At 43.6% G+C, this 50,400-nt stretch carries 44 protein-coding genes; 28 read left to right on the forward strand and 16 right to left on the reverse strand.

Features of this window, described 5'->3' with window-relative positions; translation table 11 throughout:
* The first annotated feature begins 960 nt into the window (after positions 1-960).
* The 3 genes from F6K57_RS16500 to F6K57_RS16510 all read left to right on the forward strand — a co-directional run bounded on the left by F6K57_RS16500 (position 961) and on the right by F6K57_RS16510 (position 4,184).
* Positions 961-1,707 carry a TauD/TfdA family dioxygenase gene (locus tag F6K57_RS16500; RefSeq protein ID WP_075898020.1) on the forward strand — a complete coding sequence of 249 codons (747 nt, stop codon included), beginning with the start codon at positions 961-963 and terminating at the stop codon, positions 1,705-1,707.
* 218 nt (positions 1,708-1,925) lie between these two features.
* Positions 1,926-3,218, forward strand: a complete 1,293-nt coding sequence (gene ectB, locus F6K57_RS16505) for a diaminobutyrate--2-oxoglutarate transaminase (RefSeq protein ID WP_293069296.1) — start codon at positions 1,926-1,928, stop codon at positions 3,216-3,218.
* 6 nt (positions 3,219-3,224) lie between these two features.
* On the forward strand, positions 3,225-4,184 hold the full coding sequence (locus tag F6K57_RS16510; RefSeq protein WP_293057816.1) for a glutamate cyclase domain-containing protein: 960 nt from the start codon (positions 3,225-3,227) through the stop codon (positions 4,182-4,184).
* Here F6K57_RS16510 and ectB (F6K57_RS16515) read toward each other — a convergent pair.
* Positions 4,176-5,429, reverse strand: coding sequence for a diaminobutyrate--2-oxoglutarate transaminase (gene ectB / locus F6K57_RS16515; RefSeq protein WP_293069298.1), 1,254 nt, complete (start codon positions 5,427-5,429; stop codon positions 4,176-4,178). The genes F6K57_RS16510 and ectB (F6K57_RS16515) overlap by 9 nt on opposite strands.
* Positions 5,430-5,742: 313 nt before the next feature.
* Here ectB (F6K57_RS16515) and F6K57_RS16520 point away from each other — a divergent pair, with 313 nt between their 5' ends.
* The 5 genes from F6K57_RS16520 to F6K57_RS16540 all read left to right on the forward strand — a co-directional run bounded on the left by F6K57_RS16520 (position 5,743) and on the right by F6K57_RS16540 (position 10,685).
* Positions 5,743-6,561: a class I SAM-dependent methyltransferase gene (locus F6K57_RS16520; protein ID WP_075898032.1), complete on the forward strand. Its 819-nt coding sequence runs from the start codon at positions 5,743-5,745 to the stop codon at positions 6,559-6,561.
* Positions 6,562-6,800: 239 nt separating this feature from the next.
* Entirely contained in the window at positions 6,801-7,820 is a 1,020-nt protein-coding gene (locus F6K57_RS16525) for an ATP-binding cassette domain-containing protein (RefSeq protein ID WP_293069301.1), read from the forward strand.
* A 329-nt stretch (positions 7,821-8,149) separates the two neighbouring features.
* Positions 8,150-8,725: a phytochelatin synthase family protein gene (locus F6K57_RS16530; RefSeq protein ID WP_293020868.1), complete on the forward strand. Its 576-nt coding sequence runs from the start codon at positions 8,150-8,152 to the stop codon at positions 8,723-8,725.
* A gap of 466 nt (positions 8,726-9,191) precedes the next feature.
* Entirely contained in the window at positions 9,192-10,082 is an 891-nt protein-coding gene (locus F6K57_RS16535; protein ID WP_293069303.1) for an ABC transporter permease, read from the forward strand.
* 216 nt (positions 10,083-10,298) lie between these two features.
* Positions 10,299-10,685: a hypothetical protein gene (locus F6K57_RS16540; RefSeq protein ID WP_293069305.1), complete on the forward strand. Its 387-nt coding sequence runs from the start codon at positions 10,299-10,301 to the stop codon at positions 10,683-10,685.
* Between the two features lie 146 nt (positions 10,686-10,831).
* On the opposite strand, the gene F6K57_RS16545 is transcribed toward F6K57_RS16540, so the two are convergent.
* From F6K57_RS16545 to F6K57_RS16575, 7 genes are all read right to left on the reverse strand, one after another.
* Positions 10,832-11,176 carry a late competence development ComFB family protein gene (locus F6K57_RS16545; RefSeq protein WP_293069307.1) on the reverse strand — a complete coding sequence of 115 codons (345 nt, stop codon included), beginning with the start codon at positions 11,174-11,176 and terminating at the stop codon, positions 10,832-10,834.
* Between the two features lie 76 nt (positions 11,177-11,252).
* Positions 11,253-11,633 carry a response regulator gene (locus F6K57_RS16550; RefSeq protein ID WP_075905905.1) on the reverse strand — a complete coding sequence of 127 codons (381 nt, stop codon included), beginning with the start codon at positions 11,631-11,633 and terminating at the stop codon, positions 11,253-11,255.
* 31 nt (positions 11,634-11,664) lie between these two features.
* Complete coding sequence (locus F6K57_RS16555) at positions 11,665-12,282, reverse strand: hypothetical protein (RefSeq protein ID WP_293069309.1); 618 nt, start codon at positions 12,280-12,282, stop codon at positions 11,665-11,667.
* Between the two features lie 366 nt (positions 12,283-12,648).
* Complete coding sequence (locus tag F6K57_RS16560; RefSeq protein WP_293044010.1) at positions 12,649-13,029, reverse strand: response regulator; 381 nt, start codon at positions 13,027-13,029, stop codon at positions 12,649-12,651.
* The gene (locus tag F6K57_RS16565) at positions 13,019-15,898 is read right to left on the reverse strand and encodes a PAS domain S-box protein (protein ID WP_293069311.1); all 2,880 of its coding nucleotides are present in this window, start codon (positions 15,896-15,898) and stop codon (positions 13,019-13,021) included. The genes F6K57_RS16560 and F6K57_RS16565 overlap by 11 nt, the downstream gene beginning before the upstream one ends.
* Positions 15,899-16,001: 103 nt before the next feature.
* A complete protein-coding gene (locus tag F6K57_RS16570) occupies positions 16,002-17,984 on the reverse strand; it encodes a response regulator (RefSeq protein ID WP_293069313.1) in 1,983 nt (660 codons plus the stop codon).
* A 131-nt stretch (positions 17,985-18,115) separates the two neighbouring features.
* Positions 18,116-18,550: a peroxiredoxin gene (locus tag F6K57_RS16575; RefSeq protein ID WP_075898046.1), complete on the reverse strand. Its 435-nt coding sequence runs from the start codon at positions 18,548-18,550 to the stop codon at positions 18,116-18,118.
* A gap of 257 nt (positions 18,551-18,807) precedes the next feature.
* Between F6K57_RS16575 and F6K57_RS16580 the strand changes: the two genes are divergently transcribed.
* The 4 genes from F6K57_RS16580 (at position 18,808) to F6K57_RS16595 (ending at position 21,463) form a co-directional block, all read left to right on the forward strand.
* Positions 18,808-19,224 carry an Npun_F0494 family protein gene (locus tag F6K57_RS16580; protein WP_293069316.1) on the forward strand — a complete coding sequence of 139 codons (417 nt, stop codon included), beginning with the start codon at positions 18,808-18,810 and terminating at the stop codon, positions 19,222-19,224.
* A gap of 73 nt (positions 19,225-19,297) precedes the next feature.
* Positions 19,298-20,788, forward strand: a complete 1,491-nt coding sequence (gene cobQ, locus F6K57_RS16585) for a cobyric acid synthase CobQ (protein WP_293069318.1) — start codon at positions 19,298-19,300, stop codon at positions 20,786-20,788.
* Positions 20,789-20,919: 131 nt separating this feature from the next.
* Positions 20,920-21,159 carry a 2Fe-2S iron-sulfur cluster-binding protein gene (locus F6K57_RS16590; protein WP_070390571.1) on the forward strand — a complete coding sequence of 80 codons (240 nt, stop codon included), beginning with the start codon at positions 20,920-20,922 and terminating at the stop codon, positions 21,157-21,159.
* Between the two features lie 118 nt (positions 21,160-21,277).
* Entirely contained in the window at positions 21,278-21,463 is a 186-nt protein-coding gene (locus F6K57_RS16595) for a hypothetical protein (protein ID WP_293069320.1), read from the forward strand.
* Here F6K57_RS16595 and mnmA read toward each other — a convergent pair.
* Positions 21,422-22,510 carry a tRNA 2-thiouridine(34) synthase MnmA gene (gene mnmA, locus F6K57_RS16600; RefSeq protein WP_293069322.1) on the reverse strand — a complete coding sequence of 363 codons (1,089 nt, stop codon included), beginning with the start codon at positions 22,508-22,510 and terminating at the stop codon, positions 21,422-21,424. The two genes, F6K57_RS16595 and mnmA, sit on opposite strands and share 42 nt — an antisense overlap.
* Positions 22,511-22,674: 164 nt before the next feature.
* Between mnmA and F6K57_RS16605 the strand changes: the two genes are divergently transcribed.
* From F6K57_RS16605 to queF, 3 genes are all read left to right on the forward strand, one after another.
* A complete protein-coding gene (locus F6K57_RS16605) occupies positions 22,675-23,040 on the forward strand; it encodes a hypothetical protein (RefSeq protein WP_293020854.1) in 366 nt (121 codons plus the stop codon).
* 83 nt (positions 23,041-23,123) lie between these two features.
* Positions 23,124-23,546, forward strand: a complete 423-nt coding sequence (locus F6K57_RS16610; protein ID WP_293069324.1) for a hypothetical protein — start codon at positions 23,124-23,126, stop codon at positions 23,544-23,546.
* 14 nt (positions 23,547-23,560) lie between these two features.
* Positions 23,561-23,980, forward strand: coding sequence for a preQ(1) synthase (queF, locus tag F6K57_RS16615; protein WP_075895514.1), 420 nt, complete (start codon positions 23,561-23,563; stop codon positions 23,978-23,980).
* Between the two features lie 76 nt (positions 23,981-24,056).
* On the opposite strand, the gene F6K57_RS16620 is transcribed toward queF, so the two are convergent.
* A complete protein-coding gene (locus tag F6K57_RS16620) occupies positions 24,057-24,881 on the reverse strand; it encodes a WecB/TagA/CpsF family glycosyltransferase (RefSeq protein ID WP_364303198.1) in 825 nt (274 codons plus the stop codon).
* Between the two features lie 1,193 nt (positions 24,882-26,074).
* Between F6K57_RS16620 and F6K57_RS16625 the strand changes: the two genes are divergently transcribed.
* The 10 genes from F6K57_RS16625 (at position 26,075) to F6K57_RS16670 (ending at position 41,629) form a co-directional block, all read left to right on the forward strand.
* Positions 26,075-27,742, forward strand: coding sequence for an alkaline phosphatase family protein (locus F6K57_RS16625; protein WP_293069327.1), 1,668 nt, complete (start codon positions 26,075-26,077; stop codon positions 27,740-27,742).
* A 203-nt stretch (positions 27,743-27,945) separates the two neighbouring features.
* The gene (locus F6K57_RS16630) at positions 27,946-29,007 is read left to right on the forward strand and encodes a polysaccharide biosynthesis/export family protein (RefSeq protein WP_293069329.1); all 1,062 of its coding nucleotides are present in this window, start codon (positions 27,946-27,948) and stop codon (positions 29,005-29,007) included.
* Positions 29,008-29,263: 256 nt separating this feature from the next.
* Entirely contained in the window at positions 29,264-30,793 is a 1,530-nt protein-coding gene (locus F6K57_RS16635; RefSeq protein WP_293069331.1) for a hypothetical protein, read from the forward strand.
* Between the two features lie 75 nt (positions 30,794-30,868).
* Positions 30,869-32,107 carry an O-antigen ligase domain-containing protein gene (locus F6K57_RS16640; RefSeq protein ID WP_293046487.1) on the forward strand — a complete coding sequence of 413 codons (1,239 nt, stop codon included), beginning with the start codon at positions 30,869-30,871 and terminating at the stop codon, positions 32,105-32,107.
* 78 nt (positions 32,108-32,185) lie between these two features.
* Complete coding sequence (locus F6K57_RS16645) at positions 32,186-33,169, forward strand: glycosyltransferase (protein WP_293069333.1); 984 nt, start codon at positions 32,186-32,188, stop codon at positions 33,167-33,169.
* A gap of 76 nt (positions 33,170-33,245) precedes the next feature.
* Positions 33,246-35,585: an oligosaccharide flippase family protein gene (locus F6K57_RS16650; RefSeq protein ID WP_293069335.1), complete on the forward strand. Its 2,340-nt coding sequence runs from the start codon at positions 33,246-33,248 to the stop codon at positions 35,583-35,585.
* A gap of 144 nt (positions 35,586-35,729) precedes the next feature.
* Positions 35,730-36,743, forward strand: coding sequence for a glycosyltransferase family 2 protein (locus tag F6K57_RS16655; protein WP_293069337.1), 1,014 nt, complete (start codon positions 35,730-35,732; stop codon positions 36,741-36,743).
* A 314-nt stretch (positions 36,744-37,057) separates the two neighbouring features.
* Positions 37,058-38,071 carry a glycosyltransferase family 2 protein gene (locus tag F6K57_RS16660; protein ID WP_293069339.1) on the forward strand — a complete coding sequence of 338 codons (1,014 nt, stop codon included), beginning with the start codon at positions 37,058-37,060 and terminating at the stop codon, positions 38,069-38,071.
* A 265-nt stretch (positions 38,072-38,336) separates the two neighbouring features.
* Positions 38,337-39,125, forward strand: a complete 789-nt coding sequence (locus F6K57_RS16665; protein ID WP_293046042.1) for an FkbM family methyltransferase — start codon at positions 38,337-38,339, stop codon at positions 39,123-39,125.
* A gap of 155 nt (positions 39,126-39,280) precedes the next feature.
* A complete protein-coding gene (locus F6K57_RS16670; RefSeq protein WP_293069340.1) occupies positions 39,281-41,629 on the forward strand; it encodes a hypothetical protein in 2,349 nt (782 codons plus the stop codon).
* A gap of 268 nt (positions 41,630-41,897) precedes the next feature.
* Here F6K57_RS16670 and F6K57_RS16675 read toward each other — a convergent pair whose 3' ends face one another.
* From F6K57_RS16675 to dhaK, 3 genes are all read right to left on the reverse strand, one after another.
* Positions 41,898-42,104, reverse strand: coding sequence for a hypothetical protein (locus tag F6K57_RS16675; protein WP_293069342.1), 207 nt, complete (start codon positions 42,102-42,104; stop codon positions 41,898-41,900).
* Between the two features lie 236 nt (positions 42,105-42,340).
* Complete coding sequence (gene dhaL, locus F6K57_RS16680; protein WP_293020841.1) at positions 42,341-42,988, reverse strand: dihydroxyacetone kinase subunit DhaL; 648 nt, start codon at positions 42,986-42,988, stop codon at positions 42,341-42,343.
* Positions 42,989-43,088: 100 nt separating this feature from the next.
* Positions 43,089-44,162, reverse strand: coding sequence for a dihydroxyacetone kinase subunit DhaK (dhaK, locus tag F6K57_RS16685; RefSeq protein ID WP_293069344.1), 1,074 nt, complete (start codon positions 44,160-44,162; stop codon positions 43,089-43,091).
* 413 nt (positions 44,163-44,575) lie between these two features.
* Here dhaK and F6K57_RS16690 point away from each other — a divergent pair, with 413 nt between their 5' ends.
* Together F6K57_RS16690 and F6K57_RS16695 are read left to right on the forward strand one after the other, a co-directional pair.
* On the forward strand, positions 44,576-46,084 hold the full coding sequence (locus F6K57_RS16690; RefSeq protein ID WP_293069346.1) for an arginase family protein: 1,509 nt from the start codon (positions 44,576-44,578) through the stop codon (positions 46,082-46,084).
* 161 nt (positions 46,085-46,245) lie between these two features.
* Positions 46,246-47,181 carry an urea transporter gene (locus F6K57_RS16695; RefSeq protein WP_293069348.1) on the forward strand — a complete coding sequence of 312 codons (936 nt, stop codon included), beginning with the start codon at positions 46,246-46,248 and terminating at the stop codon, positions 47,179-47,181.
* Here F6K57_RS16695 and iscB read toward each other — a convergent pair.
* Entirely contained in the window at positions 47,135-48,397 is a 1,263-nt protein-coding gene (iscB, locus tag F6K57_RS16700) for an RNA-guided endonuclease IscB (protein WP_293069350.1), read from the reverse strand. The two genes, F6K57_RS16695 and iscB, sit on opposite strands and share 47 nt — an antisense overlap.
* A 286-nt stretch (positions 48,398-48,683) precedes the next feature.
* Here iscB and F6K57_RS16705 point away from each other — a divergent pair, with 286 nt between their 5' ends.
* On the forward strand, positions 48,684-48,890 hold the full coding sequence (locus tag F6K57_RS16705) for a hypothetical protein (protein WP_293020837.1): 207 nt from the start codon (positions 48,684-48,686) through the stop codon (positions 48,888-48,890).
* Positions 48,891-49,145: 255 nt separating this feature from the next.
* Here F6K57_RS16705 and F6K57_RS16710 read toward each other — a convergent pair whose 3' ends face one another.
* Both F6K57_RS16710 and F6K57_RS16715 read right to left on the reverse strand, forming a co-directional pair.
* On the reverse strand, positions 49,146-49,511 hold the full coding sequence (locus F6K57_RS16710) for a Lin0512 family protein (protein ID WP_293069353.1): 366 nt from the start codon (positions 49,509-49,511) through the stop codon (positions 49,146-49,148).
* A complete protein-coding gene (locus tag F6K57_RS16715) occupies positions 49,501-50,196 on the reverse strand; it encodes a class I SAM-dependent methyltransferase (RefSeq protein WP_293069355.1) in 696 nt (231 codons plus the stop codon). Before F6K57_RS16715 ends, F6K57_RS16710 begins: the two co-directional genes overlap by 11 nt.
* Positions 50,197-50,400: the final 204 nt, after the last annotated feature.

The following is a 50,400-nucleotide window of genomic DNA, read 5'->3' on the forward strand; positions in this document are numbered from 1 at the left end:
GTAGTCGAAACCGCCATATCCATCTCGAAGTGCTCCTTCGGGTGGGGACGTAGCTTGAACCCTAGCTACATTGGGAGATTTCGGAATCTCCACTTCCTTGAGCGTCTTTCATCGGTCGCCCTTATCCTGACATGATATAAGATCCGTTTGTTTGATTACTTATCTTATTTCTGGGCTAGGAAAGGATACAGGTGAATAATGGGTAATCAGCAAAAGGCAATTATCCATTATTCACTATTTTTTACCTCTTCCCTCTTACCAGCTCGGAAGCTCCCAGCTCGGAAGCTCCCTAAAAACCTCACCCAAATAAGAATTGCTCTACAACTTAGAGACTGTTTATAAAGTAAATCTTAAGAAATATCGAGTACTGAATATGCGTGGTTTAAGGCGGACAGCTCTCGCTACAGGTGAGCTTTTAAAGTACTCGCCGCCTATCTCACCCTACACAATAATTTAAGCTTTATTTAACTTTAACCAACTTTAACCTTTATTTAACAAAAAGTATCTTAGAGACTGAATTTACAAACTTTTGTTAAATGCTAAAAGCTTGACGGTGACTATAGCCCCCCTTAATAATCTGTTACACACTTAACTGGCTAGCTGGCGTAGATAGTAGATGGGGACAGGGTTTTGAAGTTTTGTTATAATTTTAAAATAGGCAATTTAAGCGATGCAGCAAGGGAACAGGCGGTTTCCCTAATGAGCGACGGCATCAATAAAATGCACAGCAGCTTAAGAGGGAAACTTGGAACAGATGAAAGTCCCCCGTGACATAAATGGCAAAACCTCTGGTTGAGAAACACCCTTATATATCACGAATCCATTGTAATTACTTATTAAGTATTTTTTTGAAAATTTTATTATGTGTATTTTTTTTAAAAAATGTAAACAAGTAACCAGTATTGAATTTATTTCGCCTATAGTGAATTTTTGTCAGCCTTATAAAAAAAAGGAGTTTGGATGTTAACTTATCAGGCAAGTAACTTGCCCAAATTTGATAAATCAATTACTGATTATCAGAACTTTCTGGAGCAAAACCACTTTATTTATGTGGAAACTGAAGATCCCAATTTTGACTGGATCGAATTTTCAAAATTGGTCACAGGTGGTGAGTTAATCCTGCAATATGGGAAACCAATATTCTATGTCAGATATGAACCAGAATTGATCAAATTTTCCGATGCCAGAGGTGAAAGGCGTTTGCTTCCTCATACGGAAGCCAGCGATTATCAAACCCCACCGAACTATCTAGTGCTTTGGTGCAAAAAGCCTTCTGATTGTGGTGGTGGGATGACCACGTTGGCTTATGTGGAAGGATTCCTGAAGACTCTTACGGAAGAAGAAAAGAAAAAACTCATGGAGACTCGACACCATTTTGGTGCCACGAGGGGAGTCCACGCCAACCGCACCAAGGGAGCAATTCATCCGATCCTGTCATTTGAGGGTAAGAAGCCTGTTTTCCGCTTTTCTTGTAACTATATTAAATACGGTGACTACAGCCCCGATCCAGAAAACCTAAAGCCCTTTACTCCCGAGCCGTTTTTGGGAGAAATTGCCGACCGATTTCTAGCGTATTACGAGGAAAATCACATGGCTATTCGGATGAAGCAATACTCATTGTTGCTTTGGGACAACAAATGTATAGCACATGCAAGAACCACCTATAGCGATCCCACTCGAGAACTACAACGCATCTTCTTACGGTAACTGTCAACTTAAGAGTTAAGTGTTAGCTGACTCATGTAGCTGACTCATGTAGCTGGCTAATGACATCCTGGTGATTCCTACACGACGATTTGGTGAGTTGATGAAAGGATAAATGGGTGAGGGGGTGAGTAGGAATCGCCACAAGTTAAAAGGTAAGTAGCAGAATCTTGAGGTAGCTTGCGGAAAACATCACGTATAACACTAATGAGGATAATCTCATGAGAATCTTCAATCAATTGGAATCCAATGTGCGAAGCTACTGCCGTTTATTTCCCACGGTGTTTAAGAAAGCACAAGGAGCTGTTCTAGAAGATAAAGAAGGTATAAAGTACATTGACTTCCTCAGTGGAGTGGGTACGCTCAATTACGGACATAACAACCCACAACTCAAAGAACGACTGCTGGGTTATCTGGAGTCCGACGGTATTGTCCATAGTCTCGATTTAGCAACCGTAGCGAAAGAGGAGTTTCTCGAAGCTTTTGAAGCCATTATCCTCAAACCCAGGCAATTAAATTACAAAGTTCAGTTTCCTGGACCAACAGGAACCAATGCTGTGGAGGCAGCTCTAAAACTGACCCGCAACATAACCGGACGGGAAACGGTCATTGCCTTTTCCAATGGCTATCATGGCGTAACTTTAGGTTCCTTAGCAACAACTGCCAACATTTCCCAGCGAGACGCTGCAGGAATCACGACCGCAGGGGTAACTTTTATACCTTATGATGGGTACTTGGGTTCGGATATTGATACTACAGAGTACCTAGACAAAGTCCTTTCCGACAGAGGTAGTGGAGTAGCCCTTCCAGCAGCAGTGATTGTAGAAACAATTCAGGGAGCAGGTGGGGTCAATGTAGCCAGCTTTGAGTGGTTGCGATCGCTTGAAACAGTCTGTCGTAAACATGATGTGCTTTTAGTTGTAGACGACATCCAAGTGGGATGTGGACGGACTGGTTCCTTTTTCAGCTTTGAAGAAGTAGGTATTTCCCCTGACATTGTTACTATCTCCAAATCCTTGAGTGGTTTCGGTCTTCCTTTCTCATTGGTACTGATCAAACCAGAATTAGACCAGTGGAAACCAGGTCAACACAGTGGCACCTTCAGAGGACCTAACCTAGCCTTTGTTACCGCCAAAGCAGCCTTGGAAATCTATTGGCAAGATGAGAGTCTTTCAGCCTCTGTTAGACAAAAAGGAACTATAATGCAGCTCCGATTGGAGCAGATCGCAAAAAATAACTGGGAGGCCGGTTTTTCTGTTAGGGGCAGGGGCATGATTCAGGGCTTAGACTGCAAAGATGGGAACCTAGCTAATAAAATCATCCGGACAGCCTTTGCTAATGGGCTAATCATGGAAACAGCTGGCGCACAGGGGCAGGTGATTCGATGTCTCCCGCCTTTAACAATTTCTGAAGAAGTCTTAGAGAAAGGGCTAGACCTGCTCGAAAATAGTGTCAACCAAGTCATCCAGGAGACAGTCTCTAAAAAGTTAGTTGATTTAGGAGCATCTGTTTAATTGCTTATGACTGCTGCATTTGGAAATTCTCCAGAAGTCTTAACCCGGATAGAAAAAATTGAAAACATCTGTGGAAGGGACATAGGTAATGGTATAGAGCCCCTTGTGGAGGCTGCCAAGGGGGGGCTGCTTGGTGCAGCTCGTTCGATTGCCGAACATCCATCCCCCCATGTGGCTATTATTACAGGCTTTTTTATTCCCCACGGCACTCCTCCGGCAGCGGAAAATGATGGCCCCATCGGTTGCGCTCACCTAGCAGCGGGATTACTTAGAGTTGGAATCCCTGTCCGTCTGGTTACCGATCCTTTATGTCTTAATGCTGTCAAGGTTGCTGCTCGGGCAGCAGGAATACCTGCTCAAATTCCTTTTGATGTCGTTCCTGTCGATGCAGGGAGTGCAGAAGATCCCTCCGTTTCTTCTATTGTGAATTTATGGCAAAGTGCCGAACCACCAGTTTCCCATGTTATCTCCATTGAAAGAGCAGGCCCGAGTTACGATGGTACTGTCCGAAATATAAATGGGGATGATATCACTGTTCATACTGCTCCTTTACATTTCCTATTTACCCTCAGTGAAATCATCTCCATCGGCATTGGTGATTTGGGCAATGAACTTGGTATGGGAACACTCTCTCAAGAGCTAATTGCCAAAAACATCAAGCATGGAGAACGAATCGCCTGTTATATTCCTTGCCATCACCCGATCGTTTGCGGTGTATCAAATTGGGGAGCAATGGGGTTACTCACTGCTCTTGCTTTACTCCGACCGGACTTGAAATCTAAGTTAACTGAGGGATTAACCTTAGAGACCGATAAACAGATTTTGACAACTCTGGTTAATGAGGGAGCAGCCATAGATGGAGATACCGGATTGCAAGCTCTCACAATTGAGACTTTACCCTGGGAATATCATGGCAAAGTGTTGGCAGAAATTTTAGAAGTCGCCGGTTTGACAAACTCAGTTTGAGAGCGCAGCTCCAATGCTTTCCTCCAAAATATCTAGCCCTTGGGTCAAAGTGTCGGGATCAATCGTTAATGTAGACTGAAGATTAATCACTTCTTTGTTCACTCCCATGGGTTCAAAGATTAAACCCCGCTTGAAAGCTTCATTACTAACTTTTTTAGCCAGCCCCTTTTGTTCACAGGCGATTCCTTGAATCAAACCAAGTCCTCGATGTTCACCCCCGACTTCTGGATAACGAGCGATCATGTCTTTGAGTCGCTTCTTCATTACCTCACCTTTGTCCGCGATTTCCTGGGCAAAAGTATCTGTCTCCCAGTACTCGTCGAGAGCAGCTGTGGCAGTCACAAAGGCTAGATTATTGCCTCGGAAAGTACCAGTGTGTTCCCCTGGTTTCAAACAGTCTAAATCAGGTCGAATCAGCACCACAGCCATCGGGTTTCCATAGGCGCTTAAAGATTTAGCCAGACAAACTAAATCAGGTTTTAACCCTGCCCGCTCAAAGCTAAAGAAAGGACCAGTTCGACCACATCCCACTTTAATATCATCAACAATTAGCAAAATTTCTCGCTCTTGAGTGATCTGGGCAAGGCGTTGAAGCCAAGGAACACTAGCAACATTAATCCCGCCTTCAGATTGAACGGTTTCTAGGATAACTGCTGCGGGTTTTTCCTGATTTAGGCTCAGGTCATCAACCAGTTTTTCTAAGTAATCAAGACTGTCGTCTTTGGTGCCATTTTTATCCTCGAACGGAACCGTTAAGACATGACCGAGGGGAATGCCCGCAGCCTTTTGATAGGTAGGATTAGGTGTAACAGCTAGGGCACCTAAAGTATGACCGTGGTAGCCTTTGGTAAAACAGATCACTGTTTTTCGACCAGTCACTTTACGGGCTAGCTTCAAAGCAGCCTCCGCAGAATTGGTTCCCGTAGGACCGGTAAACATAACTTTATAGTTTAGTCCTCGCGGTATTAAGATTACTTCCTCGAAACGTTCTAGAAACTGCTGCTTAGCAGAGGTGAACATATCGAGGCTGTGGGTGATAGCATCTGACTCAATGTATTCCAGGAGACGCTTTTTGAGCTTGGGATTATTATGTCCGTAGTTGAGGGCACCAGCACCTGCCAAGAAATCTATATAAGTACGCCCACTCTCATCTATCAAGGTATCTCCCACTGCCTTGGTAAAGACTGTTGGAAACAATCGACAGTAGCTTCGGACTTCTGACTCAAGCTTGGTAAAAATGTTCATATGCTAAACCTGCCTATTGTTAATAGTTTCAAGTAGGTGAGACAATTGTGTGTGGTGTACAAAACGCGAAGCGATTCCATTTGCTTAACTTTACTTTACGAACACCGTAACCTAGAAAACTATATACTATTTAGGGTGATAGCAATAGTCAAGTTATTAATAAAAACTAAAATTTTTATTAATAACTTGCTTAAGCCAGAACTGGTATATCCTGATTAAAGAGCAAGTTTAACAATTCAAATAGGATAGCTATAGTCTAAATTTTGATCAGTCTCATAAACCAACAACAGCCTGGAATTAACTGGAATTAACTATGCAAAAAATTCAATTTACTGAAGCTCAGACCGAGGCATTGTTTGATGATCGCGAACGAGACAAACGTTTTCGCAGTTTCTGGGATCCAGAAGGCAGTCTTCACTGGGGTTACTTCGAAAACTTAGCCGAGGCTCGGCCTGAGGACTTTGTGCCAGCCTGCAAGCGCTGGGATGAATATATGCTGGAACAGAGCGGTATTACTGCCGACTCCCGGGTACTAGAAGTTGCTTGTGGAAATGGCAACGCTGCCGTTTGGCTGGCTCAGCAAACGGGATGTGAGGTAGTAGGAATCGATATCAGTAGCAGTTATATCGAGAATGCTCGAGCTAAGGCTAGTAATTTCCCCTCTTTGCGGGTGAGCTTCCAAAAGGAATCAGCCACTAACCTACCTTTCCCAGATGGCTCCTTTACCCATGCCTGGAGTCAAGGCGCTCTTTACCACATCCACGAGCTTGATAAAGCTCTGGCGGAGGTTCACCGTGTCCTAGGGGTAGGAGGCATCTTCCTGTTTGATGACTTGGTAACACCAATTGAGGAAGTTAGTGAGGCAGCCCGCAAGTACGTTTACAACCGACTGCTGTTTGAGCCGACATTTAGCCCCGAAGTTTATGCAGAAAAACTCACTCAGATCGGATTTAACGTTTTGCAGATAAAGGACTTGAGCCAACACCTGAAAAAGAGTTACGAATTGGTGTCCGAGCTAGCTCGGGAGGGCTATCCAGATTTGAGCGCTGCCTTTAAGAAAACCCAGGAGGCAATTGCCGCTAGTGAGTTAGGCTGGTGCTTTTGCCTCTGTGAAAAGGTTAGTGATGACTAATCCGTGACAACTTAAGACAGCTACGCCATAGCTTGAGTGTAGATTCAGTGTAGCTTGAGGGTATGCGATTGACCTTGGCCTAAAGGCCAAGGTCAATCGCATCCAGGAGATGGGCTATATATCCCATCACTCCTCAGAAGTTTTGCCCAAAAACAATAGATTCTACCCCTAACCAGCGCAACCGGCTACAATAGCAAGTGTTGAGATTTGTGTAGTCGTGACCGGCATAGGGAAAGCTTATGGCTGCTGCTGTATTAATCCAGAACCTCCAAAAACGCTATGGAGATGTCCACGCCGTCAAAGACATCTCCTTACAAGTTGAACCGGGTCAAATTTTTGGCTTACTCGGTCCTAATGGTGCCGGGAAAACCACCACCATTCGTTGCCTATGCACGCTCACGGCACCCGACGCTGGAAAAATTGAGGTATCTGGCATTTCAGTACTGAACAATCCTAGGGCAGCACGCCGCCGCATAGGCTATGTGGCACAAGAAGTTGCCCTAGATAAGGTACTCACTGGTCAAGAACTACTTCAATTGCAAGCCGACCTCTATCATATTCCCAAACCAGTTGCCAAAAAACGCATCAATAAACTCCTTGACATTTTGCAGCTCAAGGAGTATGCCCATAAAAAAACTGGCATTTACTCCGGTGGTCTGCGTCGGCGGCTGGACTTAGCTGCTGGCTTACTCCACCAACCTGATGTTTTAGTACTAGACGAACCCACAGTAGGTCTTGACATTGAGAGCAGATTCGTGGTATTGGAACTGTTACAAAAGCTGCGGGACTCAGGAACAACATTACTAATCACCAGCCACTACCTCGAAGAAATAGATGCATTAGCTGACCAAGTGGCAATTATTGACAAAGGGTTGATCATAGCTGAGGGGACACCATCTCAGTTAAAGGATAGTGTTGGAGGCGATCGCATTACCCTGCGCATCCGGGAATTCTCCCCCATTGAAGAAGCCAAGCAAGCCAAACATATGCTGCAGTCTCTGCCCTTTGTGCGAGAGGTGATTATTAACAGCAATCAGGGGAATTCCCTTAACCTTGTGGTTAAACCCCAAAGCAATGCCTTAATGATCATTCAGCAAGCGTTAAAAGACCTTAGTTTACCAACCTTTGGGATTGCTCAGTCGCGACCTAGCCTAGATGATGTCTACCTAGCTGCCACAGGTAAAACCCTGATGGATGCTGAACTGGCTCAGGCTGGGAAACGGGATCTCAAGGCAGAGCGGAAACAAAATATGGCCTAAAGGAGAGATAGGGTAGAGGGGAAAGATGGGTAGATTCTCTACCCAAAGTTTCTTATATCTTCTTTGATCAATAACTGATGTCTAGGTTAACTATTCAGGAGTTTTGGGAAAAGTAAGTCCGAAGCCTCAACCTGATCAAGTAAGCGTGCAGATACATGGACTTCCCAAGTTAAGGATTTCGCTCACTGCCGAAATCCTTAACAAACCCTTGACATTATTACTGCAAATAGATATAGACATATAGTAGTAACAGGATATAATACCAAATCCGGTTAATATTCTAATTTAGATAAATTAATCAGGAAAAAGACGAAAATTAGAGGAATCCAATGAGCAAAGACCTCGAAAATATCAAAATGATTGAGTTTCAGCAGCCCATTAACTGCTGCAACGTCACTGCGATCGCTTATGCATTGACAGCACTAGAATGTCCAACGACTATTGACGATATATTCTACGTAACCAGACTGCCGATTGCCTCGGTTCTAGATGACGGGATGACCCTTGCTGAGACCTATGACACCTTAACCAAGTACGTCGAGGGTGCTAAATTACCGTTCTCTGTAATCATGGAGCATTTCGACAAACCGAGCATGACACTTGATGTCTTTATCAAGGAAGTTGAAAGGGCAGTCTCGGATAACAAGGATATCCACATCCTAAACTTCAGTGTTAGCATCGCCCACGATAATGTCAATTTAGGGGGGGGTCACTTCTCCTTGGTGGCAGACTACGACTCAACTACCAAAGAACTGACTGTCGCCGACACCAATCCCAAGAAGTACACACGCTTTTGGAAATGTCCTATAGAGCAAATGTATAAGGCTTGCGTAGACAAGGATAGTTCCTCGTCACGCTCCCGTGGCATGATTGTAGTCCGGAAGCTTGAGGGCACAGAGCAGTAATTGACATAGTCCAAGACTAACGCTATGGGTTATAGTCTTGGATTCTTGGTAGCAGCTGGCATCGGTGCAATCTTTGATGCATAAGCAATATCAATCTTTTGTTACTCTCCGAAGTAACCAAGTAACAAAAAAGCCAGATTATCCATCAATAAAATAAGGTTGAAATTGATTCATAACATGAATTAAATCGTGCAACCCAAGCCATAACTAAAGATTATTAAAAACAGTTTGGCATCCACTTTCATAATTCCATTGTTGATGGATAGAGAAATCAACACCAGTATTTTTGATATCATAATAAATTGGGTGAGATTGGTTTAAGGAAAAAAACAACGACTGAATTATAAAGGGATTCTTTAAAATAGAACCTAGATAACCGCCATAATTCTTGCTTCAAAAGCTGCCCTCTCAACAGGGTTAATAAAGATTGCTCCAACTATTGTAAGAATCTATTCCACGAATGAATATGAGTAAAACCCTTACCCCTCCTAAATCCCAATTTAACTGGCAACCAGACCTTACTGCACCAATCCCAGTCAATGATACTCCTGGTGTAAGTGAATTTATCCAAGAAACCCTTGCCCTAACCAAACGCCTGTTTATTCAGCTGCAACGGCGTCCTTCTACCTTAATGGCTGGTATTATCCAGCCCCTAATGTGGCTAATCCTATTTGGGGCATTATTCCAAAACGCTCCTCAAGGGATTTTTGGCGAGAGTTTGAGCTATGGCAAATTCCTAGGTGCAGGGGTGATTGTGTTTACCGCCTTTGCCGGAGCACTCAATGCTGGCTTACCGATCATGTTTGACCGGGAATTTGGTTTCCTCAACCGCTTACTCGTAGCTCCGTTAGTATCTCGCTTCTCTATTGTTGCAGCCTCAGCCATATATATAATCGCTCTGAGTTTGCTGCAAACTGTGGCAATTGTCACCGCTAGTTCCTTTTTAGGAGCTGGTTTACCGAACTTAGCTGGTCTGGCGATGATTGGCTTGATTGTGTTCTTGCTGGTGGTGGGAGTCACAGCTCTCAGTCTCGGACTAGCATTTGCTCTACCCGGTCACATTGAACTAATTGCAGTCATTTTTGTTACCAACTTACCCCTACTGTTTGCCAGCACAGCCCTTGCTCCTCTCTCCTTCATGCCCAAATGGTTACAGGTGGTAGCCAGTCTTAACCCCCTCAGCTATGCCATTGAACCAATTCGCTATCTCTATCTTCACAATGACTGGTCTGTTGGTAGTATTGTGATGCAGGCTCCCTGGGCATCTATTACCTTTGGCCAATCCCTGTTGATATTGCTTGGTTTTAGCACAGTCGTATTACTCGCAATTTCTCCACTACTCAGCCGCCGGTTGTAATTATTCTTCCTAGGGCTAAGGCCCTAGGATCCCGTGAAAGAATCAATATTAACTCATCGCTTTTTCTGGATGGTTGACTATTGACAGAATCGCGTCAACAGCCCAAAATGAACCTGTAACAATTGTGCAGGTTAACTGTGCAGGTTAACTCAGGTTAACTATATATAAATCTATAGCAGAATACCAGTGAGATTTATCCATTGAGGGGGGATTTCTATGACAATCAGCAACCAATCTGTTTTTACTGTAGCTGTATTGAGTGTAGCCCTTGGCATTACTACAGCGTTACTGCACGGGTCCGCTACTGCCCAAAGTATAGGTACTATTCGAGCGGATGAAAATTTTAATAATCCTAACGAGCAAGACACGTTTGGGGGGTTTGGAGACAGTGGTTTCAACGCTTTTGATTTAATCCATAATGCCCAATTGGGTACAGTTGACATCAATCAGTTCAATCAGGGACAGTCTCAGAGACTAGACGATGCTGCTTCTGAGTTTCGGCGTTTACAATTGGAACGGTTGCGCAATCCCCAAATAGTCTCTCCAGAAAACCAATATCGAGAAAACCAGCCTGCTACGTCTGGAGTTAGCGAAAGTTACTGATAATCTTAGACATTTTGCATCAGGTTTGGATCACGATTGATATCAAGTTCAGTTAATCATTTGATTTACAGGTCATACCATAGATGTTATAGCAGTTCTCAATACCCAATTGAGAACTGCTTTTTTATGATCTAAACTTTGGGAAATCAAGCTAAGGAATCACAGGAGATAGACCTTGAGGTAAACGTTTGGGGCATCGGGAAATTATCCCAGTGCAAGATATTATAGATTCCTGTGTGAATCCAGTTTTCTAAATACAGCTTCTGCTCTGAGGATAACTGGTGTAATTCTTGGCTTTTTGATGATGCTTCACTATTGTCTATAACTTCGTAATGATTCGGAATTCGGCTAAGGACATAAGCAATTAAATCCTCGCGTATCTTAGACTGGGAAAACAGGTCTTGATAGGGAAACTCCGGATACGTTGCTAAGACGTTTTCAATTTCTTGAATCACTATCGATGTAGTTACGTGAACAAGGGTTTTACCCATCGTTTACACTCCTTTTGCCAAACGGTTATTGTCCACCGGTTTATTAATCAATATATAGCGTATTTTAAGCCCTGTTTTAAGTCAATGGAAGTATTCTTAACTGCTGATTAATTGCTGCTAATATTTCCTGACTCTCTACAGGTTTGGTTAGATAATCATTGGCTCCCAGTTCCTTAGCTCGAGCATAGCCATCCTCCTTGGAATCACTGGTTAGAAATATAAACGGTGTTTTCGCTGTATTTAACCTATCTCGTAATATCTGTAGAAGCTCATACCCATCAAGGGATGGTATATTAGTTTCAGAAATAATTAAATCAGGTCGGATAACTTTAGCTAAATTTAACCCGAGCCAACCATCTTCTGCAGTAAGGACATTAAAGCCTTCTAATTCCAGTAAATCTGAAAAATTTGAGCGCAACAGTTTATCATTTTCAATTAATAAAATTGTTTTGTTCATCGCTCCAGCCTCTATAAATTCATGATCAAGATTAATCCCCAACTTGCAGAATCTGTTCTAGCAAGAGGCGATCGCTAGTTGAGCTACCGAACCATAACTTATCTTTTGCCAGAGTACTGAGATATAACTGACCATTTGGTTCAACGCTAAAATCTTGACCCAACACTAACCCTTGCTCCTGAAGCTTCTTGATTGCGACAGTCATCGCTACTGCCACTAAGTCAAGTTCGGGCATCAAATAATCGGGATGACGCAATAGCCACTGACAAGCATCAAGGTTAATCTCTGGTAGTCGATAAACCGCTGCCAGTAAGACTTGCTCAATATAAGTGGGACTGGGTAAAACAGTCAGAAAGTCTTTAAGAGATTTGATAAATGTTGAGTCTTGAGTCTGAAATACATCCACAGCTAATCCGATGTATGACTCATAGTCCTGGGCTTGGCTGGTACCCATATCTCGTTCCTTGGTCAAGGGCAAACTCTTGATACCCAGGACAACTGGTGTGAAGGTTTGTCTCCTCTGGTGCTCTGGGTGGTGAGGATAAGCTAAATCGATCCTAGGACTGATCGTGGGACTCAGGGATAATTGCTCCAAAGGAGTGGCGTTGGAACAATTACTGGAACTGCTACCTTTGTTTGAAAAAATCATACCCATACCCCGAAGTTCAACCCAAGATCTATTTACCTTACCTAAAAATAGAAATTAGGGCGCAAATGTGAAGAGATTGTGATTAGACTTCGCGGCAGTTGTCAGGGAATAGGGAATAGGGAATAGGGAATAGGTGTCAAAATTGACTTAGAAGCTATCCAAAATGATTGCTTAGTTATTTTTGCAAGAGGTCTATTGGGTAGGGTGCTAACTTATGGCTAATCGGTAAGATCTCAAAGGTGAGTGCTATGGAATCTTTTTCCCTCACCCAATTGAGAACTGCTATAGCAGCAATTAATCCTAATCCAGTTCCTGATGATTTGCTGCCGGTTTGGGAGTTTCAATAAAACCTAGCACTGCGATAGCTCAATCGAGCCAATTAAGAATCCCTTGGATTTCTTCGACCAATTCCATAGGTTTAAACGGCTTGGTAATAACTCCAGTTACCCCCAAATCTAGAAACTGCTTTTGCTCGCTGCTCCTAGCTTTAGCGGTTAGCAAAATTGTTGGGATATCCGCTGTCACTGCATTAGCTTGTAACTGTCGAAATGTAGCCGGTCCATCTAGCTCGGGCATCATTACATCTAGCAGAATCGCATCAGGCTGATCTGCCTCAGCCTTAGCTAATCCCTCTTTACCAGAATCAGCTGTCAACACTTCCCACCCTGCTGCTGCTTCTAGAGAAAATTGGATGATTTCTCGAACCCCATCATCATCATCAATCACTAAAATGCGCTTAGTTGTCATCTTTCCCACCTTCTGCTGCTGCTGTTTGTTCTGGTAAGGTAAAATAAAAACTGCTGCCTTCACCAACAGTACTCTCAACCCAGATTTTGCCTCCGTGCTGCTCCACTATATTACGGCAAATCGCTAACCCTAAACCCGTCCCTCCCTTTTTACGGGCATCGGAGGCATCAACCTGTTGAAAACGGCCAAATATACTTTCAAGTTTGTCATCCGGAATTCCCCGGCCCTGGTCTTTAACGGTAAACAAGATCGTGGCACTGTTTGGGTCAGGGGGTGAGGTTCTTTCTGGTTCCTCTGGCTGTTGGAGTTCTACAGTTAACCATAGGCTAGAACCTCTGTCTGAAAATTTAATCCCATTGCTGAGTAAATTGGTTATGACTTGAATAATGCGATCGCTATCAGCCTCGAATTCAATTTCAGATTCAATGGCTTGGGGCGAGACTTCCAATTTAATCCCAGCTCGATTAGCCATCACCTGCACCTGATCAACAGCTTTAACCATCAACTCAGCTGAATTTACGGACTGCTTCGACAAACGGATCTTACCAGATTCCAGACGTTCGAGTTCCAAAATATCGTTAACTAGTCGCACTAAACGCTCAGCACTATCAGCGGCAATGCCAATCACACGCTGTCCTCGTTCAGACTGAGGTTGAATTAGACCAGTTGATAACAGGTTCAAGGCACCATGAATCGAGGTTAAGGGGGTACGGAGTTCGTGGCTGACCACGGAAGTGAATTCATCTTTCATCCGTTCAATAGCGTAGCGCTCAGTAATATCTTCCCCAATACTCATGGTGCCAATTGCCTCTCCCTGGAGATTTTGGAGTAGGGTATTATTCCAAGCAATGATTTTTTCTTGCTTTGACTTGGTGAGAATCGAGTGCTGATAGTGAGGTTTAAAGTCTGGCTCTAGGATGTCCTGGAAGTATTGCTGTACTGACTGTTGCTGGTAATTGGGCAGGAAGTTTTCAAACCAGTCCTTGCCTAAAACTTCTGCTTCTGTGTACCTAGTCAATTCTAGGAAGAACGGATTGACATACTCCACTTTACCCTCTCGGTCTAGTCCCACCACCACCAGTCGCACATTTTCGAGAAGGCTGCGCCACCGTCGCTCTGATTCCTGTAAACTAGCAATTAACTGGGTACGTTCTTCTTCAAATCGTTTGCGTGAACTAATATCTCGCTGCAACACTAAGATATAGCTAATGTTTCCTTGGGTATCATGAACCACTGAGTAGGAGGAGTCTGTGGTAAGAACAGTCCCATTTTTGCAGACAAACTCAATTTCTTGACGATGGGTTCCCTGCTCCAGTAAAACTGGAAACTGTTGCTGGCAAATATTTTGGTATGTGGGGGTAAAGAACTCTTCTAAGCGATTACCGATCAATTCTGATTCAGCATAACCCGACTGCTGGATGACAGCCGGGTTCACTTGCTCAATCATGCCCTGAGTATCTAATATATGGATAAAATCTGGGGCAGATTCAAACAACGAGCGGAATCGTTGTTCGCTTTCGAGTAAAGCAGCTGTGCGCTGTTGAACCCTAATTTCTAATTCTCGATTGAGTTGTTGTAATTCTCGATTGAGTTGTTGCAGTTGAGCTTCTTGCTGTTTACGCTCCGTGATATCCGTAGTGATGCCGTGAAGATGTACAGAGGTGCCATTATCACGCCTAACCACACGAGCGCGATCGTTCAGCCAGCGAATTTCTCCATTACTGAGCTGAATTCTATATTCTAAATCCCACGATTGACGACGGTTTTCTTGAACAGCTCGCCATGCCTTATCAACAGGATCAAAATCTTCTGGCACAACAAACTGTCGCCATAAGTTGTCTTGATCGCTAAATAGCTCGAAAGTTGGGCGACCGTAAACTTGCTCGAAGGCTATATTAACATAGCGCAGTATCCCAGAAGGCAGTGATACTGACCACACCACGTCTTGAAGAGAACTCATAATTGCTCGGAGCCGCTCTTCGTTGGACTTCAGCGCCTTTTCATTTTCTTGAAATGCTTCTTCTGTCTGCTTGCGATCGCTAATATCCGTAATTGAGCCAACCACTCGCACTGGATCACCTGCTTCATTCCAAAGTGCTTGTGCCTGGTCAAGAATCCATTTGTAACTGTCGTTGTTGCACCGTAAGCGATACTCTTGAACATAATAGGAGGTTTTCTGGGCTAAGTGATCCTCCATGGCTTTGATCACCTGGTCTAAATCATCGGGATGGATGTGTGTCCGCCATTGATGGTTATAGTTTCCGATGTCGTAGCTTTCATCATACCCCAGCATTTCCTTACATCGGCTGGATACAAAGGTTTCATTGGTTTTGGGGTTCCAGTCCCAAATTCCCTGATTAGCTGCCTGTAGTGCCAATTGCCAGCGTTGCTCACGTTGCCGTAAGGATTGCTCTGCTAAAATACGCTCTTCAATTTGAGATTTTAGCTCCTGGTTGAGCTGCTCAAGTCCAGCCAGACTAGGTGAATTTTGGATTCGAGGTATAATAGAGTATAATTTTATGGCAGTGTAGACAGAAACTATAGCTGTAATTGCTTTAATAGGGCCTAATAGCCAGTAAGCTGGATCCCAAACGGTCCATAGTTCCATCAGGTGAGTGGTGCCACCGCAAATAATAAACGCCCCAAACAACATCAATAGTCCCTTTAAAGGCAGATTCTGCCGCTGCCTAATCAAGTAGACTAGCAGTATGGCAATCAAATAGTAGGCTAGGGTAATGAGAGCATCACTGATCAGGTGTAGCCACATCAAGTTAGGCTGCCTGAGGTAGCAGTTACCTTGGGGAATAAACGTTTCGGCAAATAGGAGATAGTCAAAGAAATTGATCATAATCGGGTTGACAATTGACATGATTGCTGACAGTCAACCGTTAACCATCAACTGTGAATAAAATGTGATCAACTCTACTATGTCCGATCTGCCAATTCTATGTCCACTAACTGACCATAGTTATTTATTTATCTGACAACATTTGATTCTTCTGTGCTATCATACTAAGTCTTAGTTGGCTGCGCTCAATGCGATTCAACACCCGAGCCAAAAGTTCTGGTTCCTTGATTGGTTTTTGTACGTAATCATCTGCCCCTGCCATAAACACTTGCTGCACAGTTTCAGCATCTTGAGCAGCTGAGAGAAACAGCACCGGTAACTCACCCCAGCGAGGGTCATTGCGTACCACCTGACACAGGTCAATACCGCTAAATTCCGGCATTTGCACATCCAAAATCAGTAAATCGGGAGTACACTGCTCTATGGTCTCCCAGAACTGTTGTGGATCGTTTAGTAAAGTCAATTGGAATCCCCAAGGTTCTAGCACAGTGCGTAGATGATCCAAGATTTGAGGGTCATCGTCAACAATCAATAGCTTTGCCTGTGGTGGACCAGATTGTTGCAACACTTTAGCGATCGCATCCATCACCTTTTGAGGTGCTACAGGCTTCTGAAGAAAACCCCGTCCCCCCAAACGAGCCACTTTGACTCGTTCAGCAAAACTCTCTTGAACCGTAAGTACTACCACAGGTACAGGGGGCTCAGTTGTTTTCAGTTCTGCTAACAGCTCTAAACCATTTCCCGCTGAGTCAGGAAAACACAAGTCTAGCAGTACCACATCAGGGCGCTTACGAGCAATTGCTTTTCTAGCTTGAGATATATCACCGGCCACCTCAACCTGCATTTTCCAGGCTGCTACCTCTGAGGCTAACCCTTGCGCTAGTTTTACATCATCATCCACAATCAATAGTCGTGGGGAGTGGGGAATCGGGAATCGGGAGTTGGTAATCGGGAGTGGTTGACTTTGAGTAGGTTTTGGAAGGTTATCCTCGGTCTCTAGTTCTTGTCGTAGTTCTACCACTAGTTGAGACAGATGTGCTATTACCTCCTCACTAGCTTTTTTCCCAGATTGCAATATCTGCTCAATCTCACGGGATTTGAGAGAGCCTTGATCAAAACCAAAGCTACCGAGGGAACCGGCTAGGGTGTGTGCCTCCCCTAAAGCCTCCTGTCGCAACTTTCCGGTAAGATTACCATCTCGCCAATCCGTCACCGCCCGCTCCAATACATTGAGCCGCTTGATATACTTTGACTTCTGCTGCTCCCAAATGGCACTTAGTCCTGATTGCTTTGGTTCTTCGGATTGAGCCTTAGGGACTGGGGAAACGGAACTATCACTCTTGCTCTTTGATTGTTTCAGGTTAGATGGTGTCTTTTTAGCTACTTTTTTGCCTTTGTTTTTCTCAGTCTTTGTTTGACCTGAACCTTCCTCAGGCAGTTGTCTGAGCCGATACCCCAAGCCGTAGACGGTTTCAATTAAATCATTTTTGACTCCAGCTTCCTTGAGTTTCCGCCGTAAACTTTTGATATGAGCTCTAACGGCATTTTCTGTAGGGGGTTCTTCAAAAGACCAGAGATTATCTAGCAGGAAACTTTGGCTAAAGATGCGGTGGGGATTCCGTAAAAACAGCTCTAATAGACCATACTCCTTAGGTGTCAGATGTAATAGTTCCTGATCGTAGCTGACCTGGCAGTTACTGGGGTCAAGTTGGAGCAATCCCCACTCAAGCACAGGGAGTAGGGGGGTGCTGCTGCGGCGCAGCACTGCTCGAATTCGGGCTAATAATTCAGGTATGTCTAAGGGCTTGACTAAATAATCATCTGCTCCTGCGTCTAAAGCTTCGACTTTGTTAGTGCTGGTGTCTTGGGCAGTGAGGAGTATAATCGGAGTGCGATCGCGTGCGTTTCGCAGCTGCTTGCACAAATCAATCCCCGTGAGCTTGGGGAGCATCCAATCTAGCAAAATCAAGTCATACTTAAATATCTCTGCTAGTGCTATGCCCTCATCCCCATCTGTAGCTAGATCAACCTGATAATGTTGACTAGCTAGCGCTGCCGTTACCACTTTGGCAATACCTTCATCGTCTTCTACTAGCAGGATTCTCACGAGGACCTAACAGCTCCAGCACCAAGGGGATGGGTTAGTTTCTTGATTATATAAATAGAGATTATATAAATATTCATGACTTCGCCCAAATTAACAAAAATTTAGACGAAGTTTGAGGCTTTTGACTTAGCTTAGCCCATGGCTGTCAAGATATCTTGAGCGTGGGTAGCAGTTTTTACCGTCTCATCAACGTGAGTAATTTTGCCCTCGCCGTTGATAATGTAGGTTACCCGCTTGGAGTAACCCCCACCATCAACATCATAAGCCTTGGTGATTGCGCCATCGGTATCTGCTAGCAGGGTGAAAGGCAGACCATACTTTTCCTTAAATTGTTTGTGGGATGCCTCATCATCCATACTGACACCGAGTACCACCATGTCTTTACCTTGATACTCAGTGTAGTTATCCCGAAAGCTTTGGGCTTCCTTGGTGCACCCTGGAGTATCGTCTTTGGGGTAAAAATAAAGCACTACAGTTTTACCCGCAAAGTCGGACAGTGAAACGGTATTGCCTTCGTCGTCTTTGACAGTAAATGCTGGTGCATCTATGCCAACTTGAAGAGCCATAACTTTTGTTTCCTATAGAAATATACTGAACTTATGTATAAAGTTTACAGTAATACGACTTACCTAGTAACTCGACTTTTAGGGTGCCTTCTCTTTAAGCATCATTATACATAAGCGCGTTTGTTGCCCAGTTTGGCCTAGGTCTTGAATAAATTCCAAAATTTCTAGAGTAAACCACCAGAGGTTGGCCTCTAATGTCAAAAAAACCTTAATATAGAAATAATCGGCGGTCAGTATAGTTCTGAGATTTAGTAACTGTGGCAAGAACTTCAATTCAGTCTCAAGGTAGCCAGCCTATTCAATATCCTGACCGAACTACTAAGCGTGCAGAGCAAGCAATGCGCTGTTTGCCATTCCAAATGCCTCTATTGGCAGCGATGCGTTCTAGCAGTGTTCCACTCTTATCTATAGTAGGTCTTGAAGGTGTGGAGAGAAACTACACAACGCGCCCTAGGTCGGAATTGGCAGTAGAAAACGATTTAATGTGGTTGATTCAAGTGGGTGTATTACGTCGAGAAGTAGACGGTCAGGGAATTACGGATAGTTTTCGACTGACACCTTTGGGTCGTCAGTTGTTAGAAAAGTGGGAACGGCTTGGAGAAACCTTACCTCCACCCTCACTATCAGATCGACTCGATCATACCTTGAATCGCTGGCTAAGATTGTCGGTTTAAATCAAGTTGGTGACAGGGTGATATCTCAAATTATTGATCATCTAGGCTAGTTCTGACGCCCTAACCCTGAATTATGAAAGCGATTATGGTGGTGGGTACTACATCCCACGCAGGAAAATCCTTGATAAGCACAGCTCTATGTCGCCTTCTTTCGCGACAAGGCTGGCGTGTCTGTCCCTTTAAGGGTCAGAACATGGCTCTAAATGCCTATGTGACACCTAATGGCGGAGAAATTGGACATGCCCAAGCAGTACAAGCTTGGGCTGCGGGTGTCATTCCCTGTGTGGAAATGAACCCAATTTTACTTAAACCCCAAGGTGACATGACCTCCCAGGTCATTCTTATGGGTAAAGCCGTAGGGAAGGTTAGTGCTGGGGAGTACTACGAAAAGTACTTTGATAAGGGTTGGCAGGTGATTGAAGAATCACTGCGACGTTTAACCAATGAGTTTGATTTAGTCGTGTGCGAGGGAGCTGGTAGCCCAGTAGAAATTAATATCAAGCACCGCGACTTGACCAATATGCGAGTGGCGCGGTACCTCAAAGCTCCCACCTTGCTGGTGGTAGATATTGACCGTGGAGGGTCTTTTGCTCAGGTAATCGGTACTCTCGAACTCCTCGAACCAGAGGAGAGAGCTTTGATTAAAGGTGTCGTGATTAATAAGTTTAGGGGTCAGCGATCGCTTTTGGACCCCGGGATAAAATGGTTAGAAGAACGCACTGGTATTCCTGTCGTTGGAGTTATTCCGTGGATTGATATACTGTTTCCCGCTGAAGATTCCCTTGACTTACTAGATCGCAACACCAGGAACAAGTCCAATAAGGAAGTCACTATCGTAGTAATTCGTTTACCTCGAATTTCTAACTTTACTGATTTTGACCCCCTCGAAGCTGAACCCAGCGTCTTTTTGAAATATCTGTCACCAAATGAAACCTTGGGATATCCAGATGCAGTGATTCTCCCAGGGACAAAAACTACCATTGCGGACATGATGGTACTCCAAAAAAGTGGCATGGCTGAGCAAATTCAAAACTACGCTGCCTCAGGTGGGACAATTTTGGGAATTTGTGGGGGATTCCAAATGCTAGGCAAAACCCTAGTTGATCCCGATGGATTAGAGGGTAAACAGGGACGTCATCCAGGATTAGGCTTGTTGCCCTTAAAAACCTTGATTACCAGTGGCAAAGTTGCCCGTCAGCGGATGGTGACCTCCAATTATCCCCAAGTTGGCTTACCCATTACCGGTTACGAAATTCATCAGGGGCGTTCGCGACTGCTTGAGGCGGAGATGGGAGATAATAAATCTGCTTATCGAGCGTTATTCGATGACCATGGTTTGGGCATTGTTGACGTGAATCAATCAATTTGGGGCAGCTATCTCCATGGCATGTTTGACAATAGTCCTTGGCGACGTGCCTGGTTGAATCAACTGCGCTCCAGACGAGGGCTACCTTCTCTCCCTACTGGGGTTGTCAACTATCGGGAACAACGAGAAGCGCTTTTGAATTCACTGGCTGATACTATCGAATCTCATCTTGATTTAACCCCGATTTTAAGGTCTTAGACTGTTAACTATCAGATTATTCTTGTCAAAAGTAAAAAGTAAAATTGAGAATGGAAAATGGTTAAGTAAAATTATTAATTAAAAATTAAACTAATTAACAATAAACAAATAAATTAAATGACTAATCAAACATGAGTGTGAGCGTTCGCTTTCTACCAGATGATGTAACAGTTGAGGCCGAAGTCGGAGAACCCATCCTTCTGGTGGCTGAACGTGCTGGTGTGTTCATTGCCACAGGTTGCCTGATGGGTTCTTGTCATGCCTGTGAGGTAGAGATAGAAAATGGACCGACTGTTTGTTCTTGTATCACTGCTGTACCTGCAGGTTATGAACAGCTGACGATTAATCTATACTCTGACACCAATTGGTAGTCTATAAATACCATGGCAATTGGCTTTGGTCAAGGTCACTATTAGAATTTAGAATGCAGAATGGTGAATTTGGAATTCACCATTCTAAATTCACCATTCTGCATTCTGACCGACAACCTTGGCCAAAAGGCCACGCAATCGCGTTCAACCTACCCTACACCGAATCGCCTTGGGTGAACAACCTTGGCCAAAAGGCCACGCAATCGCGTTCAACCTTGGCCAAAAGGCCACGCAATCGCGTTCAACTTTCAACCTCCAACCTTCAACCTTCAACCAATTTGCCATTTGCTATTTTCTCTGGTAACTGCTCAATAATCCCACCTCCGAGCACCAGCTCCCCGTCATACAGAACAGCAGCCTGTCCTGGGGTGATGCTGAATTGTGGTTCATCGAACACTAATTTGAGCCGATTTCCTTCTAGAGGAATCACATTCACAGGTACAGCAGGTGAGCGATAGCGAACTTGCACAGAAGCTCGAATCGGAACAGTAGGTTCCTGAATCGATACCCAATTGACCCGATGAACCGTACATTCAGGTTGGGTGGCTTGGTGGCGTTCCCCTACAATTACCCGATTCCTGGCTGCATCCAGGGCAATCACATACAAGGGATTGGGAGCAGCTATACCTAGCCCTTTCCGTTGTCCAATGGTGTAGTGGTGAATTCCCTGATGTTGCCCTACCACATTTCCATCCAAGTCCACGATGTCACCTGTGGTTTGGGAAATATACTTGTCCAGGAACTTCTGCATGGAACCGTGGGATTCGATTAAACACAAGTCCTGACTTTCTGGTTTATCAGCAGTCTTGAGATTATACTCAGCAGCCAGGCGTCGCGTTTCTGTTTTCTTCAGTTCTCCCAAAGGAAATAGGGAAGCCGCCAGCAGGTCTTGAGTCAAGTCATACAGGAAGTATGACTGGTCTTTTGTCAAGTCTAGTGCTCGCCGCAATTGATAGCGATCGCATTCAGCATCATAAGTAATCCGGGCATAGTGACCTGTGGCTATTTTGTCAATCCCCAAGTAGTAGCGGGCATAGGTCAGCATCGGACCAAACTTCACTGCCTTGTTGCACTGAGAACAAGGCAGTGGAGTAATCCCAGATTGGTAACCCGAGACTAAGTAATCCACAATGTTTTCCTGAAAAACATCGCGACTGTCCACAATATGGTGGGGAATCCCTAATTGTTCACAGATAAACGCTGCATCGACCATTCCCTCAGAGCAGCATTGACCCTTCCCTTTCATTAACCAAAGGGTCAATCCGACAACTTCGTATCCTTTGTGATAGAGGGTGGCGGCAGCTACGGAACTGTCTACTCCGCCAGACAAGCCAACAACAACTTTATTCATGAACTCAACAGATTTCTACCTTAGGGAGGTATGGCATTGTATATTATTATTGTAATCCTGCTGACCCTTAAGTCCGTCTACCTTAAGTCGAGTGGGCAAAGTGGGATTTCACTCCTATCCTGGAATCATAGAGTATTAGGATAACTCTGGGAGTATCAGTGTTCATGGCTGGTTTTGGAAATTTGGTTCAAAAAGCGTTTTATCTAGGCGTCGGTATAGCTGCAGCAGCAGGGGAGAGAGCTGGGGGAACCTTGTCCGAAGTGCGAGGTCAAGCTCAGAAACTGGTAGATGAACTGGTAGAAAAAGGGGAGATGACTACCGAGGAAGCCCGTAAACTGGTTGAAGATTTAGTGCAACAGGGGCAACAGCAATCCTCTCAAGCTAACCCTAATGATCCTAAACCTGAGCCGCGCCGGATTGAGATTATTGCTGATGAAGAAGAATCAGCACCACCTGAAGAGCAGAATGTTGACAAACTACGCGAGCAGGTGCAAGCTATGCAAGAAGAATTACGTCGGCTCAAGCGCTAACTTATAGCACTTATCTAGCACTTATAATCAACTTGTCAACAACACTGGTTTAGCACATCATGGTGGTTGAGTAACTATTTACTATGGAAGATGATTGGTCTAAAAGTATTTTTGAAACCCTCGAATCAGTGGCTAATATGGTCGATGAGTTCTTCGAGGGTGTCAGTGAGGCGGTTGAGGAGTTTGCCAATGAAGTTGAGGAGTTTGCCAATGAGGTAGACAATGCCATTGGTGCGGAAATTGACCAGTGTTTGCAAGAGATTGTTGAACCGTTTGTTGAGATTTATTTTGACTTTGAGGTTATGGTCAGTGAAACAGACGAGGATTTTCCTGATTCCGTGACACCATCCTCACAGAAACATCCCGCTTGCATAGGTTGCCGTCATTATCACGGTCAAGCCTACGGTGGAAATTTATTAGTCTGCGCTATGCATCCCTATGGTTGGGACACAGAAGATTGTCCTGACTGGGAATCCCATCCTAGAAATTCCTCAAATCGTTTCTAATGCTAGCAAAACCAATGAGTAATTCCTTTACCCAGGAACAAGCATCACCAGAAGTAGACACACCCCAGATTAAATACGGTGAACAGGAGATTGCCCAAGCAAAACTTATTACCTTTCCCAATCCCCGTATCGGTCGTCCCTATCACATAAACATCACCTTACCGGAATTTACTTGCAAGTGCCCGTTTTCTGGTTATCCGGACTTTGCCACGATTTACATCACCTACGTTCCCAATCAACTGGTGGTAGAACTAAAGGCCCTTAAGTTGTATATCAATACATACCGCGATCGCTACATCTCCCATGAAGAGAGTATCAACCAAATTTTAGATGACTTCGTAGCCGCCTGTAACCCGGAAGATGTCACCATCAAGGGGGATTTTAACCCACGGGGTAATGTTCACACCGTTGTAGAAGTGCGACACCAAAAGTAATCGGTACAAAGGTCATAGGTAATCTTGAGGATCCAGTAAACAATTCCGATATAAACGGAAAATATAGCACTTGCGATCAATTCAGATTGACCCTAGGTGGCGGCAACATAGAACTCTTGAGTTTTTGCTTCAACACTAACCAAAGGAAGACCGGAGCATCAAACAGGTATCGCCGCCACAATCGTCGTGGTTCAGATATTAGCCTGTGTAACCATTCTAAGCCTACCTCGCTCATCCAGACAGGGGACCTTGGTTTGGTTCCTGCTTCAAAATCAAGGGTGGCACCTACTGCCATGAATATTTTAATGCTTGGTAATTGATCTTTGTACTTGTGTATCCACTTTTCTTGTTTAGGCGCACCAACTCCCACAGCTAGTACTGTAGCTCCAGAGTTGTTAACCATTTCTATGATTTCTTGGCATTCAGCTTCATTTTTCTCAAATCCGAATGATGGGGAGTGCGCAGCGATAACCATTTCTCTGCCAACTTTAGCATTGACATTTTCTTGAGCTTTTTTAGCGACTCCTTCTCGTCCACCTAAGAGAAATATTTTAATAGTTTCGTTGTTTCTGTGATATTCATAAAAAGCTGGAAAAAGGTCAGATCCAGAAATTTTCTCCTGTATGGGTGACCCCAAAAACCTTGACGCATAATACACAACTTTACTATCACATAATCTATAATCGGCAATTCGATATGCCTTCATGAATTCAGGGTCTTTTTGTAGCTTAACTAAGTGATCGACATTGGGAGTAAAAATAACCCCGCTATCGAGCCGCTTTAAAAGCTCTGAGATTGATATATTATCAATCTCTAAGTTTAATATTTTGACTATTTCTCTCATGTTTAACCTTTTGACGATGTCTCTCCTAACTAAGGGATAAGCAATAAAAACAGTCAAGTTTTTACCAAAAATCTTCAGACTTGGAACCAAACTCAGTCAATTTACCATTTACCGATCAGCTAACCAAGTTAGCTTGATACTGTTTCGAACAAGATTTTATTTGGGAAAGAATAAAATTACATTATCACAGTTTTAGTAATTTGACTATAAATTTGACTATAGTAGCTCTGAAAAATTGGTAAATACCCTTTTGTCTAGATAGCTGAACCTATAGATCTCCTCTAATTAAACAACAGTAATCCCTTGATGTAGATTACACCAGGGGTTGAAACTATCTCAGGAATTTGACATAAATCTATTTTAGTATTAGCATTAAACTCTAGTTCACTGTGTTAAGAAGCGATGAATTATCGATCAGGACAGTGTTAGATATTTACCGAAATATTCAATCTCATTGTCACAGGGTGATCTAGATCGTATCGAGGTTAGAATTGGTGACTAATTATAACGTTATAGATTAGAGTAAACTGTGATTGAATCAATCAGGCTGTCTGGGAATGAATTCACTTTTCCATCCTCCTAGTCAACCCCGATATGCTTAGATGTTTAGAGCTTAAAAACCTCAAGTCAATTCCTTTCTATAATCCTTAGTAAGGATAGCCTGGTTTAGGCTTGATTTATGCTTAATTTAGTGGTTATGTATTAGGTATTTACTTTAATTAAAAGTACTTGTTTTTACGGTTGCACCAGTCCTCCTTTATGGTTGATTGATGGTTAGTTAATGGTTGATTTTACCATTAATATCATAGCCTATGGGCGAGTCCCGGCTAGTATTTTCTCTGAGCTTAATAAAATCTTTAAATAGTCTTCATAGACTCTACATAAATGAGCTAACGATGGTAATTTTTACTGATCACGAGTCGTTGTCTTGATCAGGTAGTCTTGATCAGGTTTATGGCTTATTTTAAGAAGATTTTTTAGCAGGTAGTAGCTCACCAGCCGAGTCTGAGAATTAGTCGAGCTAACAAATGCCTCAACTCTTTGCTACTTATAGAATGAGACTACATAGTGTGACCGATACCAGTAGTCTTTACAGAAAATTTATACAAGCCTACTATAAGATTCATCGATCCTTCAACCTTCATCTTTGTGAAGCCGACTATTGTTATTTGTAGGGTTAGATGCTGAGCTAAACTAGGCACACTACTTAACCTACCAGAAAATTACCCACAGATCTACCGACCACAACCATGAGAAACCCAGTAATTGCCATTGGCTTGGATGCTGCCGACCCTGCCTTGATAGAGCAATGGATATCTCAAGGGCATCTGAAAAACCTGCGTCGCTTACGAGAACAGGGATCTTACGGACGTTTAAAGACATATGAATACTACCGGGCTGAGACTCCCTGGACAACATTCCTCACTGGTTGTTCTCCTGAGCAAACAGGGTACTGGGCACCTCTGAAAATTAAGGAAGGCACTTACGAAGTAGAAGACATTCAAGCCTACGACTTTGCTGAGTATCAACCCTTCTATGCCTTGGGAGATGACTATCGGGTGGCAGTCTTTGATATGCCTCAAGCTCCCCTGTCCAATCAGGTCAATGGGTTGCAAGTTCTCGCTTGGGGAGCTCACTCTCCTCTGACTCCAAGTCATTCCATACCCAAATCCTTGCTACAGGATGTGATTGATAAGCATGGTGAGCATCCTGTCTTACGCAAAGACCATGCCAGTATTATGGATGTGGCAGCACTCAAGGGTCTTCAGGAACAACTGGAGATTGGTATCGCACGCCGGGGTGCCATTTGTCAAGACTTGTTGGAGCAGATGCCGTGGGATTTCTTCTTAACAATCTTTGGTGAAACCCATACTGCAGGGCATTACTTCTGGCACCTGAGTCAGCCGGATCATCCCCTCTACCCATCTGTAGGTGCTAAATGCCCTGGAGACCCCGTGTTAGAAATTTTTGAAGCTATTGACGAAGCCATTGGTGGAATTTTGAGCAAAGCCCCGGATAATGCCCAGGTCGTAGTATTTGCTGCCCATGGTATGGGGTCTAACGTCATGGATCTACCGAGTATGTTGTTCCTGCCAGAATTTCTCTATCGCTGGAGTTTCCCAGGTAAATATGGCATTGGTCGTGGCAACTATGGTCAACCCCCAGAACCCCTAGTCAATGATGCCAGGGCTAAAAAGGGTTGGATGGGGAAAGTATGGAGCCTCAAGCATGAATCGAATCCACTCAAAGGTTTTTTAAGACGTCAACTCCCTACCAAACTTTTCAATCCTATCGCACCCTTGTTTGGTTCCACTCCTGGACCAGATCTCATTTCTCCGTTCAAGATGCAGGCAGAATCCGATCCATTCTTTTTCCAGAGTCCATCGTGGTACCAACCCTGCTGGCCTCAGATGAAAGCCTTCGCGCTGCCTAGTTATTCGGAAGGATATATCAGGATTAATCTCCAGGGAAGGGAACCTCACGGTATTGTCCCCCCTGATCAGTACGATGCTGTATGTGAGGAATTGACTCAAAAACTTTACCAGCTTAAAGATGCTCGCACTGGGGAACCAATGGTGAAGGAAATTATCCGCACCCGCCAATCGGCAACTGAAACTGGTCCGAAATTACCTGATGGTGACTTAGTCGTGATCTGGCAAGAAAAATATGCCACTGACGTAGTAGATAGTCCCGATATTGGACGCATTGGTCCAGTTCCCTTTAATCGTACTGGTTCTCACCGCTCTGATGGCTTTTTGGTGATTCAAGGACAAGATATTGAGCCAGGTTCTAGTTTACCAGCTGGTCATTCTCTAGATTTAGCCCCCACTATTCTGAATTTGATGGGAGCGCCGATTCCTGACTATTTTCAAGGTAAGCCCCTCTCGGCAATTAAAGAAACTGTTGTGGCTGGTTAACTGAAAATTAACTAGTGACTAATTTTAATTAGTCGCAAAGGGAATTGAGTGTTTTCTGTTCAGTGTTTTTTGTTGAATGTTGTTGAGTGTTGATCGTAAGTCAACACTCAAACACTCACCGAAACCCCCCTATACTAAGTGTTATCACGTGTTATCACTAAGTAATAGCACTAAGTAATAGTTGTGAACCCAGAGATTCTTCAATGTCCATTCTCAAGTTTTGGATAGCAGGGTTAATTACTACCGTAGCAGCAATAGGTGTATCCGTTCCCAGTTGGGCTCTACCACTGTCTCCTGGCGATCGCCTTAGACTCTTTGTGGCTGGCGAAGAAGAAATCCCGGAAGCTGAACGCTTCAGTGCCACCTATGAAGTTAATCTGGATGGTTACATAAAATTTCCCTACCTAGACCCGATACTGGCAGCGGGTCGAGAAGTATCAGAAATCGAGCAAGACCTAGTCAAGGCTTTGCTGGAAGGGGGCTTTTTTCATGCTGATTTCCTCAAAGTCAGCATTCAACTCTTTGAGTGGGCTCCAATTCAGGTAACTGTGGGAGGAGCTGTTTTTGAACCTGGTCGGGTTTTGATTAATGATACGGATTCTAAAGGTCGAGACTTACCGGCATCGATTGCTACTGTCTCAGGAGACTATCCTCCAGAACGCTACCTAACCTTTGCTATTTTAACGGCTGGCGGCATCAAACCAAATGCCAACATTGAACAGGTGCGCTTGGTTCGGGGTGAGCAGGAACAGGTAATTGATTTATCTGGTGTGTTCACCGGATCACCAGTGGAGGATATTCCCTTGATTGCTGGAGACCAAATCATTGTTCCGACTCGGGAGTTGCCTCAATATTATCTAGCCAGACCTTCCCAGCTGACTCCCTCAACTATTCCTGTGTTTATCTCCAATCTCACTAATCCCAATAATGGACGTGACCTTAGAATCCAGGAAGTTGAATATGGCTCCCGTCTATCTCAAGCTGTAATTGCTGCTAGTTGTGTTGGAGGCACAGAAAGCACAAATGCAGATCGCCGTGCTCTGTTACTGCAAACTGACCGTACTACTGGGGAAACCCTGGCAAGAGAACGTTCTGTAGAGGACTTGGTGAAGAAGCCTAATGATGACCAAGTTAATCCAGTGCTGATGCCAAGAGATAGTGTCGCTTGCTATGATTCAACGGTAACTAATGTCAAAAGTGTTTTTGACTTTATTGGGGATATCTTCAATCCCATTCGGATTATTAAAGACATATTTATACCCTAATTCATATTGAGGATAGCTAAAATGTTATAATTAATGCATCTATCACAAGTTATAAGCTCACGAGATCTGACTCTTCATCAGGGGTGTATTGGCTACGGGTTTAAGCCATTGCTTGATAGTGGGGTAAAACTCTCTGCCAAGTCTTTCATAATAGAACAAAATATCAAAAATCATAACTTAAGACTACAACTTAAGACTACAACTTAAGACTACAACTTAAGACTACAAATGTGGATTTGCCAGGTGAGATGCTCCAATGACTACTAATTATAAGACCATAGCCCCATATCCCTATGAAAAATCAAATCTCATGCCTCTACGTTGGCTATTTTACTTGTGTTTAGGGATATCCGTTAATGCCGGAATTTGGGGCTTAACATTTTTTTATTTGAAATCAGCTCAGCCAACTTATACCAGTAAATGGGCAGTATCACTTCCTGTCTCAGGCTCATCCACCAGAATTAATATCCCAGAATTAGGGGGAGCGAGTTCAGATGTTAGGTCACCATTTGGCGATCGCTCCCATGACCCGAGGGAAAAGATGAAATTCATTGCGGAAAGTAAGCCGGTACTGAAGGATGCTGCCAGTATACTGAACATGTCCCCTGAAGAGTTGGGCAAGCCTAGGGTCAAAATAGTAGACAATTCAACTATGATGGCCTTTGAAATCAAAGGAGACTCTGCTGAGGAAGCCCAACAGAAAGGTTTTGCTATGCACCAGGCTTTCCAGGAGAGACTTGAACAACTTAGGCAAGAAGAAGTAGTAGAAAATCAGCTACCAATTCAAGCTGATTTGGAGGCAGCTAAGAAAAATTTAGCAGATATTCAGAGACGTCTGTCTGAACACAAAGCTAGAACTGGATTGAACTCGAAAGAACAAGTTAACCAGCTATCATCCACTATAGAAGCCTTACGACAACAACAAATCGATTTGTTAGCCCAAGGGCGAGAAGCAAAAGCCAATCTCAGCAACCTCTCAGCTAATCTAAAGTTGTCATCTGGGCAAGCTGCTGATGCTTTTGTACTTAAGGCTGACCAGATATTTCAGCAAACCCTAAGGGAATACAGTCAGGCTACGGCAGCCCTGACGGTTTTGAGTTCCAAATACGGTTCCAAGCATCCATCTGTAGTAGACGAAAAGAGCAAGCAAGAAAGTGCTAAAGCAGCTTTGCTAGAGCGTAGTCAATCTCTGTTAGGTCGCCCCATGTCTTTGGCAATTATCGACCAGCTCAGTGTTAACTCTGGGCCTGAAACTGGTTCTTCCAGGGAAAATTTGCTGCGCCAAATTGTTGAGGTGGAAGCACGGCAAGAGGGTGTGGAAGCTAGAGCCTGGGTATTAAGCAACCAGATTGCTGAGCTGGAAGCCAAACTCAAACAAATGAGCCAGGATGCTTTGAGGATGGAGATCCTAGAACGCAATATGCGCATTGCGGAAACTATCTATGCTTCAACCTTAACTCAATCAGCCATTGGTCGATTCAACCAATCCCTTTCCTATCCTCAAGTTCAGCTGCTAGCTGAACCCAGCTTACCCCCAGACGCGATAGCACCGAAAAAGTCATCGGCTTTACTTGGTGCAGCAGCTGGTTCCTTCTTAATTAGTGCAGGACTATTTTTACTGTGGTTACGTCCCCATTTACAAGGTAAATCACAACCCTCAATGTACGGCAAAGTAGAATCGTTTAACTCTGATGTTCCACCCTTACGTTCTCAACCATCAAATAATAGCTTCACAACATCTAATAGCTTCACCTCGCCAATCGGTAACCAAAGAAAAGATTTCTGATACAACTAATCCACTTGTTATCAAGCTAGACATCAGAGAATGGCACCAGTAACCTAAGCCATTAGGCAGGCTTTAATGAAACCCCAAAACTTTGAAGAAAAAGTAGTTTTCTATTATATAATTTCAACATACTTATTATTTTTTTTAGGCGCACAGTTTGTTTTTGCCCCAGCCCTAGCTTGGCTGCTAACCTTTTATCTAATTAAGAAGCTTTGGCAGCAAACATCAGATACTCCACCGGAAGAAAGGATTCGGATTCCCATTGGAGTCTGGGTCTGGATTGTTTGCATATCAGTCATTGGCCTAGCCTTAATTATGGGTCATTTAGATTGGGGTTTCTCAACTGTTAAAACTATAAAATCCTTTATTAACTCCTTTTTAAGAACTTGGGCACTTCTGGCCTTATTTCCTTTAATTGGTTGCCTCAACATCCGACCACAAATAATCTATAGAGCAATTTCTATCCTTTCCCTACAAACTCTGATATTGGTACCACTTACCTATGGGTTAAGTCTGACTGGGTTAGAGATGCCCTTGTATACTAGCACCCTAATGGCAAAAATTGGCGGTAACAGTGAGCGTTACTACGCCGTAAGTCCTTACGTGATAAAAAGTGGTGAAACACGCCTTTTCTTATTTGCGCCTTGGGCTCCAGCATTGGCATTTGCCTGTAACGTACACTTTTTCCTTAGTAGTAGAGACCCGGACATAAAGTGGCGTTTTATTGGTATGATTGGTTGTGCTGCTGCAATTGTAGGTTCACTGTCCCGGATGGGGATAATCTGCTTAGTGGGTATACCAATACTGGTAACATTTTTGGGAAATCTAACCGAACCCGCCATGCAAATTACGGCAGGAATAGGGAGTTTTATTGGTGGTCTATTTGGTCCCCAACTGCTGATGATAGCTAGAAACTTGAAAGACTCTTTTTCCAGTCAAAGATCTGCTTCGTCGCGGGTTAGATCGGCCTTAGCCCGGCTTTCTCACCGTAAGTGGGAAGAAGATGCACCGATTTGGGGTCATGCCATTATAGTGGGCAAAGGCCCTGATGTTGTCGCTGGTATGCCTATTGGAAGTCACCACACTTGGTATGGTGCTTTATATACTCATGGAATCGTCGGGTTTATTGGCATCTTAATTCCTATAGTATATACTTTTATAGAGCTTTTAATTAAAGCTCAAAGGAGTAAGCTTGCTACAACAGCACTAACAATACTATTAATTTGTATCCTGTTTTCCTTTGGGGAAAATCTAGAAACATTAGCTTACCTCTACTGGCCTGGTTTGGTTGTAGTAGGGATGGGACTAAAATAAAAATGCTCAAGAGGTTTTTAGAGACCTTTTGTGGAAAATTACCATGCACTAATTATATACAAAAAAAGGATAATCGCCATGGCCACCATATCTGTAATAGTTCCAGTTTATAACGGAGAAAAAACTATATTAGAAACGATCCAATCGATTCAAGCACAAAGGTTTTCAGATTTTGAGTTAATTGTCATTAATGACGGCTCTACTGATGGTACATTAGATGTAATCAGTACAGTCAACGATCATCGATTGAAAGTGTTTTCCTATGAAAATGGCGGATTGCCAGTGGCTCGTAATCGTGGTATTCGTCGCTCTAGGGGCGAGTTTATTACGTTTATAGATGCCGATGATTTATGGAAACCCGATAAATTGGAGCTACAGTTAGCAGCACTGCAAAAAAATCCAGAAGCTGGAGTGGCTTACAGTTGGACAGCATTTATAGATGATAATAGCAAGTTTTTGTTTGCTTGGCAACCACTCTATTGGGAGGGTAATGTTTATCCTCAATTACTAATTCGTAACTTTATATCCAGTGGTTCCAATATCATGGTAAAGCGGAAGTATATTGAAGCAGCTGGAGAATTTGACCCATCCCTGAAATCAGTTGAAGATTGGGATTATTACCTCAGGCTAGCAGCTTTATGTCCTTTTGCACTGGTTCCTAAATACCAAATTCTCTACCGTCGCTCTTCCCAGTCAATGACCTCTAAAGTTGATGTGATGGAGAAGGCAAACCTAATTGTAATTGAAAGAGCCTTCAAGGCAGCTCCACCAGAACTTAAGTCTCTTAAAAATAAGAGTTTAGCAAATGCCTATCGTTATCTTGGTAAGCAGTGTATAGCTAATGCTTTTGATGATGAAGGAGTAAAGCTAGCTAGTCAAAAACTCAGCTATTCCATAAAGCTTTATCCCAAATTTTTGCTAAGCAAGGAAACTATCCGTATAATTTTAAAACTATTAATTCTTAAACTTATGCCTAAAAAAATAGCTGGACATTTAATCGAAATCATCGGCAAAAAAATGCCGCTGGTATCTGTTGATAATCAAATTATTTCAGAGCACTAACTACCACTAAAATTTTACAGATATCAGTTTCGACAGATATCAATCATCACAAGGATGGCAGCATGGGAGATCCACTGTGAACATTGTCAAAACAATTGGGAGTACCATCAAGAATAAACTAGGTAACAGTAGCACTTTTACTCGCAATCTTGGTTGGATGGGAGTGGCCCAGGCATTTATTCGGGTTTCCCGCTTAGGTGCAACGTTTATTTTGCCACGCTTCTTAACTCCCCATGACTTTGGATTAGCTGCACTGGTTCTGACGACCTATGAATATTCACAAACAGTAACGCGGATCGGTGTTCATTCTAGGATTATACAGGCGGAAGCCGATGAGCTAGAAGACATTTGTAATAGTGCTTATTGGTTAAATTGGGTACTTTTTGGAAGTCTATTCGTTTGCCAGTGTATTGCTGCTTTTCCAGTTGCGTGGTTTTATAAGGATAACCAACTTATTTTACCCATTTGTCTATTAGCATTTAACTTTTTGATTGCTCCTTTAGGGGCAGTACAGTCAGCACTAATTCAAAGGGATAATCGAATTCAGATAACGGCTACTGCTCGCGCTATAAGATATGCCACCGCCAATATTTTAACCGCTGTCTTTGCTGTTCTTCATATGGGAATGTGGGCGATAATACTTCCCATACTAATAGCTAGCCCTATAGAATTTATTACATATCTTTTCAAACATCCCTGGCGGAAAACTGGATCTTTCACAACCAAATACTGGGGTAAAATTTTTAGCTTTGGAATCAATTTCCTGGGGATTGAACTTTTAAAGACTCTCAGGGAAACTCTCGACTATCTTATCATTGGTCGCTTTATAGGAATTGACCTATTAGGTGTTTACTACTTTGCTTATAATGCTGGCTTGGGAATTAGCTTAACTATAGTCCAATCGATTACTACTGCTTTATACCCTGCCCTATGTGAAGTACGGACAAACTTATCGAAATTTAAGCAAACATACTTTAACAGTCTGAAGACGATTGGAAAAGTGATTGTTGGTTTTGTTGCTTTACAATCAATTCTAGTTCCGTTGTATATCCCCATTATGGTTGGGGAAAAAATTAATACGGAAGGCTGGAGTATGGTGGTTCCGATCGTGATTTTAGTTTGCTTATCAGCAATTCCTAGACCCTTTGATATTGCTGGGTTTCAGCTTTTAGCAGCCATTGATAAACCGCAGATTGGCTTGCTCTGGAATGTCTTATTTACCATGATATTTTCCTGTAGTCTACTGATAGCAGTGAAATGGGGAATCATCACTGTCGCTGTATCGGTTTTACTCGTTCATGCCCTTTTAATTCCCTTATTTGTGGTTTGGTCTGCTAGGTATGTCTTTGGTAAACCTGAAACCTCTCCTGTCACCTTAGAGCATACTTTACTCCAATCTCATACTATACTCCAATCTCACGATGAGACTGATACTGATCAGTTTTATGTCAGCCAATGGACTTTATCCTTAGCCAGTAGTGGGACATTCCCTAACACTCAGGTTTCTGAATTTCGTGATGCTGACAGTAATAACAGTAATAACAGTAATAGCAGTGCAGGCTTAAGCGATCCCATTGATGATCCCAGAAAACACCTGAAGTTGATAGCTGAAAGTGTGACGGTTTTAGAAGAAGCGGCAAAGCAGCTCAATATATCTGTAGATAGCTTAGATAAGCCTTCGATTCAACTAATCGATAACTCTACAATGATGGTTTTTGAAATCTCAGGAGTCACCCCTGAGGAAGCGCAACGGAGAGCCTTCGCTATTAATCAGGCGTTTAACACAAGACTGGAACAACTCAGAAAGCAAGAAATTGCTCAACAAGAAAAAACTATCCCAGTGTATATAAAATCAGCCGAAAACGATCTAGAAAAAGCACAGCAACGCCTAGCTGAAAAAACGGCTAACATAGGATTACCCTTAAACCAGCTCTTAGAGACAATAGAAGCACTACGGCGCAAAAAGATTGAATTACGGCGCAAAAAGATTGAATTGCTGGCTGAACTAGTTAGCACTCAGTCTGATCATAGTCATTCTACCAATCCTCAGATGATGAATCCTTTTCACCATCAGCCTCAAGCTAGCTTATTCCAAGATTATCCGCCCTTAGAAATGGATGATATTAAACCACAACTACAAGGTAGTGAAGACAAGGCCAGGGATCTAGAGTTTCAGATTTCTCAGCTTGAAGTAAAACTTAGCAAAATGTCCCAAGATGCCTTGAATCTGGAAATTATAGAGCGAGATTTACGCATTGCGCAAACCCTCTATTCCTCTGTTTTAAGCCAATGGGAAATAGTTAAGTCAGACTCATCTATTATGTATTATCCCCAACTGCAATTGGTAGCGGGTCCCACCTTACCTACCAGATCACAAATGCCAGAAAATATAGTACAATTGGGTAGAAAATTGTGATCAGTTCCTGGGAATATGATAGTGCTCAGGAAGCAATTTTTATTCGTCAGTTGTCAGTTTCAACTATTTATATCTTTTTTTTGATGATTTTTTTTTAAAAAAACTAAATCAAAACTATTTATCTTTAAAACCAGTGTTCAAACAATGAAACATGTTTCTGTCATTATTCCAGTCTACGGAGTTGAAAACTATATTGCAGCAGCGGTGCAGTCTGTTCTGGAGCAGACCTATACCAACTTTGAAGTGCTCATTATTGACGATGAATCCCCAGACAGTAGTATAAAAATTTGTCAAGAATTCTCGGATCAGCGACTTAAGATTATTAACCAAAATAATCGGGGACTTGCTGGAGCGCGTAATACAGGAATTCGCCATGCCAAAGGAGATTATTTAGCGTTTTTAGATGGAGACGATTTGTGGTTGCCTCAGAAACTGGAAAGACATATTGAACACTTAGAAAAATTCCCAGATATCGGGATTAGTTTTAGCCGTTCTGCTTTGATTGATGAAGCTGGAAATTTTATGGGTGCCTATCTAATGCCTAAGCTCACTAATATTACTATATCTGATTTGTTTCAAGAGAGTCCGATCGGGAACGGTTCGGCTGCTGTAGTTCGTCGCGAAGTATTTGACACAATTAAGTATCAGGATAATCTTTACGGCTCTACAGAAGATTATTACTTTGATGAAAACTTCCGTCGTGCTGAAGATATTGAATGTTGGCTTCGCATCGCTATTCAAACTGACTGGAAAATTGAGGGAATACTTGAAGCACTAACCCTGTATCGAATTAATACACAAGGGTTGTCAGCCAATCTCTTCAAACAGTTCGAGTCCTTGGAACAAATGATTGAAAAGACCCGTTCCTATGCTCCCACAGTGACCAGCCGATGGGAAAACATTTCTAGGGCTTACCAATTGCGGTACTTGGCTAGGAGTGCGGTTCGTCTTAAAGTAGGTTCAGATGCTGTGACACTTATACATCGCTCATTATCCAATCACTGGCTTATCCTACTAGAACAGCCACGGCGAACAATCTTAACCTTAATAGCCGCTTATATGCTTTGGTTATTACCGAAGTCTTTATATGCTCAAATTGAATTGCTTGTCTCTAAGCTGCTCAAAAATGTTAAAAAACAGCCTCTTGTCCAAAACTAGTACCGCTCGCGGAATTCAAAATTCAAAATTCAAAATTCAAAAACCTTATATAGAGGTTTTTAGCCTAATGAGGTACACAAAACTTTTTACCTCTTTCCTCTTCCGACTTTACTGCTCTCTGCTACGAAAGCGCCCCGCGTGGGCCACGGCCTCAGTACCTGCTCCCTAAAAGCAAAAAAAATGTACCTTACTAGCTTAAAAAGCGCTATAATAAAATAAGCTTATTATATAAGCGTTTACCTAGTTTTGGATCGTATCTTTATTGACCTTTTGCTTCCTAGCATGGTTAAATAATTTCAAGGTTTGAGTCTACTATGAACAAAGTATCGGTAATTATTCCAGTATATAAGGTTGAAAAATACATAGCAGCCACAGTAGAATCTGTGCTCGCCCAAACCTATAAAAATTTTGAGCTGCTACTCATTGATGATGGCTCTCCTGACAACAGTATCGAAATATGTAAGCAAATTAACGATCCTAGAATTAAAATTATTCGTCAGGATAACCAAGGAGTATCAGCGGCAAGAAACACTGGGATTCGCCATGCTGAAGGAGAGTATATCGCTTTCTTAGATGGAGATGACCTCTGGGTTCCAGAAAAGCTAGAAAAGCATGTTTTGCATCTAGAAACATCACCCCATGTAGGAGTGAGTTTTAGCTATTCTGCGTTAATTGATGAAACAGGAACTCCGTTAGGAATCTATCAAATAGCCAAAACTAAAGATATAACTACAGATTATATCATGTGTCGTAATCCCATTGGGAATGGTTCAACACCAGTGATTCGGCGAGAAGTGTTTGAAGCAATTCGAACCCGAAACGAGCAGGCTACCGAGGATGCTTATTTTGATACTGAATTGCACAATATCGAAGACGTGGAATGTTGGCTGCGCATGGCGATTAAAACTGATTGGCACATGGAAGGTTTGCCAGAGGCGCTGACTTTATATCGTATTCATTCACAAGGGCATTCAGCTAGTATACTCAAGCATATAAACTCTCTAGAAAAGGTGATTGAGAAAACACGTGCCTATGCTCCAGAGGTAATTGCTGAATGTGAAAACCCAGCCCGCGCCTATTATTTACGGTTTGGTGCTCGACGTGCCCTCAGCATCAACGAAGGCTTGATGGCAACAGAATTGTTTAATAAGGCTTTAGCGACTTACTGGCGTATTTTGCTAGAGGAACCGCTTCGTACTCTGTTGACCGGGGCTGCTGCTTATTTGCTCCGACTTTTACCTAAAACTATTTACCAGCAAATGGAAGCTGTGGCTTTGAAAACGACAGGAGCTTCACAAAAGCGCCGAATTTCTCAGGAGCAAGCTTAGTTTTTAATAGGGTGCTTGACCAGGGCAAACGCATCTTATTTTTGTACATGCTGGCGGGGTGAGGATTTCAGCGATCTAGTCCTGTTTTTAATCAATTGATGAAATCCTTACTGGATAAGGGTTTTGGAATTTAGATGCGTTGGCCCTGGGTGCTTTACAAACACTTTGTAAAGCTTTTATAAAAATTTGTATATAAAACTCCTCAACACTCATTAGTTTCTGCTATAAACTAAAATCTGAGGTTTATATGGGGCTAAAATAAAAAATGAATCTACCTTTAACCATAAAAACTCACCTGAAAGAGTTATTGATTGGCACACCGTTTGAGCCTGCGGCAAGAAGTATTGTTGATTTGATCAAGCCTCCCAGCCAAAAGATCCTGACCAGCAGGCAAGATGACACCTATGTCTATCAGATTATGAAGCGGATTTTAGACAAATCCTCAAACTGTATCGATGTGGGTAGCAACATGGGGAGTGTGTTGACAAAAATATGCCAACTGGCTCCCCTCGGTGAGCACTATGCTTTCGAGCCGCTCCCCCGGCTGGCTACTCGGCTGCAAAAACGGTTCTCAAAGGTTCATGTTAGGCAAATTGCCTTGAGTGATTTAGAGGGAGAAACCACGTTCTGGCATGTTGTTGATGCTCCAGCACTCAGTGGTCTAAAACAAAGAGACTACAGCTATTGGGGCTATAACAATGCTCAAACAGAATCCATTGCTATCAAAACTCAAACACTTGATGACATCCTTCAACCTGACTTCAAAGTTAATTTCATTAAGGTAGATGCAGAAGGAGCAGATTTTAAGGTTTTCAAAGGTGCTATCCGAACCTTAAAAACCCACAAGCCTTACCTAGTATTTGAATTTGGTCATAGTGGCATGGTTGATTATAAAACAACGCCAGGTATGATGTATGATTTGCTAGTCAACCAGTGTGGTTTGAATATTTTTAAACTTAACAGTTGGCTACAGGGGTTAGCTCCACTCAGTGAGACGGAATTTACGATAATCTGTGAAGAAGACTCTGCTTGGAATTTCTTTGCTACGCCTTAGGGGTCGCTAGAAAACACAGGAGCATTCTGTAGGACTTAGGAAAAACTGGGCAACAAACCCTATAAATCGCTATAAATAGTACGGTTGGTTATTATAGTACCCTACTAGTAGATTGACTGGGTAAGTCTTGTCCAAGTTGCTGATCTATTATTTATATGATTGACTGGCTTGCGATCGCACTCAGGGTGCTTTTAGGCTTATTTATTTTTGCGCTTGGGCTAACCCTTGCTAAGTGGATTCCCAATCACCGGATTCGAGCTATTACCCAACCAAACCTTTGGTTTAGGCAAAGGGTTACTCTAGGACTGATGATCCTGACTAGTTTGATGATGCTGGGGTCAATTGTATTGGTCACTGATATCGTTAAAGTCAATTCAGGACAGGCTGAGGTAGTTAGCTCTCGGAAATACCAGACCAACATTCGCCTCGGAACAACTAATGTAGCGATCGGAGGTGGTGGTTATGTCACTGGTGTTTACCTCCATCCACTGGAGCAAGACTTAGTTTATATTCGGACTGATGTGGGTGGCTTCTATCGTTGGGATGAGGCGAAGCAACGTTGGATTCCCCTGACAGAACACTTTCCCCTCTCCCAGAGTAATTACTATGGAGGAGAAGCACTGGCTGTTGATCCGAATGATCCAACTATTGTCTATATTGCGGCTGGAAAATATCCCTGGGCTGAACCAGGAACACTATTTAAATCTACCGATAAAGGACAAACTTGGACAAAGTTGAACCTAGACCTCAAGATGGGGGCTAACCACAAGAAAAAATGGCTAGGAGAGAGACTAGCTGTTGATCCGTTCAATTCCAATATTATCCTGTTCGGCTCTAGAGAAGATGGACTCTGGAAATCATCGGATGCTGGTGCTACCTGGGAAAACGTCACCTCTTTTGCAGGTAAACCAGATAACAAAATTGGTATTACAGCGATTGTCTTTGATAAACAGGTACCGGGCTTAGTGTATGCTTCTCCCTATGGAGATGGCATCTACAAATCTACTGACTCTGGGGTCAGCTGGACTCAGGTAGCTGGTAGCCCAAAAACAGTCAATCGCATGGCTGTGGGAAAAAATAATATCCTCTACGTCACCAGTACCAGTAATCCTGGAGTCCACAAGTATGGCAATGGTGTCTGGAAAACCATGAAACCAGGAGGATCTAATCGCATTTTTGGTACGCTCAGTGTGAATCCTGCTAATCCTGAGGATATCTTAGTTGCCCTAAACCGCACACAAAAAACCAAATTCTACCGTTCCCTGGATGGCGGCGCTACCTGGAAACAGCAGCACTCTTCTGCTAACAACACTATTCCCTGGTGGCCGAAGAAGTTTTTTGCCAATCATATGGCAGCTATGGAGTTTGACCCGAAAGTACCGGGAAGAGTTTGGTTTACGGATTGGTACGGTGTATGGCGGACAGATGATCTTAATGCTAATCCCGTTGTTTGGACTAACTATGCCGCTGGACACGAGGAAGTTGTTCCCTTCACTCTGGTTTCACCACCCCGTGGTCCGATACTGGTAAGTGGGGTGGCGGATGTGGATGGTTTCTACCATAACCAAGGATTAGATACTTACCCGTCTCAACGACTTGGTCTGGGGGAGCCCGGTAAGTCATTCCAAGATACCTATAGTATTGCTTATTGTGAAACTAAACCCTTGCAGATGGTTCGGGTTGGTGGTAACCGCTGGAATTCAACCTATACTGGAGCTACTTCCACCGATGGTGGTCTGACATGGCAACAGTTTGCCTCATTTCCAGACAATACGATGCCGATGCGGGTGGCTATGTCTGCTACTAACCCCAATTTATTTGTTGTGACAGTTAGTCAAGGTCAGCCCCTGCGCACTAAGGATGGAGGGGTGACCTGGCAAAAGGTTTCAGGATTACCGAATGGTCCGGGTGGTCCATGGAATTGGTCTCAATCTTTAGCGGCAGACCCTGTAGATGGCAACACGTTTTATTACTATGCCAAAGGCAAAGTCTATCGTTCCAATGACGGCGGCTCATCCTTTCAAATTGTGAATGATTCACTGCGGAATGAAGGTTGGCATTCCCTGAAAACGGTGCCAGGGGTTAAGGGTGAAATTTGGCTGAGTCTAGACCGCAAGGGTTTTTATCGCTCTACCGATGGTGGTAAGTCATTCCTTAAGGTCCCTTCAGTAACCAGAGCTCACCTATTTGCTTTTGGTAAAGCACCCCAGGGAAGCGACACTCCAGCACTATATATTTATGGCAATATTGATGGAAATGTTCCCAATCTCGGAAATGGGGTTAGGAATCAGGAAGCTAGAGGGACTTCAGGAAGGTCAGCCAAAAGCCGTGCCCAAGAACCAGGAATATTCCAGTCTCTTGACATGGGACGCACGTGGACACGGATGGGCGATCGCTCCCGACCAATTGGCAATAGACCTGGTGTGATGGAGGCGAGTAAGCAGGAGTTCGGACTTGTTTTTATTGCTACCAATGGTAGAGGAATATACTATGGATCACATTAGGATTAATTTTGATTGATTGCTTAAGATTTTTATAAAATTTTCCTTGTAATTCGGGTAATCCTTATTGAATAGGGAATACACTAAATTACTGACTCGTTTCGTGTTAATCAGGGAATCAAACTATGGCAATCCTGCAATTTTTAATCATTAGCGCCATTTGTATGGTGTTAATCAAGTTTGTTGCTTCTTGGTTTGGGTATGGCAACATACCGATACTGAATAAATTGGTGACAATTATTCTCAGCGTCTTCGTGACCTTTGAAATTATTCAGCTGGTGCAAGCCATGATTATCAAATTTGGTTGAGGGCTGTTCGCCCTTGGCGTTCCCCTAGGGTCGGTTGAGGGAGGGTTGTTCGCCCTTGGCGTTCCCGTAGGGTAGGTTGAAGGTTGAAGGTTGTTCGCCTTTGGCGTTCCCGTAGGGTAGGTTGAAGGTTGTTCGCCTTTGGCGTTCCCGTAGGGTAGGTTGACCTTCAATAAGATGCGATCGCTTAAATTATTAATAAGTTACTAAAGTTAAAAGTTGACTAGAGCGTTTCTCCTACTTATGAGGTAAAGTCAATTTTCTTACCCCTACTCCCTACTCCCTACTCCCTATTTCCTACTCCCTACTCCCTACTCCCTATTCCCTACTCCCTACTCCCTACTCCCTACTCCCTACTCCCTACTCCCTACTCCCTATTCCCTACTCCCTACTCCCTACTCCCTACTCCCTATTCCCTACTCCCTGTATTACCCGTTTCTAGCAGTGTCTGGAAAATCAAATAGGCTGAAGTAGCACCAGGGTCTTGATGTCCAGCACTGCGCTCCCCTAAATAACTGGCTCGTCCCTTCTTAGCCACCAACGGAATAGTATTTTTCATCCCTTCTTCTGCTGCGTTGACGGCCTGTTGCAAGGCTTCTAGCATACTGTCTCCTTGATCTACAGCTTGTGCAAAGGCATTGGCTGCGGGTGATAGAGCATCTAACATGGTCTTATCTCCCAAGTTGGCTTTGCCTCGCTGGACGACTCCCTCCACTGCTGCTTGGAATAGTTTGACCATATCCTCTTTTGTCAGTTCTTGCTTTCCTGCTACTGCTGCACTTGAGCGCAAGAACAGGGTGCCATAAAGTGGTCCACTGGCACCTCCGACACTGGAAATTAGAGTCATGCTGACGGTTTTGAGAATACTGCCAATGTCTTTATCTGCCACTTTAGGAAGCTGAGTGATCACCTTTTGAAAGCCACGATTCATATTGATACCGTGGTCAGCATCACCAATAGCAGCATCAAGTTCGGTTAGATAGTCCTTGTTTTGTTCTAGTACAGTAGCGACTGCTTGTAACCACTGTAGAATTTGATGTTTAGTTATCGTTACCATAGTGGCATAGTGGGTCAGGGGGTGAGAGCCTCAGGGTAGCAATGAGCAATTAGCAATTAGCTAAGCTTTACGATACTGATGCTCCCAGATATCATATTAATCATAGTCCCCAACGCAGGGCTGGTGTCTTGACTGGTGCATCCCAGAATTTAATTAGCTCATCGTTCATTTTGAGTAGGGTAATCGAGCAGCCTTGCATTTCTAGAGAGGTAATATAAGGACCAATCAGACTACGCACGATTTCTAGTCCCTTTTGTTCACAGATTTGGGCTAATTTGCGATACACAATGTACAGTTCCGACAGGGGAGTACCACCCATGCTATTCACGAATGCCAGAATGCGATCGCTTTTCTGAAAAGGCGGGTCAGTTATTTCAAACTCTATCCATTCTGCTTTATCTTCATCCCACTCTCGCACTGTGCGGCTATAGGCAGAATCTTCAAGAATCGATAGCGCTAGCATTTCAATAATCTCATCTGCTGATTTGAGGGACATTCGTTGTCTTCCCGGTTCCCCGTGAATGCCAATCCCAAATTCTATTTCTGCTTCCCCCAAGTCAAACATGGGACTCCCCTTAGCAGGAGGGGTGCAGGATGTCAATGCCATACCCATGCTGCGTCCATTACCATTAACCTGGCGACAGAGATTAGCCAGTTGTTTGAGGTCATAACCAGCAGCAGCAGCAGCGCCACAGATTTTCTCGGCTAATAATGTCGTCCCTACCCCGCGCCTGCCTTGAGTATAGAGGCTATCTTTAACCGCTACATCATCATCAATTAGGATATTGAGCACTCGGATGCCTTCTGAGATAGCTAATTCCGCAGCTAACTCAAAATTCATGACGTCACCGCTATAGTTTTTGACAATATTAAGAACCCCTGCACCACTGTTGACTATTTTGGCAGCTTCTAGCATTTGGTCGGGGGTGGGAGAGGTAAACACTTCACCGGGACAGGCGGCATCTAACATTCCGGCACCCACAAAGCCCCCGTGCAAGGGTTCATGACCACTACCACCACCGGAAATAATCGCTACTTTATTTAATATTGGAGCATCAGCACGGTAGATCAAGGGGGGGTCAAGATTAATTTTGAGCAGGTCAGGATGGGCTACAGCCATGCCTTCTAGGCTTTCTCTGACAACATTATCGGGATGGTTGATTAATTTTTTCATGATTGATATCAGTGGTAATGGGTCATGGGTAATTGGTGATGGGTAATTGCCCCAACTTCCCCTTCTACCAATACTGCCATCCCTTACACCCGTTACTCATCTGTTGCCCGATCTTCTATCTATCAAAAGTCTAAAGCAATGCCTATTCTCACTCCCACAACGAGATAAATAAGCATTGCTTAATGATTCAACGCCCTTTTGTTGAAACTACAATTTGTTTTGGCTTGGAAATATAGCCCTGCGCTATAGCACTATATTTCAGGAGTGCGATCGCAAAAAAACTATATCCCTAGTTCAGTCATGCCCTGTTCATACAACCTTTAAGCAATAATGATGCCATGGTTCAACCCAAATGGTAGTATAATCGCGATCCGAATTTTCCACAATAGGGTAACAGATGAGGAGATTCAACCATGACCATAACCAAACCAATGTCATCTCAACGATATGCAGAATTTGACCAGGTCTTCCAGTTGTTTGATGCCAATGGTGATGGATTCATCAGTCGTCAGGAGATCATCGATGCTCTAGAGATTCTGGGACAAGGCATTTCCCTTCAAGACCGAACCAATCTTTTCAATCTGCTCAACAAAGATGATGTTGTGACACGGGATGCCTTTATGGAGTGGATGGTAAACCGCCAAGATCTCGATATTAGGGCTGATCTGCGACAGGTGTTTGAACTGATTGATGTTGATGGTAGTGGCAAATTATCGATTGACGAGTTCACCCAGATTATCCGTTGCTTCAACACGACCGTAACTGATTCAGAAATTGCTGCCTTGGTGAGAAAAGCTGATTTAAATGGAGATGGCGAAATTGATTTTGAAGAGTTTATTGCCACTCAGACTTATGAATCGGCTCTGAAGATTTCGATCGCAGGCTTACGCAGTTTCAAAAAGATTTTACTTCAGTACCAAAAAGTCGCAAAGTTTTCCTCCATTGCCCTGATTGAAGTTGATTCTGAATTAGGAGCGGGAACGCGCGGTCAATCCATGGGAACTGCTGCTTTGAGAGAAGCTGCCATCCAAAAACAGGCGGCACGGATGCATGCTCACAATGGTGTGTTGAGTCTGGATAGTTTACGAGTACAAACAGAAAATTGGGCAGATGCTCTGGGACACAAACATCAGTACGCCAAGTATATTCACAAGCTATACCAAGTGCTGAGCCGAACCACCGATGTAGTCGCCCAAACCCTAAAGGAGGGGCTGTTTCCAGTGGTACTCGGTGGCGATCATTCAACGGCAGCAGGGACAATCGCTGGAATCAAAAAAGCCTTTCCTAATCATCGCCTGGGAGTGGTTTGGATTGATGCCCATGCCGATATTCACTCTCCGTATACAACTCCATCGGGAAATATGCATGGGATGCCTCTGGCGATCGCAACTGCCACTGATAATCTGGCTAAGCAAATCAATGATCTTGACTCAGACACCCTAGAACTGTGGAAGCTGTGCCAAAGATTGGGGCTGGCAGATGGCGCGAATTTTAGCATTGAGGATTTGGTTTATGTTGCGGTACGAGATACGGAAGAGGCGGAAGACCACTTGATTGAAACACACCAGATCCTAAACATGACTACTGAGCACGTTCGTACCTTGGGTGCGGATGTCGTTGCCCAACGGTGTTTAGAGAAGCTAGAAGGGGTGGATCTGATTTACGTTACCTTTGACGTGGACAGTATGGACTCGACAATTTGTATGGGAACGGGAACCCCTGCTCCAAATGGGATTTTTGTCAAGGAAGCCTGTCTGCTCAACGAAACTTTGCTTAAAGATCCACGGGTCTGTTGTTGGGAAATCTGTGAAATTAATCCCCTGCTCGATACCCTCAACACCATGGTGGAAAACTCCCTGGGCATTTTTGAAACTGTAGTGGATGCCATTGCCAATCGCCTAGAAGTAACAGGGAAAGCATAAGAATAGACTTCGCGGCAGTTGTTAGGAGATAGGAGACAGCAGACAGAAAACAGTAACAATAATTGACGAAAACAGTATCAAAAAAATACTTTTGGAAGAGGTCTAATGAATATAGAGGTTTTTAGCCTAATATTGAAAACCTCTATATTGTTCAACTATAGATGAAATCTTCTATGCCCCCGGCTACCCCTGAACCCTCACCGCTCCATGAACTAATTGCCAACCTAGTACTTTTCAAACCCCATAGGACTAAGCTATTTCCCTGGTTGCTACCTGGTGCAGGCACATTGCCATCTCTCAATCAACGCTTAGGCGATCAACCTCTGTGGGATTTTTTGAATTACAACTTGCGTGGCATTGGCCAGGTGATCTTTGTCAACAACCCCCTCAGTGGCTTATTGATTCTGATAGCACTGTTTATTCAGTCACCTTGGGTAGGGGTGATGAGTGTAGTGGGTCTGGTGGCTTCAACCGTAACTGCCATCTTGCTTAATCTTTATCGCGATAGTCTTCGCAACGGTATTTTTGGCTATAACGGGATTTTAGTCGGAGCAGCACTTGCTACCTTTGGGGCATCCGGGAATGGTAACTGGAATCCCCTCTGGCTCATGGGGGCTATCATCTTTTCTACTCTTACCACCCTGTTGATCAAGACCGTCGGAGTCTGGTTTGCCAGCAAGCTGAAATTTCCCCCCCTAACCTTGCCCTTTATTGCGGCAACGCTGTTATTTCTGGTGATTGCCCTCTCGATGCCTCAAGCAGTTTATAGCTTGGGGCCCACGCCGACTCCCCCACCTGTCTTGGAACGGATCAATTGGTGGCAACTTGCCACCTCCGTGCCGATTGGGTTTGGACAGGTGTTTTTCATCGACAAGTTTGTGGCTGGGGTGCTGGTCCTGGCGGCAGTTGCCTGGTGTACACCGATTGGGGCAGCTGTGGGATTATTGGGGGGAGTATTTGGTACCCTGGCGGCGCTGATAGTAGGTATCAGTCCTGACACCATCTCGGCTGGACGTAATAGGAGGACTACTCCCAGGCAGTTTTCGGCAATCATCGGCAAAAGCCATAAGTATAACCGTCCTTTCTGTGAACTCTGAGTAAATTCTTGAGGTGCAAGTTTATCGCCTTTTTTCCGGGAACTGTGTAATTAAAGGAGTTACCTTTACTCCTGGGGTTAACTCTTCCAAACTCCCCCGTCAAAAGGTTTTTAGCTATATCGCCACTGGACCACCCCTTAATAGGCTTCAACGGGTTGTACCTAATGGGGTAGCCATATTTGTTCAGTGCAGCTTTCTGCCTTCCTCCTTGTCCTTTGCAGGTAACCAACAGTGGTTGAGATGTCTTTAACACCAAAGTTTTGATATCTCCAACACAAGCGGCATCAATCCAATGCTGCTTAGGTAGTCCCAACCTATTTCGGTTATATTTTGTCTGAGCACCCGTGCCAGTGACTACAGGTTTTATTTCTTTAAGTACCTTCACTATCTTGTTCCGAGTCGCATTTACCGCTGCTGCATCCCTTAATGGTTGTTTTGCCTTGTTTTTGATTTTTTGAAGTAGACTTGGCTTCTTTTTCAGAAACTCCTCTACGGGTTTATTTCCTTTGCGTTGATTGCATTTTTCACAGGCCAGACAAAGATTCCCAATTCGGTCGCTTCCACCTTTAGACTTTGGGGAAATATGCTCTATCTGTAAAGGGACATTTTCTTGGCCACAGTAACTACATTCCCTTCCCCATTTTTCTAACAAATATTCTCTAACTTCGTAGCCAGCTAATTCCCCTTGTTGGTACTCAATACCACTAATCTCAGGGTTCTGCATTTTTTGGGTATCAAACTTAACTCTTTCAATCCAGATCTGATTGACTGGACAGAACTTGATCAGTCGTTTCACCCAGGTTTCAGTGGTCAAGACCCTGTGCTCCAAGCTAGGAGCAATCCAACCCTTCGGACGTCTGCGATTAAGAAACCTTGGTTTTCTATAGCGGGTATTGCGATTACGTCTTCCACGCCTAACGGCACTTCTGGATTCTAGTTTTTTCTTTATTAATCCTCCCCTGTGCTCTAGTTCCATAGCCCAAACAACTTGATCGTCTTGAACTAAGGCAAACCCAGTGGTTTTACTTCCCGGATCTATTTTGATTTGACAGAATGAGATAGTCGGATTCGCGATCGCAGTCTTAAGGATGATCGTAAATGGATACATTCTAAAAACAGCAGCTTTTCCTCTGTCTAGCAAGCGGCGAGCTTTCTTTGGGTGGACAGGATTTAATGGTTGTTTGTTCGTGTCAATAACAAATACGTAATTTTGCATTTTTAGTGCATCTCAAATCGGTTATGTTTTCCGAGTGCTTCGCACACGCTTGCGCGAACGGCAATGTTGTAATAGCTTGTCGTGTCAACCACACATTTTGCCTTCAACTTAATAGTTGACGATAGAGCTGGAAGCTGGAGGTCACTCCCAGGTATCATGACTAAAACAACGTAGGAAACTAATCCTTAGCCTGCAACCTAGCTAAATAACTTCCGAGTTTTGCCGGAAATTACCAAGGCTTTTACTAGGTGAGTTTGGTGAATTGTTATTGCGTCAGCAACGATTGATGTCTCACTATCAGGACTTCATCACTTATTTTATACCAATTGATGCTAATCAGGATGATGCTATCAGTATCGATGAAATGAATTTAGCTTTTGTTAGTGTAGGTGAATCACCCCTTAGTGTACAGGAAGTGAACTTTTTATATGGTCGCATGAATGGAGAAGCGATGACCTGGAATCGCTTTATTGAAGTTTTATTGGTGACTTGATCGACAGGGGTTGGTGAATGTAAGCATACAGCGGTTTGCAATTCAGTTAGGTACAAATTTCTGGATTTTAGGGAACAGGGAACAGGGAACAGGGAAGAGAGAAGAGGGAACTTCGGATCAGGTAAAACAATCCTGACCTGATCGTTATGCAAACCGCCGTATGCTGATAGCTGATAGCTGATAGCTGATAGCTGATAGCTGATAGCTGATAGCTGATAGCTGATAGCTTACGATTAGATTACTTTTCCTAAGTTCCTAATCACTATCCACGAACACAGTAACCGCTGCAACAGCAATCAGCATCTCATCATTTTTATCATTAAGTTCTGGAATCGCCCTGCCTTGAACTACCATTCCACCAGACTCAAGGGATAGAGTTTTCTGACCGAAAGGGAGTACAGCCAGTACTTCATCTTCCCGGACTTGCTCTGGGTAAGGCACGGCGACTTGAACTTCAACTATCATTTGATTGGGATGCTCTAAACCAGCTACTTCCCAAACACCAGGTAAGGCATTGTGAGCAATAGCGTTGCGTACAGCTCTTGCTGCTGCTACGGTTGGGTCTTGACCGTGTTGGTCTACTCCCATTCCCATTTCGATAATTAAGCGTTTACGAACCATGGTGACTATATTCGCGATTATATTCAATGCGTAACCGTTGAATTGGGTCATCCTCTGATTCTGGGATAGTATCACTATGGATTTCTTGTAAGCCCAATTCCTGAAAGTAAGCTAGTTCTGTATCCGACAACGGCCAAGGGGGACCATCCGGTTCAGTGTCGCTATCCCGAAATCGAGTAATTACTAAGAGGGTTCCCCCTGGGGCGAGTAAGGATGCGATCGCATTCATGACAGTTGACCGAACATTGAGGGGTAAGGCTTGGATATTACGGCATTCAAAGACAAAATCAAATTTCTGATGCCATGCTGGATCTAAGGCGAATAAATCCGCCACTTGGTACTTGACTTGGGAATCGGGAAATCGTTTTTCGCACCATGCGATCGCAGTCGGGGAAATATCAAACGCAGTCACTTGGAAACCCTGCTGCGCCAACGCTTCAGCATCATCCCCTAACCCACAACCAACTACTAGGGCAGAGCGACCCGACCCTTGGGGTGTATTATGCTCTAACCAATCCTGTAGATAGGGATGGGGTGTATTACGCGCCCAAGGTATTTGCCCCGAATCCCCATTCGCTTCGGAATATAAAACGTCAAACCATTGAGATGGATTATCTTGGCGAATTGATTCCAATGCCAAAAGTTTGACCTTCTGCTGTAGTCCTTGTGGTTGTTGCTCGAACATAGGTCTGGGTTTGGTAGTGCTTCCTAAGTTTAACTGTTCCAATCTCAATCCCCATCTTGTCAGGCAGATCAGCATACCAGTAACAACTTACCAATTAAGCCATTTGGCTGATTTTTGCAATGAGGGGTGACACCCCTCATTTACTCAGGTATATTTGAAATATAAGATGCACCCTGATGATCGAGAGAGTCAGTAACACGGCTC

Source organism: Moorena sp. SIO4A5 (assembly GCF_010672005.1).
GTDB lineage: Bacteria > Cyanobacteriota > Cyanobacteriia > Cyanobacteriales > Coleofasciculaceae > Moorena.

Bases quoted from the DNA above. Each gene is read 5' to 3' on its own strand.
- F6K57_RS16630 (WP_293069329.1), top strand. From the start codon at position 27,946: ATGTCCATTCTCAAGTTTTGGATAGCAGGGTTAATTACTACCGTAGCA.
- F6K57_RS16525 (WP_293069301.1), top strand. From the start codon at position 6,801: ATGGCTGCTGCTGTATTAATCCAGAACCTCCAAAAACGCTATGGAGAT.
- F6K57_RS16625 (WP_293069327.1), top strand. From the start codon at position 26,075: ATGAGAAACCCAGTAATTGCCATTGGCTTGGATGCTGCCGACCCTGCC.
- F6K57_RS16645 (WP_293069333.1), top strand. From the start codon at position 32,186: ATGGCCACCATATCTGTAATAGTTCCAGTTTATAACGGAGAAAAAACT.
- F6K57_RS16550 (WP_075905905.1), bottom strand. From the start codon at position 11,633: ATGAACAAAACAATTTTATTAATTGAAAATGATAAACTGTTGCGCTCA.
- F6K57_RS16665 (WP_293046042.1), top strand. From the start codon at position 38,337: ATGAATCTACCTTTAACCATAAAAACTCACCTGAAAGAGTTATTGATT.
- F6K57_RS16520 (WP_075898032.1), top strand. From the start codon at position 5,743: ATGCAAAAAATTCAATTTACTGAAGCTCAGACCGAGGCATTGTTTGAT.
- F6K57_RS16535 (WP_293069303.1), top strand. From the start codon at position 9,192: ATGAGTAAAACCCTTACCCCTCCTAAATCCCAATTTAACTGGCAACCA.
- F6K57_RS16530 (WP_293020868.1), top strand. From the start codon at position 8,150: ATGAGCAAAGACCTCGAAAATATCAAAATGATTGAGTTTCAGCAGCCC.
- ectB (WP_293069296.1), top strand. From the start codon at position 1,926: ATGAGAATCTTCAATCAATTGGAATCCAATGTGCGAAGCTACTGCCGT.
- F6K57_RS16500 (WP_075898020.1), top strand. From the start codon at position 961: ATGTTAACTTATCAGGCAAGTAACTTGCCCAAATTTGATAAATCAATT.
- ectB (WP_293069298.1), bottom strand. From the start codon at position 5,429: ATGAACATTTTTACCAAGCTTGAGTCAGAAGTCCGAAGCTACTGTCGA.
- F6K57_RS16690 (WP_293069346.1), top strand. From the start codon at position 44,576: ATGACCATAACCAAACCAATGTCATCTCAACGATATGCAGAATTTGAC.
- F6K57_RS16575 (WP_075898046.1), bottom strand. From the start codon at position 18,550: ATGGCTCTTCAAGTTGGCATAGATGCACCAGCATTTACTGTCAAAGAC.
- iscB (WP_293069350.1), bottom strand. From the start codon at position 48,397: ATGCAAAATTACGTATTTGTTATTGACACGAACAAACAACCATTAAAT.
- F6K57_RS16715 (WP_293069355.1), bottom strand. From the start codon at position 50,196: ATGTTCGAGCAACAACCACAAGGACTACAGCAGAAGGTCAAACTTTTG.
- F6K57_RS16560 (WP_293044010.1), bottom strand. From the start codon at position 13,029: ATGACAACTAAGCGCATTTTAGTGATTGATGATGATGATGGGGTTCGA.
- F6K57_RS16670 (WP_293069340.1), top strand. From the start codon at position 39,281: ATGATTGACTGGCTTGCGATCGCACTCAGGGTGCTTTTAGGCTTATTT.
- F6K57_RS16510 (WP_293057816.1), top strand. From the start codon at position 3,225: ATGACTGCTGCATTTGGAAATTCTCCAGAAGTCTTAACCCGGATAGAA.
- F6K57_RS16655 (WP_293069337.1), top strand. From the start codon at position 35,730: ATGAAACATGTTTCTGTCATTATTCCAGTCTACGGAGTTGAAAACTAT.
- F6K57_RS16640 (WP_293046487.1), top strand. From the start codon at position 30,869: ATGAAACCCCAAAACTTTGAAGAAAAAGTAGTTTTCTATTATATAATT.
- F6K57_RS16695 (WP_293069348.1), top strand. From the start codon at position 46,246: ATGAAATCTTCTATGCCCCCGGCTACCCCTGAACCCTCACCGCTCCAT.
- F6K57_RS16660 (WP_293069339.1), top strand. From the start codon at position 37,058: ATGAACAAAGTATCGGTAATTATTCCAGTATATAAGGTTGAAAAATAC.
- queF (WP_075895514.1), top strand. From the start codon at position 23,561: ATGAGTAATTCCTTTACCCAGGAACAAGCATCACCAGAAGTAGACACA.
- F6K57_RS16555 (WP_293069309.1), bottom strand. From the start codon at position 12,282: ATGATTTTTTCAAACAAAGGTAGCAGTTCCAGTAATTGTTCCAACGCC.
- dhaK (WP_293069344.1), bottom strand. From the start codon at position 44,162: ATGAAAAAATTAATCAACCATCCCGATAATGTTGTCAGAGAAAGCCTA.
- F6K57_RS16605 (WP_293020854.1), top strand. From the start codon at position 22,675: ATGGCTGGTTTTGGAAATTTGGTTCAAAAAGCGTTTTATCTAGGCGTC.
- F6K57_RS16610 (WP_293069324.1), top strand. From the start codon at position 23,124: ATGGAAGATGATTGGTCTAAAAGTATTTTTGAAACCCTCGAATCAGTG.
- F6K57_RS16565 (WP_293069311.1), bottom strand. From the start codon at position 15,898: ATGTCAATTGTCAACCCGATTATGATCAATTTCTTTGACTATCTCCTA.
- mnmA (WP_293069322.1), bottom strand. From the start codon at position 22,510: ATGAATAAAGTTGTTGTTGGCTTGTCTGGCGGAGTAGACAGTTCCGTA.
- F6K57_RS16705 (WP_293020837.1), top strand. From the start codon at position 48,684: ATGTCTCACTATCAGGACTTCATCACTTATTTTATACCAATTGATGCT.
- dhaL (WP_293020841.1), bottom strand. From the start codon at position 42,988: ATGGTAACGATAACTAAACATCAAATTCTACAGTGGTTACAAGCAGTC.
- F6K57_RS16540 (WP_293069305.1), top strand. From the start codon at position 10,299: ATGACAATCAGCAACCAATCTGTTTTTACTGTAGCTGTATTGAGTGTA.
- cobQ (WP_293069318.1), top strand. From the start codon at position 19,298: ATGAAAGCGATTATGGTGGTGGGTACTACATCCCACGCAGGAAAATCC.
- F6K57_RS16590 (WP_070390571.1), top strand. From the start codon at position 20,920: ATGAGTGTGAGCGTTCGCTTTCTACCAGATGATGTAACAGTTGAGGCC.
- F6K57_RS16710 (WP_293069353.1), bottom strand. From the start codon at position 49,511: ATGGTTCGTAAACGCTTAATTATCGAAATGGGAATGGGAGTAGACCAA.
- F6K57_RS16635 (WP_293069331.1), top strand. From the start codon at position 29,264: ATGACTACTAATTATAAGACCATAGCCCCATATCCCTATGAAAAATCA.
- F6K57_RS16545 (WP_293069307.1), bottom strand. From the start codon at position 11,176: ATGGGTAAAACCCTTGTTCACGTAACTACATCGATAGTGATTCAAGAA.